General features: G+C 62.9%; 46 protein-coding genes and 1 pseudogene (2 of these 47 cut by a window edge). 19 read left to right on the top strand and 28 right to left on the bottom strand.

What is annotated here, in order from left to right; translation table 11 throughout:
• The 6 genes from AC3WWH_RS21915 to AC3WWH_RS21890 all read right to left on the bottom strand — a co-directional run.
• A protein-coding gene (locus AC3WWH_RS21915) for an ABC transporter ATP-binding protein (RefSeq protein WP_058324652.1) crosses the window boundary here: on the bottom strand, positions 1-979 show its 5' portion. Its footprint begins 107 nt before the window's first position; the window shows 979 of its 1,086 coding nt (coding positions 1-979); it begins with the start codon at positions 977-979; its stop codon lies off the left edge, out of view.
• Positions 976-1,911: a PfkB family carbohydrate kinase gene (locus AC3WWH_RS21910; protein WP_058324651.1), complete on the bottom strand. Its 936-nt coding sequence runs from the start codon at positions 1,909-1,911 to the stop codon at positions 976-978. Before AC3WWH_RS21910 ends, AC3WWH_RS21915 begins: the two co-directional genes overlap by 4 nt.
• 3 nt (positions 1,912-1,914) lie before the next feature.
• Positions 1,915-2,931, bottom strand: coding sequence for an SIS domain-containing protein (locus tag AC3WWH_RS21905; protein WP_113399056.1), 1,017 nt, complete (start codon positions 2,929-2,931; stop codon positions 1,915-1,917).
• Positions 2,932-2,936: 5 nt separating this feature from the next.
• Entirely contained in the window at positions 2,937-3,782 is an 846-nt protein-coding gene (locus tag AC3WWH_RS21900; protein ID WP_058324649.1) for a carbohydrate ABC transporter permease, read from the bottom strand.
• Complete coding sequence (locus tag AC3WWH_RS21895) at positions 3,782-4,663, bottom strand: carbohydrate ABC transporter permease (protein ID WP_058324648.1); 882 nt, start codon at positions 4,661-4,663, stop codon at positions 3,782-3,784. Before AC3WWH_RS21895 ends, AC3WWH_RS21900 begins: the two co-directional genes overlap by 1 nt.
• Before the next feature lie 179 nt (positions 4,664-4,842).
• Complete coding sequence (locus tag AC3WWH_RS21890) at positions 4,843-6,081, bottom strand: extracellular solute-binding protein (RefSeq protein WP_058324657.1); 1,239 nt, start codon at positions 6,079-6,081, stop codon at positions 4,843-4,845.
• Positions 6,082-6,313: 232 nt separating this feature from the next.
• Here AC3WWH_RS21890 and AC3WWH_RS21885 point away from each other — a divergent pair, with 232 nt between their 5' ends.
• Positions 6,314-7,543, top strand: a complete 1,230-nt coding sequence (locus AC3WWH_RS21885) for an ROK family transcriptional regulator (protein ID WP_058324647.1) — start codon at positions 6,314-6,316, stop codon at positions 7,541-7,543.
• Between the two features lie 11 nt (positions 7,544-7,554).
• On the opposite strand, the gene AC3WWH_RS21880 is transcribed toward AC3WWH_RS21885, so the two are convergent.
• Positions 7,555-8,475 (bottom strand): LysR substrate-binding domain-containing protein, encoded by a 921-nt coding sequence (locus AC3WWH_RS21880; protein ID WP_058324646.1) that lies wholly within the window; start codon positions 8,473-8,475, stop codon positions 7,555-7,557.
• A gap of 133 nt (positions 8,476-8,608) precedes the next feature.
• On the opposite strand from AC3WWH_RS21880, the gene AC3WWH_RS21875 reads away from it, so the two are divergent.
• Entirely contained in the window at positions 8,609-9,286 is a 678-nt protein-coding gene (locus AC3WWH_RS21875; RefSeq protein WP_034799134.1) for an isochorismatase family protein, read from the top strand.
• A 76-nt stretch (positions 9,287-9,362) separates the two neighbouring features.
• Here the strand turns inward: AC3WWH_RS21875 and AC3WWH_RS21870 are convergent, their stop codons facing one another.
• The 10 genes from AC3WWH_RS21870 to AC3WWH_RS21825 form a co-directional block, all read right to left on the bottom strand.
• Positions 9,363-10,616, bottom strand: a complete 1,254-nt coding sequence (locus AC3WWH_RS21870; protein ID WP_058324645.1) for a Zn-dependent hydrolase — start codon at positions 10,614-10,616, stop codon at positions 9,363-9,365.
• Entirely contained in the window at positions 10,613-11,149 is a 537-nt protein-coding gene (locus AC3WWH_RS21865; protein ID WP_058324644.1) for an L-2-amino-thiazoline-4-carboxylic acid hydrolase, read from the bottom strand. The genes AC3WWH_RS21870 and AC3WWH_RS21865 overlap by 4 nt, the downstream gene beginning before the upstream one ends.
• A 205-nt stretch (positions 11,150-11,354) precedes the next feature.
• Positions 11,355-13,910, bottom strand: a complete 2,556-nt coding sequence (locus AC3WWH_RS21860) for a spermine/spermidine synthase domain-containing protein (protein ID WP_156433218.1) — start codon at positions 13,908-13,910, stop codon at positions 11,355-11,357.
• Between the two features lie 66 nt (positions 13,911-13,976).
• Entirely contained in the window at positions 13,977-15,620 is a 1,644-nt protein-coding gene (locus AC3WWH_RS21855; protein WP_082641186.1) for an arylsulfatase, read from the bottom strand.
• A 153-nt stretch (positions 15,621-15,773) separates the two neighbouring features.
• Positions 15,774-17,144: a BatD family protein gene (locus tag AC3WWH_RS21850; RefSeq protein ID WP_156433217.1), complete on the bottom strand. Its 1,371-nt coding sequence runs from the start codon at positions 17,142-17,144 to the stop codon at positions 15,774-15,776.
• Positions 17,141-18,712 carry a VWA domain-containing protein gene (locus tag AC3WWH_RS21845; RefSeq protein WP_492377276.1) on the bottom strand — a complete coding sequence of 524 codons (1,572 nt, stop codon included), beginning with the start codon at positions 18,710-18,712 and terminating at the stop codon, positions 17,141-17,143. The genes AC3WWH_RS21850 and AC3WWH_RS21845 overlap by 4 nt, the downstream gene beginning before the upstream one ends.
• On the bottom strand, positions 18,709-19,713 hold the full coding sequence (locus AC3WWH_RS21840; protein ID WP_058324641.1) for a vWA domain-containing protein: 1,005 nt from the start codon (positions 19,711-19,713) through the stop codon (positions 18,709-18,711). The genes AC3WWH_RS21845 and AC3WWH_RS21840 overlap by 4 nt, the downstream gene beginning before the upstream one ends.
• Entirely contained in the window at positions 19,700-20,227 is a 528-nt protein-coding gene (locus AC3WWH_RS21835) for a DUF4381 domain-containing protein (RefSeq protein ID WP_058324640.1), read from the bottom strand. Before AC3WWH_RS21835 ends, AC3WWH_RS21840 begins: the two co-directional genes overlap by 14 nt.
• A 2-nt stretch (positions 20,228-20,229) precedes the next feature.
• Complete coding sequence (locus AC3WWH_RS21830; protein WP_058324639.1) at positions 20,230-21,225, bottom strand: DUF58 domain-containing protein; 996 nt, start codon at positions 21,223-21,225, stop codon at positions 20,230-20,232.
• Positions 21,226-21,241: 16 nt separating this feature from the next.
• A complete protein-coding gene (locus AC3WWH_RS21825) occupies positions 21,242-22,213 on the bottom strand; it encodes an AAA family ATPase (protein ID WP_058324654.1) in 972 nt (323 codons plus the stop codon).
• Between the two features lie 257 nt (positions 22,214-22,470).
• Here AC3WWH_RS21825 and AC3WWH_RS21820 point away from each other — a divergent pair, with 257 nt between their 5' ends.
• The 4 genes from AC3WWH_RS21820 (at position 22,471) to AC3WWH_RS21805 (ending at position 27,254) form a co-directional block, all read left to right on the top strand.
• Positions 22,471-23,442, top strand: coding sequence for a formylglycine-generating enzyme family protein (locus AC3WWH_RS21820; protein WP_058324638.1), 972 nt, complete (start codon positions 22,471-22,473; stop codon positions 23,440-23,442).
• A 43-nt stretch (positions 23,443-23,485) separates the two neighbouring features.
• Positions 23,486-24,532 carry an HAD family hydrolase gene (locus tag AC3WWH_RS21815; RefSeq protein ID WP_492377275.1) on the top strand — a complete coding sequence of 349 codons (1,047 nt, stop codon included), beginning with the start codon at positions 23,486-23,488 and terminating at the stop codon, positions 24,530-24,532.
• A 496-nt stretch (positions 24,533-25,028) separates the two neighbouring features.
• Positions 25,029-25,265, top strand: coding sequence for a hypothetical protein (locus tag AC3WWH_RS21810; RefSeq protein ID WP_492377274.1), 237 nt, complete (start codon positions 25,029-25,031; stop codon positions 25,263-25,265).
• A gap of 219 nt (positions 25,266-25,484) precedes the next feature.
• Positions 25,485-27,254: a tetratricopeptide repeat protein gene (locus AC3WWH_RS21805; RefSeq protein ID WP_492377273.1), complete on the top strand. Its 1,770-nt coding sequence runs from the start codon at positions 25,485-25,487 to the stop codon at positions 27,252-27,254.
• A 20-nt stretch (positions 27,255-27,274) separates the two neighbouring features.
• Here AC3WWH_RS21805 and curA read toward each other — a convergent pair whose 3' ends face one another.
• The 9 genes and pseudogenes from curA to AC3WWH_RS21760 all read right to left on the bottom strand — a co-directional run bounded on the left by curA (position 27,275) and on the right by AC3WWH_RS21760 (position 36,426).
• Positions 27,275-28,300 carry an NADPH-dependent curcumin/dihydrocurcumin reductase gene (gene curA, locus AC3WWH_RS21800; RefSeq protein ID WP_113399063.1) on the bottom strand — a complete coding sequence of 342 codons (1,026 nt, stop codon included), beginning with the start codon at positions 28,298-28,300 and terminating at the stop codon, positions 27,275-27,277.
• A 181-nt stretch (positions 28,301-28,481) separates the two neighbouring features.
• Positions 28,482-29,785, bottom strand: a pseudogene (locus tag AC3WWH_RS21795) (O-acetylhomoserine aminocarboxypropyltransferase/cysteine synthase family protein).
• Positions 29,786-29,830: 45 nt separating this feature from the next.
• Positions 29,831-30,868, bottom strand: a complete 1,038-nt coding sequence (locus tag AC3WWH_RS21790; protein ID WP_492377272.1) for an isopenicillin N synthase family dioxygenase — start codon at positions 30,866-30,868, stop codon at positions 29,831-29,833.
• A 619-nt stretch (positions 30,869-31,487) separates the two neighbouring features.
• Positions 31,488-31,724, bottom strand: coding sequence for a hypothetical protein (locus AC3WWH_RS21785; protein WP_063891526.1), 237 nt, complete (start codon positions 31,722-31,724; stop codon positions 31,488-31,490).
• Positions 31,725-31,844: 120 nt separating this feature from the next.
• Positions 31,845-32,570, bottom strand: coding sequence for a TfuA-like protein (locus AC3WWH_RS21780; RefSeq protein WP_058323957.1), 726 nt, complete (start codon positions 32,568-32,570; stop codon positions 31,845-31,847).
• A complete protein-coding gene (locus tag AC3WWH_RS21775) occupies positions 32,567-33,754 on the bottom strand; it encodes a YcaO-like family protein (protein WP_492377271.1) in 1,188 nt (395 codons plus the stop codon). The genes AC3WWH_RS21780 and AC3WWH_RS21775 overlap by 4 nt, the downstream gene beginning before the upstream one ends.
• A gap of 72 nt (positions 33,755-33,826) precedes the next feature.
• Entirely contained in the window at positions 33,827-34,048 is a 222-nt protein-coding gene (locus tag AC3WWH_RS21770) for a hypothetical protein (protein WP_057251314.1), read from the bottom strand.
• Between the two features lie 32 nt (positions 34,049-34,080).
• Complete coding sequence (locus tag AC3WWH_RS21765) at positions 34,081-35,952, bottom strand: AfsR/SARP family transcriptional regulator (RefSeq protein ID WP_058323955.1); 1,872 nt, start codon at positions 35,950-35,952, stop codon at positions 34,081-34,083.
• Between the two features lie 27 nt (positions 35,953-35,979).
• Positions 35,980-36,426, bottom strand: a complete 447-nt coding sequence (locus AC3WWH_RS21760) for a helix-turn-helix domain-containing protein (RefSeq protein WP_058323954.1) — start codon at positions 36,424-36,426, stop codon at positions 35,980-35,982.
• A 471-nt stretch (positions 36,427-36,897) separates the two neighbouring features.
• On the opposite strand from AC3WWH_RS21760, the gene AC3WWH_RS21755 reads away from it, so the two are divergent.
• The 6 genes from AC3WWH_RS21755 to AC3WWH_RS21730 all read left to right on the top strand — a co-directional run bounded on the left by AC3WWH_RS21755 (position 36,898) and on the right by AC3WWH_RS21730 (position 45,421).
• Positions 36,898-39,432: an SH3 domain-containing protein gene (locus AC3WWH_RS21755; RefSeq protein ID WP_492377270.1), complete on the top strand. Its 2,535-nt coding sequence runs from the start codon at positions 36,898-36,900 to the stop codon at positions 39,430-39,432.
• 111 nt (positions 39,433-39,543) lie between these two features.
• Entirely contained in the window at positions 39,544-41,664 is a 2,121-nt protein-coding gene (locus tag AC3WWH_RS21750; RefSeq protein WP_113399069.1) for a mechanosensitive ion channel family protein, read from the top strand.
• Positions 41,665-41,705: 41 nt separating this feature from the next.
• Entirely contained in the window at positions 41,706-43,160 is a 1,455-nt protein-coding gene (locus tag AC3WWH_RS21745) for a lytic transglycosylase F (protein ID WP_113399070.1), read from the top strand.
• A 51-nt stretch (positions 43,161-43,211) separates the two neighbouring features.
• Positions 43,212-43,487: a hypothetical protein gene (locus AC3WWH_RS21740; protein ID WP_058323961.1), complete on the top strand. Its 276-nt coding sequence runs from the start codon at positions 43,212-43,214 to the stop codon at positions 43,485-43,487.
• A 69-nt stretch (positions 43,488-43,556) separates the two neighbouring features.
• The gene (locus AC3WWH_RS21735) at positions 43,557-44,654 is read left to right on the top strand and encodes a glycosyltransferase family 4 protein (RefSeq protein WP_058323951.1); all 1,098 of its coding nucleotides are present in this window, start codon (positions 43,557-43,559) and stop codon (positions 44,652-44,654) included.
• On the top strand, positions 44,651-45,421 hold the full coding sequence (locus AC3WWH_RS21730; RefSeq protein ID WP_058323950.1) for a polysaccharide deacetylase family protein: 771 nt from the start codon (positions 44,651-44,653) through the stop codon (positions 45,419-45,421). The genes AC3WWH_RS21735 and AC3WWH_RS21730 overlap by 4 nt, the downstream gene beginning before the upstream one ends.
• Here the strand turns inward: AC3WWH_RS21730 and AC3WWH_RS21725 are convergent.
• A complete protein-coding gene (locus AC3WWH_RS21725) occupies positions 45,408-46,238 on the bottom strand; it encodes an MBL fold metallo-hydrolase (RefSeq protein ID WP_058323949.1) in 831 nt (276 codons plus the stop codon). The two genes, AC3WWH_RS21730 and AC3WWH_RS21725, sit on opposite strands and share 14 nt — an antisense overlap.
• Before the next feature lie 276 nt (positions 46,239-46,514).
• Between AC3WWH_RS21725 and AC3WWH_RS21720 the strand changes: the two genes are divergently transcribed.
• Positions 46,515-47,684, top strand: a complete 1,170-nt coding sequence (locus tag AC3WWH_RS21720; protein ID WP_492377269.1) for a DUF3095 domain-containing protein — start codon at positions 46,515-46,517, stop codon at positions 47,682-47,684.
• Positions 47,685-47,734: 50 nt separating this feature from the next.
• Here the strand turns inward: AC3WWH_RS21720 and AC3WWH_RS21715 are convergent, their stop codons facing one another.
• Positions 47,735-49,072, bottom strand: coding sequence for a nucleotide sugar dehydrogenase (locus AC3WWH_RS21715; protein ID WP_058323947.1), 1,338 nt, complete (start codon positions 49,070-49,072; stop codon positions 47,735-47,737).
• 374 nt (positions 49,073-49,446) lie between these two features.
• On the opposite strand from AC3WWH_RS21715, the gene AC3WWH_RS21710 reads away from it, so the two are divergent.
• The 6 genes from AC3WWH_RS21710 to AC3WWH_RS21685 all read left to right on the top strand — a co-directional run.
• On the top strand, positions 49,447-50,796 hold the full coding sequence (locus AC3WWH_RS21710) for an adenylate/guanylate cyclase domain-containing protein (RefSeq protein WP_057251304.1): 1,350 nt from the start codon (positions 49,447-49,449) through the stop codon (positions 50,794-50,796).
• Positions 50,797-50,804: 8 nt separating this feature from the next.
• Entirely contained in the window at positions 50,805-51,755 is a 951-nt protein-coding gene (locus AC3WWH_RS21705; RefSeq protein WP_492377268.1) for a polysaccharide lyase family 20 protein, read from the top strand.
• Positions 51,756-51,877: 122 nt separating this feature from the next.
• Positions 51,878-53,770 carry an ABC transporter ATP-binding protein gene (locus tag AC3WWH_RS21700; RefSeq protein ID WP_058328053.1) on the top strand — a complete coding sequence of 631 codons (1,893 nt, stop codon included), beginning with the start codon at positions 51,878-51,880 and terminating at the stop codon, positions 53,768-53,770.
• Positions 53,767-55,668, top strand: a complete 1,902-nt coding sequence (locus AC3WWH_RS21695; protein WP_058323944.1) for an ABC transporter substrate-binding protein — start codon at positions 53,767-53,769, stop codon at positions 55,666-55,668. Before AC3WWH_RS21700 ends, AC3WWH_RS21695 begins: the two co-directional genes overlap by 4 nt.
• Before the next feature lies 1 nt (position 55,669).
• On the top strand, positions 55,670-56,668 hold the full coding sequence (locus AC3WWH_RS21690) for an ABC transporter permease (protein ID WP_058323943.1): 999 nt from the start codon (positions 55,670-55,672) through the stop codon (positions 56,666-56,668).
• Positions 56,665-57,671, top strand: the 5' portion of a protein-coding gene (locus tag AC3WWH_RS21685; protein ID WP_058323942.1) for an ABC transporter permease. Its footprint extends 169 nt past the window's final position; 1,007 of the gene's 1,176 nt are visible here — the first part of the coding sequence; it begins with the start codon at positions 56,665-56,667; the stop codon falls past the right edge of the window. The genes AC3WWH_RS21690 and AC3WWH_RS21685 overlap by 4 nt, the downstream gene beginning before the upstream one ends.

The following is a 57,671-nucleotide window of genomic DNA, read 5'->3' as shown; positions in this document are numbered from 1 at the left end:
GCAGGCAGGCGGTGATGCGCTGGTCGCCGATCCGCGCAGTGGTGACGAGTTCGGGGCCGGTCAATTCGACCACCTCGACGCGTGCCTTGAACTGCGGCGCCGGCTCGTCACCAGCGGCAAGTTGCAGCGCTTCCGGGCGAATACCAGCCTTTACGCGCTGGCCGTCGGAGACAACGTTGCGGAGGCGTGCCGGCAGGGCGATCGCCTGGCCGTCGCCGGCGATTTTCAACCGACCTTCCACAACGGTCGCATCCAAGATGTTCATCGGCGGCGAGCCGACGAAGCCGGCGACATAGAGCGTGGCCGGGCGGTCGTAGATCTCTTCCGGCGTGCCGAGTTGCTCGATCCGCCCGTCACGCATCACCGCGATGCGGGTCGCGAGTGTCATCGCCTCGATCTGGTCGTGGGTGACGTAGACGATCGTGGTCTTCAGCATCTGGTGCAGGCGCTTGAGCTCGGTGCGCATCTCCATGCGCAGCTTGGCGTCGAGGTTGGAGAGCGGCTCGTCGAAGAGGAACACCTGCGGATTGCGCACCAGCGCCCGGCCGATGGCGACGCGCTGGCGCTGGCCGCCCGAGAGCTGGCTCGGCTTGCGGTCGAGCAGGTTCTCGATTTGCAACAGCTTTGCCGTCTCCGCCACCGCCTTTTCGCGCTCGGCCGCGGGGACCTTCCGCATTTCAAGACCGAAGCCGATGTTCCTTGCAACGCTCATGTTCGGGTAGAGCGCATAGGACTGGAACACCATGGCGATGTCGCGGTCCTTCGGGTGGGCGCCGAGAATGGAGCGGTCGCCGATGCGGATGTCGCCGCCGCTCGGCTCCGCAAGCCCGGCGATGATGTTGAGCAGGGTCGACTTGCCGCAGCCGGATGAGCCGAGCAGCACCAGGAACTCGCCGCTCTCGAGATCGATGTCGATGCCCTTCAGCGTCTCGACCTCGCCATAGCGCTTGTGAATGTTCTGAATGGCGAGAGCGCTCATGCGCCGGTCTCCTGAAGGTAGGACGAAAGTGGGTTGCCGTAGCTGCGCGGCAGGGTGGAAATCGCCTCCGAGGCGATGGCGACGCCGGTGCGAAGACAGGCCCCCAAAGGCATCTCGGCCGCAAGTGCCGCCAGGAACCCGGCATTGAAGACATCGCCGGCGCCGATGGTATCGACGACGGAAACGACGGGTGCTGCGGCTGATGAAAAGCGGCCATCCGCGTCGATGGCGATCGCGCCATGCGGACCGCGCTTGACGACGACGATCGCGCCTTCGGGCATATGTTTCCTGAGCTCGTGCGCTGCCTCGGTCGGGTCGGAGAGGCCCGTCAGCGTGGTCGTTTCGACCTCGTTGAAGAGTGCCAGCCGGCAACGCTTCAGCCAATCGATGGTCGCCGCGCAGTTTGTTTGCGTCCAGCCGTCGAGCGGCCAGCCGGTGTCGAGCGCGACGGTGATGTCGTGGGCATCAGCCCAGTCGAAGAAGCGGTCATAGTCCGATGTCAACGCATCGGTCAGGAAGGCACCGGTCAGCAGCGCGTAACCACCGCGGAGCTTCTCGCCGTCGAGCATGGTGCGGACTTCCTCGAAGCTGAGCAGCGGCAGATGCCCACGCGTGGTGAAGAAGGTACGCTCGCCGTCGGGATGGGTAATGCCGACGGAAAGCGTGGTCCCGACATTCTCGACCGGCCAGGACTTGGAGCGCTCGGGAAAAGCCTCCTTCAACCAGGTGCCGAACTGATCGTTGCCGACATTGGCGGCGATCGCATAGTCGACGCCGAGCGAATCCCAGGCGAGCGCGCTGTTGCCGGCGCAGCCGCCGACACGCAGCTCGTCGTGGTCGACGATGATTTCGGTGCCGGCTTTGGGCCAGGGGGCCGCCGGCCCGAGGATGAGATCGACATTGGCATTGCCGACCACGGCAAGAGGACGCATCGTTTATTCGCTCCGGGTGATCTTGGTCGAGCGCACGGGGGTGCCGGCATTCTCGACACGCGACGCCGCAAAGGCGATCATGAAGGACTGGGCGACGGGCAGCATGGCGAAGATCGCCGCCATGCCCGCGGCCGGCGCAAAGGGAATGGTGCTGACGCCTTCGACTGGCGCCTCGCCGGAAGCATCGAAGACGATGACCGGCGAGCCGGCTTCGGCGGCGGAAAGCGCCATGGCTTCTACAAGGCCGGCGGTCGGATCTGCCGCGCGGAAGAGCACAACACCGACGGATGGACCGAGCATTTCCATCGGGCCGTGGCGAAGTTGGCCGCCTTCAAGCGAGAAACAGGGCAGGCGGGAAAGCTCGGTCAGACCGAGGCCGATCGCTTCGGCGAGGCCTTGCAGCCGGCGGCCCGAAGTTACAACGGATCGGACGCTGTGCAGGGCTTCGAGTGCCGCCGACGTATCGGGCGATTGCGGGTTTTCCAATGCGTGAAGGGCATCGGCCGGATCATCGGCGAGGGCGGCGAGAATGGCGAGGTGCAGGGCGAAGCTGATAGTCAGGCTGCGGGTGGCGGCAAAGGCCTTTTCGGTGCCGCCGACGCCGACCAGAGACGGCGCATTGCTGGCGAGGAAGGAACCGCCTTCAAGCGTCAGTCCGAAGGTGTGCGGCGTTGCGCCATTGGTTTCGCTGAACCAGCGCAGCACCTCGGCGCTTTCGCCGGACTGCGAGGTAATGAGGATCGTCTTGCCTTCGATGACAAGCGGCTGGCCGAGTTGTTCCGAGAGCGGCAGGGCAATGGCGTCGATGCCATGGGCGCGGTAGAGCGGCTCGACGGCGCGACCGACGGCATGCGAGCCGCCCATGCCGAGCAGCAGCAGCTTGCCGGTAGACTTCAGTGAGGCAGCGACACTGGCCGCCATCGCTGTCGCCTGGTGCACGGAGGCGATGGCGTCCGAGGCCTGACGCGCCATTTCGCGATCGATCGCGACGAGCCCGGCGGGGCGTTCCGAATTGGTCATAGCCGTCATCCTTTGACGCCGCCGCTGGTGAGCCCGGAAATGAGGGCACGCTGCATGACGAGACCGATCAACACCGGGGGCAGGGCGGCCAGCACCCCGGCTGTGGCGATCAGCCCGTAATCGGAGACACGGCCGCCGGCGAGATCGGAAATGGCAACCGTGAGGGTCTTGGCGCGCAGATCCGACGTGAATAGCAGCGCGTAGAAGAATTCGTCCCAGGCGAGCAGGAAGGCAAAGAGCGCCGACGTCGCCATGACGGGTGCCGCAAGTGGCAGGGTAATGAGCCGGAGGATCTGGTCGAGACGGGCGCCGTCGATCATCGCGGCACTCTCGATTTCCTTCGGGATGGAATCGAAGCCGGATTTCAGCAGCCAGGTGGTGAAGGGCGCCAGAATGGTGAGATAAACAAGCGCGAGGCCGAAGACCGAGTTCAGAAGGCCGAGATAGGCAAGCCCCATATAGAGCGGCACGGCAAGCGCTACTGGCGGCAGCATGTAGGTGGCGATCACCGCATAGAGCGACCAGGAAACGTTGGATGTGCGCGATACCGCCCAGGCGGCGGGAATGGCGACCGCGATCGCCGCCAGCGTTGCCATCCCGGCAACCTTCAGGCTGTTGAAGAGCGAGGCGGTAAAGGCAGCGCCGGTGCTGTTTTCGATCGTGGACAACAGCAGGCGGTAGCGCGACAGATCGATCTCGTTGGGCCACCAGTTGAGCGGCTTTGTCGAGAGGTCGGCGGCCGACGAAATGCTCATGACGAAGAGCCAGAGAATGGGGGCCAGGATGATGGCTGCCAGCAGCAGAGCCGCAGCATAGACGAAGGCGGTGAAAACCGGGTTCTGGCGTTCCATCAGGATGCTCCTGCGGCTTTGCGCACCATTGCTGCATAGGCGACGGCGAGTACGGTTACGAGCAGCGTGACGATCAGCGCCAGCGAGGCGCCCGATCCGGCACGCTGGAAGGAGAACGCTTCCTGGTAGACGAGGATCGATAGCGTGCGCGTGCTGTTGGCCGGCCCGCCGCGGGTCATGACCCAGATCAGGTCGAACACCTTGAACGCCTCGATCGTGCGCAGCACCAGGGCCACCAGCAGGGGACCCGCCAGATACGGCATGATGACATAGCGAAAGCGATTGAGCGGACCCGCGCCATCGACGAGCGAGGCGGCGGTGATGTCGCGCGGCACGGCCTGGAGTGCCGCGAGCGCGATCAGCGCAACCAGCGGAAAGTTCTTCCAGCAGTCGGCGATGATCAACGCCGTCAGCGCCGAGCCAGGTTCGCCGAGCCAGGAGCGGTAGCTGTCGATCAGGCCGATTTGCGTCAGGACGGCGTTGAGCGCGCCATATTCGGGATTGTAGATCAGCCGCCAGAGCGTGGCGTTGACCACCGTCGGCAGAGCCCAGGGCAGGATCATCAAGGCTCTGAGAGCCGTGCGCCCGCGAAATTGTTGATTGAGCAGCAGGGCTGCGAGCACCCCGAGCACCATTTCAGCGGTGACCGAGACGACGGCGAACCAGGTCGTCGTCACGAAGGCGCGCAGGAAGTTCGAGCCGCCGAGCATCTTGGCATAGTTGGCGAGGCCGACGAACGTGCCTTCCGTGCCGACGAGCCTGGCGTCGGTGAAGGAAAGCCTGACCGTATCGATCAACGGCCAGCCGATCACGGCGATCATGACCACCAGCAGCGGCAGCATGAGCAGCCATGCGCGCGTTGTTATCCAGGTGCCGGACATAGGATGGAAACCTTCTCGGGCCTAGGGAGCCCCGTCATGCTATCGCATATTGCCCCGGATCGTCATCGACCCAAGCGAATGATGCGCCAAATCAGAGTGTTAAAGCGCCTGGATGCCAACGCCACCGCACATTCCCGCGGTCCCCGGGCGGTTGTCCGCCCGGGGCTTGGGAGGGCGGCTCAGAGGCCGCTGTTTTCGGCCGCCGTCTTCAAGGCGTCCTCAGGCGAAGCCTGGCCGAGCAGTGCTTCCTGGATCGCCTGCTGAAGGGCAGTCGAAAGTTCCTGGTACTTGGGGGTCGTTGGACGCGGATACATGGCCGCGAGGCCGAGCTTGGCAGCGCCGATCAACTCTTCCTGGCCCTTGGTGACGCTGGCATCTTCGTAGGAAGAAGCCCAGATCGGCAGGCTGAGCTTGGCGTAAGCATTCTGCGTCTGCTGCGACGTCATGTAGACGATGTACTTCCAGGCCTCGTCCGGGTTCTTGCTGGTCGAAGTGATGCCAAGACCCATCGAGCCGTTGACGGCGGAGACTTCGCTCTTGCCCGCAACGCCCGGCGCTGGCACGACGCCGACCTTGCCGGCAACCTTGCTTTCCTTCGGATCGTTGGCGAGGTTGTACATATAGGTCCAGTTGAGAGCGAATGCGGCTTCGCCGTTCTGGAACACCTTGCGGACGTCCTCCTCCAGAAACTCCTTGGAGTTCGGATTGGTGAGGCCAGAAGAGTAGCTCGTCACCATGTAGTTGAGCGCGTCGAGGCCGCCGCCCGAGGTGAAGGCCGGCTTGCCGCCGTCGATGAATTTGCCGCCATAGGCGCTGACGAGGGTGGTGTAGTCGCAGATCGCGGCTTCGGCCTGCGACCAGCTCCAGGCGATCGGGGTTGCGAGCAGACCCTTGTCCTTGATTAGCTTGGCCTGTTCGGCAAGCTCGTCCCAGGTCTTGGGCGGCGCCTTGATGCCGGCCTTCTCCAGGATTTCCTTGTTGTAGAACAGATATTTGGTGTCGAGGATCCAGGGCATGCCATAGCGCTTGCCGTCATATTCGACGGTCGTCCAGGCGCCCGGCAGCACGCCGGATTTCATCTCGCCTGTGATGCGGTCGGTCACATCGACGAGCACTTTGTTGCTTGCATATTCGGCCGGCCAGATCACATCGAAGAGCACGACGTCGTAGCCGCCGCCGGAACCCTGCGCCAGCACGGTCTTGTCGTGCAGGCCCTCATAGGGCACGAATTCGAGATTAACCTTCACGTCCGGGTTGGCCTTGGTGAAGGCCTCGGTCATGGCGCGCACATCCGCCTCGCTATAGGCGGCCTGGGCCATGAAGAGGGCGTTGAGCGTCGTTTCCGCATGCGCGTGGCCGACGAAGGAGACGCCGGCGAGGGTCGCGCAAAGCAAGGTGGTTGTTATCGATTTCAACATGATTTCCTCCAGTAACTTGAGCGTTTCAGCCTTCTTCGGCGCGCCTCTGCGGTGCGCCGTATGCGAGAAGTCCGTCCGTTTCCGAGCGGCCGTCGACATATCGATCGGAGCGCCCGCAGCGGTGCTTGCCGCTGCTTTCGTTCCCCCGGAGCTCTTTTGGGCTCCTATTAAGTCAATTGTCTTGACTTATTTTTTGTTCAATATTCTAACAGTGTCAAGAGGGGTTTTTTGGATGAACGATATGCGCCTGATCCGGGCGAAGAGCGGCACCAACCAGGAGGGGACGAGCGCACACAACCGGCGCGTCATGATCGACGCGCTGCGGCTGAACGGTCAATTGTCCCGGGCGGACCTTGCCCGCGCGACGGCGCTCACGAAGCAGACGGTCTCCAACATCATCGAGGACCTGGAGCGGGACGGGCTGGTCGAATCGCTCGAGGCGGTGCGCAACGGCCGCGGGCAACCTTCGACGCCCTATCGCCTGGTGCCGGAGGGTGCTTTCGCGATCGGCCTGCAAATTGATAGGCATGTGACGCGGACCATCGCTGTCGATCTCGTCGGCCGGGTGCTCGCCCGTGGCGAGGCCAACCTGCCGGTCGGTGGGCCGGCGACAGGCGTCCGGACGATCCTCGAACTGATCGAGAAGACCCGCCGTGATCTCTCGGAGATTGCGCCGCAATCGGAGGATCGTCTCGTCGGCCTTGGGGCGGCGATGCCCGGCCCCTTCGGTATCGAAGCCGACGACGACGATACCTGGATGATGGCGGCGTGGCAGAATTTTCCGTTGCTGGAGACGCTTGCGACCGGCACGGGGCTCGATGTCGGCTTGCAGAACGACGCGGCCGCGGCCGCTACTGCCGAACGCATGGTTGGCGCTGCGCACGGTGTCGACCATGCCATCTGCATCTATCTCGGCTATGGCCTTGGCGCCGGGCTGATCCTCAACGGCGAGCTCTACCGCGGCGCCAATGGCAATGCCGGCGAGATCGGCATGATCCTCAGCCTGCCGCGTGGCGCATCGCTGGATGAGCGCACGCCGCTCGAACATCGCGCTTCGATCGCCTCGCTCTGCAGGCTGCTCGACCTCGATCCCGCCGATCCTGAGCTTTACGCCCATATCGATGCGATTGCCGCCGGCCCGGACGAGCGGGTGCGGCGTTGGCTCGATGCGGCGGTCTTTGAACTACGCGCCGCCGTTCAGGCGCTCGAGACGATTTTCGACCCGCAGACGGTGATCCTGTGCGGGGGGCTTCCGCCGGGGCTCGCGCGCCTGTTGGTCGAGGCGATGATGCCGCTGCTCCCCTCGATCGCCGATCGGCGCGACCGCAGTCTCCCGCGATTGCAGATGGGTTTCACCGACCCCTGGGCGGTGGCGATCGGTGCGGCCGCAGAGCCGATCAGCCGCACGTTCGATCCGCGCTTCTCCGCGATCTTGAAAACACGAGAGCACGCCGCGGTGTAATGGCGCGACCGTCAGGTTCTGGGCTCGTCCAGACGGGCAAGTTCAGCATATCCGGCGGCTAGAAAATCGAGCAGGGCGCGCACCGAAGGAAGCAGACCCCGGCGTGAGGGAAAGATCGCGTGAATGATGCCGGCCCTCGGCGCCCAGTCGGGCAGCACATCGACAAGCGTGCCATCCTTCAGGTCTTGCCGGATCACCATCTCCGGCAGTTGGCAGATGCCGACACCGCGCAGGGCGGCAAGCCGCAACGTCACCATGTCTTCGGTGACGAGCCGCGGCCGATGGCGCACGATTGCGGTGGCGCCGCCGGGACCCTCCAGCCGCCAGTCGTGTTCGGGGCGATCGGGGTTCCAGGCAAGGCTGGGGAAGGCGGCGAGGTCGGCCGCCATCCGCGGCTTGTCGATGGACGCGAGCAGCCCCGGGCTGGCGACCAGCCGCTGCCGGCTCTCGGCAAAGCGCTTTACGACGAGATCGCTTTCTTCGAGTGGCGGGAAGCGGACGCGGATGGCGATATCGATGCCTTCGCGTAGCACGTCGACGCGCCGGTTGGTGCTTTCGAGCACGACCTCGACCTTCGGGCATTCTGCCATGAACCGGGCGATCATTTCTGCGACCTGGAAATAGACCACTGATGAGGGGCAACTGACATGGACCACGCCCTGTGGCTCGGATCGCATGCGCTCGATCATCTCCTGCGCCGCTTCGGCTTCCACCAGCATGGCGACGCAATGGCGGTAATATTCCCTCCCGATCTCGGTGATGACGAAATGACGCGTCGAGCGCTGCACCAGCCGCACCCCGAGCCGCTCTTCCAGAAGGCCGATGCGGCGGCTCAAACGTGAGCGCGGCATGTTGAGCTTTCGGGCGGCAGCGGCAAATCCGTTCTGCTCGACTACGTCGACGAATAGCTTGAGATCGTTCAGGTCCTGCATGAGTAATTGTCCTATTTTCAGGACATTATAGCGCGATATGGTCGTCTACCGCCAGGTTTGGTGCGGAGATATCTTCATCTCAACGCCAACCACCGTGAATGGGGTGGTTGCTCAACCAACAAGGAGCAAGACCATGACACCTGCAAATTTCAACGGACAGCGCCCGGTCATCGACCCCGATGACGCCGTGATGCTTCTGATCGACCACCAGAGCGGCCTTTTCCAGACCGTCAACGACATGCCTATGCCGAAGCTGCGCGCCCATGCGGCGGCACTCGCCAGCATGGCGACGCTGACGAAGATGCCGGTCATCACCACGGCGTCCGTGCCGCAGGGCCCGAACGGGCCGCTGATCCCGGAAATCCATGCCAATGCGCCGCATGCCAAGTACGTCGCCCGTCGCGGCGAGATCAATGCCTGGGACAACCCGGATTTCGTCGCCGCGGTGAAGGAAACCGGCCGCAAGACCCTGATCATCGCCGGCACGATCACCAGCGTCTGCATGGCCTTCCCGGCAATCAGCGCCGTCCATGATGGCTACAAGGTCTTCGTGGTCGTAGATGCTTCGGGCACCTATTCGAAGATGGCTGAGGAGATCACCCTTGCCCGTGTCGTCCAGGCCGGCGTGGTGCCGATGGATACGGCGGCAGTCGCCTCCGAACTGCAGCGCACCTGGCACCGCGACGACGCCCAGCAATGGGCGGAGATCTACACCAAGATCTTTCCGGAATATCAGTTGCTGATCGAGAGCTACCTGAAGGCGCAGCAGGTCGAAAAGGACCAGGAACAACTGGACTCGCAGCGCGGCTAGGAACGCAGCGAAGCCGTGGAACCGGTTTGCAAGCACCCACGGCAGACTGTCTGCCGTGGGTGCTTGGCTTTATCGGTCAGCGCCGATCGAGTTCCAGAATGGTCTGGAACAGGACCTCTGCCCCGCGGGCGCATTCTTCGGGCGCGGTATATTCCGCCTCGTTGTGCGACAGCCCGTCCTTGGAAGGCACGAAGATCATTGCGGTTGGCATGATCGTCGCGATATGCGCCGCATCATGCCCGGCACCGGAAACGATGTCCGTGGCCGAATGGCCGAGCACTTCGGCGCTGTTGCGCACGGCATCCACGATCGATGGATCGAAGACGACCGGCGCTTTCGACCAGATGCGCTTCAGTTCGGCGCTTGCCCCGACGCTGCGGACGGTATCCTCCAACGCGGCCTGCATCTGATCAAGCCCGGCCTCGGACGGGTGACGCATGTCGATCTGAAGCCGGACGGTGCCGGGAACGACATTGCGCGAATTGGGGCCTACCTCGACGAAGCCGACGGTGCCGACACCGGGCGGGTTCTCTCGGGCGAGGTCGCGCACGGCGAGCACGATTTCGGCCGCGGCGACAAGCGCATCGTCGCGCTGTGCCATCGGCGTGCTGCCGGCATGGGCCTCGGTGCCGGTGACAGTGATATCGAACCAGCGCAGCCCCTGGATGCCGGTGACGACGCCGATCTCGGTTGCGGAGGCTTCCAGCAGCGGTCCCTGCTCGATATGGAGCTCGACATAGGCGGCGAAGGCGGCCGGCGCGACCCGTGCTTCGCCGCGATAGCCGATGGCGTCGAGCGCCGCGCCGACCGTGACGCCGTCTCGGTCGGTGAGCGCGTGCGCCGCATCGAGCGAAAGCGCACCGGCAAAGACGCCTGATCCCATCATCGCCGGCGAGAAGCGCGACCCTTCCTCGTTCGTCCAGTTGACGACCGTCAGCGGGTGGCGCAGCAGGGTGGATGTTTCCTTGAGCGTGCGCAGCACCTCAAGGCCGGCAAGCACGCCGAGGATGCCATCGAACCGGCCACCCTGCGGCTGGGTATCGAGATGGCTGCCGACGGCAATCGCCGGCAGCGACATGTCTTCGCCGGGATAGGTCGCGAATATATTGCCAATGCCGTCGATCTCGACAGTGCAGCCGAGCGTCCGGCACGCGGCGACGAACCAATCGCGGACCTCACGGTCCTCCTCAGTCAGCGTCAGGCGGGTGACCCCACCTTTATCGGCGGCGCCGAAGCGTGCGGTCGCGACGATGTCGTTCCACAGCCGGTCGCCGTTTGTAACCGGCGTGTTGATGCGTCGGGGCTCGGAACGCAAGGCTTCCGCGCTCATTTCGGCTGCTCCGGTGCGTCCTTGTTCAGCTTGTAGCGGAAGTCGCAATGGGTAGCGCCCTGCATTACCGTCTGGGTGCGTTCAAGCGTGATGCGCGGATCGTAGCCGGTGCAGAAGACGCCGTCGCGGTTGCAGGAAAGCAGGTGCCCGATATGACCGAGCCCCATCTCGCGATAGGTCTCGGCGTAGCGACAGCGCTTCACATTGTAGTGGAATTCCTCATCCGTCGCCTTGGTCACCTCGATGACAAGCGCGTCGTCCTGCGTCCAGAGGTCCTGCAGTTCTTGGAAGGTGCGCAGGTTGGTGCCGCCAGGCGTCTTTGCCGCAAAGCTCCTGCCGGCTTCGATCGCGGCCTTGGTGATCGCCTTGTCGAGGATTGCTTGCGCGCGCTCTTCGCCGACCTCCTCGCGCATCGCCTCGTAGATCGGCGCGATGATGCCGGCCTCGATGCGGCGGCGCGCGAGAATGCCGATCTCACCATCCATTGCCGCCCGCGACGTGGTTTCGGTGTTTTCTTTGTCCGTCTTTTCCATGGAATGCCTCCCTGTCTGCCACAGGGCAGAACAACAGCGGCAGGATACTACGTAGGCAATGCCTCTGTGTTGCAAATCTGTGCCGGAGGCATTTCGCGTTGTGCAAAAATTTTGCGCTATTCCGCGATTTTGCAGGAATCAATCTTAGCCTAACCGACACGACGCGAGTTGCAGTCGCGTGGGTCCCGGATTCGGCTGTGCGCGATCAGCGCTCGCTGCTCGAAACGAACCAGCGATAATAGGGATTGTCCGGCTTCACGCGCATCAGCAGTTCCATGTCACGCGCCCATTCGTCGCGATAGCCGGCATAGGCGTTGAGCGAAGCCTGATAGAACAGCATTAGCCGGTTGTGGGCGTCCGCCACGGATTTCTCGAGCGCCGCGTCCGCTCCGACAAGCGGTGCCTTGCTGCGCAGGCCGACGAGGGCTGGGAGTGTGCGCTGCAATTCGTCGGGACGAACCCAGCTTGCATATTCGATCCGCGGCTGGTCGTCGGTGACAGGCTGCGCCGATCCGGCGTAACGATCAAGCCCGGCGCGGCCGGTCATCCAGGTCGCGAGCAGGTCGGCTGCACCATCTATGCCGACTTCCCTGAACGCCGCGGCGACGGACGGGTCGGCCATGCGCTTGGCAATGCGCGCGACGTCGAGCGCCTGTGGTTCGACGGAGCCGACGAGCAGCGTCTCGTGCAGCTCGGTCGACCAGAGCGAGGCATGCGGGAAACTGTCGAGGAAGCTGCGCACGAGCACGCGCGTGTCCTCGTCGTTTTGAGTGGCGATCGGTAGCCATTGCGCAACAAGACCGTTTGGCGCGAGGCGTTCGCGTGCCAGCTTGTAGAAGTCGGACGAATAGAGATTGACAACGCCAGCGGCCGACGGCGGCGGCGGTTCAAGCGTGATGAGATCGTAGCGCTCCGCGCTGCGCATCAGCTCGCGACGACCGTCCGCGACACGCACTTCGAGGCGGCTATCCCCTGCCGCGTTGAAATTGCCGGCAAACAATGTCGAGGCGCGGGCAACCGACGGCAGCAGTTCGGCGGCGACGCGTCGGTCGAGACCGGGATAGGCGAGCAATGAGCCGGCGGTAATGCCGGTGCCAAGCCCGATGACGAGCGCCGATTTCGGCTCGCCCTTGTGGATCATGAGCGGCAAGAGCGCCTGCAGCCGCATGTAGCGCAGCGACGGCATGGCGTCGCCGGTGTTGGAGACGCCCTGGATATAGAGGCGGCGGAAGCGCCGGTCCGGCTGGCCCTGTTCGATGACGGCGACCGTCGCACCGAGGCCCTCCTCATAGGAGACGATCGTGCCATTGCCGCGTGAGAGATTGAGCAAGGTGGCCAGCCGGTCCGATGGCACCATCACGGCGATCAGCACAGTGACGACGCCGAGCGCTGGCGCCGCAAGGCGCCAACCCTTCCAGCCGGTCGCCCCGCGGCTGGCTGCGATGACGCCGATGATGGCTGCAGCGACGGCGAGAACGGCGAAGCTTCGGATGATACCGAACGACGGAATCAGCACGAAGCCGGTCAGAAGCGTGCCGGCGATGCCGCCGAGTGTGTTGAGCGCCAGAACGCGCCCGGTGTCGCGACCGACATGATGAGGATCGACGGCGAGCCGCAGGGCGACCGGGAAGGCGGCGCCGAGGATCAGCGTCGGGACGAAGACGATCGTGAGCGCCGCGACGAGGAAGCGTGCGCACATGCCGGCAAAGATGCTGCCAGTGATACCGGCGATGGCCGCTTCCGCGCTGGCCTGCAACGCCGTCAGCCAGGGGCCGAGCAGGGCAAGCTCGGCCAGCGCCACGAGGCCGGCCAGCGTGATGAGCAGGCCGAAGGCACTCCAGGGATCCGAGAGGCGGTCGGTCCGGCGCGCAAAGAGTGCGGCGCCGAGCGCTAGCCCGGCGAGATAGGTGGCCAGCACCACGGAAAAGGCAAAGGAACGGGTGGAGATGAATTGCACGATCGCCTGCGACCAGGCGACCTCATAGCCGAGGGCGACGCCGCCGGCGATGGCATAGAGGATCAGCGCCAACCTTGAACCTCCGGTGCCCTGCGCCGGTATCGGCATATCAGCTTGCGCGTCTTCGCGGATCCCTGTCGTGCTCAGCGAAAGTGCGATCGCTGCGGCGCCAAGCCCGAGGCCGGCGGCCAAAAGGCCGCTTGCCTGCACGCCGAGAGTGGGGATGAGGATGAAAGAGACCGCAAGGCAGCCGAGGATGGCGCCGAGCGTGTTGGCGGCATAGAGCCGGCCGCCCTTTGCTCCGACGCCTCCCGGCGCCCCTTTGAGCGCTCGTAACAGCAAGGGAAGGGTGCCGCCCATCAGGAAGGCGGGGGTCGCGACGATCAGGACCAGTAAGGCCCAGGCGGCGAGAGCACTGGTACCTTCGATTGCAACGAAGAGCGGCGCAATCTGGGAAAGGATGAGGGTGACGCCGGCGCCGAGCACGGCCACACCGGTTTCGAGCAGGGCATAGAGGTGGAGCGGCTGTCGGGAGCGGTCGCCAATGCGCCCGAGGGCGAAGCTGCCGAGCGCCAGGCCGAGAAAGAAGGCGCTGACCCCGGTGCTGACCGCATAGACGTCGATGCCGGTGACGAGCGAGAGCTGCTTGATCCAGAGAACCTGGAAGATCAGCGCCGCGGTGCCGGAGAGGAAGAGCATGAAGGCGGCGATCGCCGGCGCGACGTGTGTCCGCGGTCTCGCCAAAGGGTCTTCGATCGACTCCTCGAAGGAGACCGTTCGAGCGGGCTGAATGTTCTTCGTCATCGCGGCACGCCATTTTTAGCAAAAGTGAAAGAGAAGGCGGCGCGGGGCGCCGCCTTCTCGAGAGCGTTACTGTGCCGGCTGGGTCTTCGCCAGGATCTCGTCGATCTTCTGGTGCACGCTTTCTTCGATCTGGTCGACCGAGAAGCTTGCCGGCTTCTGGCTTGGCGGATACGCGACGAAGGTCTCGAGGAATGCCGCCGATTTCCCCACCGCTTCGGCGAAGAGATAAGCGTTCTTCGTCCGCCAGTCGTTGTACTGATCGGAGACGATATCAGCCCGCTCGTAAGGGTCCATGCGCAGGTTGAAGATCTTCGGAACGCGCAGGCAGGTGAACGGATCCTGCCAGACGTCGAAGCCACCGGGCTTGCGCATTTCGCAGAAGACGGCTTTCCAATTGTCCCAGCGCATGCCGACGAGCTTGGCGTCGTCATTGAAGTAATAGAACTCGTTGCGCGCGCTCTTCGGCTGTTCGCCGGTGAGGTAGGGCAACTGGTTGTAGCCGTCGAGATGCACCTTGAAGGTCTTGCCGCCGAGGTCGGCGCCCTTCAAAAGCCGCTCCTTGATGTCCTTGTCACCGGCTGCTGCAAGCAGTGTCGGGAACCAGTCGAGACCGGAGACCATGTCGGTGGAGACACCGGGCTTGATCTTTCCCGGCCAGCGGACCATCGCCGGGACACGGAAGGCGCCTTCCCAGTTGCTGTCCTTTTCACTGCGGAAAGGTGTGGTTGCCGCATCCGGCCAGGAGAACTGGTTCGGGCCGTTGTCGGTTGTGTAGACGACGATGGTGTTGTCGGCGATCTTCAATTCGTCGAGCAGGTCGAGCAGCTTGCCGACATCGTTGTCGTGCTCGATCATGCCATCGGCATAGTCGTTGCCGGGCATGCCGCTCTGGCCCTTGTATTGGTCACGCACATGGGTGAACAGATGCATGCGCGTCGTGTTCATCCAGGTGAAGAAAGGTTTCTTCGCCTCCGTCTGTTTCTTGATGAACTCCATCGCCGCGGCGGTCGTCTCGTCGTCGATCGTTTCCATGCGTTTGCTGTTGAGCGCGCCGGTGTCCTCCACCTTGCCGTCGGCGAAGGAATGCAGCACGCCGCGCGGCGCGTAGGACTTGAGGAACGCGGGATCGTCCTTCGGCCAGTAGGGCCGCTCGGGCTCCTCTTCGGCATTCAGGTGATAGAGGTTGCCGAAGAACTCGTCGAAGCCATGAGCTGTCGGCAGGAAGCGGTCCTGGTCGCCGAGATGGTTCTTGCCGAACTGCCCGGTGGCATAGCCAAGCGGCTTCAGCGCCTGGGCGATGGTCACGTCACGGTCCTGGATGCCGACGGGGGCACCGGGAACGCCGACCTTGGACATGCCGGTACGCAGCACCGTCTGCCCGGTGATAAACGTGGAGCGGCCGGCGGTGCAGCTGTTCTCAGCGTAATAGTCGGTGAACAACATGCCGTCGCGCGCGATCCGGTCGATATTCGGGGTCTTGTAGCCGACGACGCCGAAGGAGTAGGCGCTGATATTGGTCTGGCCGATGTCGTCGCCGAAGATCACGAGGATGTTCGGCTTGGCGGCATCCTGCGCAAAGGCCGACGGTGCCGAAGCGGTGATGGTCGACATCAGCACTGTGCCGGCCAGTGCCAGCGCCTTCGGCTTCATCGACCGCTCGACGGCGCACGCCGCGAGCCTCCCAAGCCTGGTCTTCAAATCGATACTCATTTCAAGTCTCCCTGAGGCCGCAAACAAATCGCTCTCGGAATGCAGGCAAAGTTTCGAATTTACCGATGCAATCTCCGCGGGAACGCGCCCTCAGGTAAGTACGTAACAGTTACGAAGGCACGGAGGACGCGTAACGCGCCGCCTCACAGGGATTCAGCGGTTCTGCCGCAAGGCGCTGTCGAACACCGGGTTGAGCTCGGGCAGTTCATCAACCGCTTCGTCGCCGTCGTCGGAGATTTCTTCGAGCCAGCGTCGCCGCGCCGACTTCAATCCACTTCGCAGCCGGGAGAAATCTGGCCGCTCGTGGTGGGATTGCGGAGTGCCGTAGCGGCTCTTTCGGTGCCGAGCGAAAGCGACCCTCGTCTCCGGGTCGGCAAATCGCTCAAACCATTTCGAAAGCGGTACATTGCCGGTCTTGCGCGACCAGCGATCGAGTGCCGCGTCCAGCCGCGCTCTGTCGTGGTCGCGGCAGGCGTCGAGAACATGGCGGAAGGCCGTTTCCTCCGAATGCGCCTTGCGCGTCATGGCCGCATCGATCCAGGTTTCCAGCCGTCCGAACAGATTGGCGGCGAACTGGATGACAATGGCGACGGCGAGGACAGTGGCCGTCGCGATGCCCCACCAGAGCCAATCGAACGGTTCCTTTGTCTGCGGAGGAGCGGGTGGCGCGATGGCAACCTTCGTTGCCGGGCCGGCACCGACGACCACTTCCGCGCCATCGGCCTCCGCGGTTTCGGTCTTTCCGGTCTGAGGATTGAACCACTCCAATGTGATTGCCGCCAGAGAGAAGGTGCCCGGCTCGGAAAAGACGTAGGTTGCGGTGTCCTTGCGCAGTCCCGCGGCAATATCGCCGCGCGGTGTGCGTTCTTCCGAGAGTACCGGATCGTGCTGATAAATCTGCACGCCCTCTGGGGCCTTCAAGCTGGGCTCGGGAATCATCATCGGCGCGAGGCCGGCCGCCCGGGTGGTGACCGTGCGCACAAGCGCGTCGCCCGCGTGCAGGCCGACCGGGTTGCGGTCGAAGGTCTGTGTGATCGTAATTTCGCCAGCGGTGACGCCGGGGGTGCTGCCGGCACCTCCTGGTACCGCTTCCACGGTAAATTTGAGCCGCGGCACGGTAACCTTACCCTGTGTCGTTTGGCCCGGCACGGCGGCATAGCCAAAGGGGATTACGATCGTCGGCAGGGCGTAATTGCCTGCCGCCTGTGGCGTGATCACATAGGTTTTGCGGATGCCGGAAAAGGCCTCGCCATCGACAGTCTCGTTGAGGTTCAAGCCGCGGTCGTCGGGCATGGTGACCACCGCACCCCGAAGATCGAACAGCGGAAACTGCGGCGGCGTCAGGAAGTAGTTCGGCACGAACACGTCGATGTCGATCTCGATCTGCTGCCCGGCATAGATCGTGCCCTTGGTCGCGAGCGTGGCGCGCGCGAAGGGGTTGGCGGCGAGCGCATCGCTCGCTAGCCAGAGCGACAGGCCAACGAGCCAGACCAGTAGCCGAGGCATTCGGGACAAGGCACTCACGGTGTCGCCTCCTTGGCCTCGATCGCGAATTTTCGCGCGAGCAGCTCGGCGGGCGAGACCTGGATGTTGCGCATCCACATGTCCGCCGTCTGTGGTCCACCCTGGATCGTCGCCTCCGTGCCTTTCTTGCCCTTTTCGTCGAACTGGACCTGGTCGGGGTCCATGCCCGCCTGTTCCTGCTGTGCGTCCTGTTCCTGCTTGTCCTTGTCGGCCTTGAATTTTTCGGCAGCCGCCAGGTTCCTTTTCGCGTCCGGCCAGTCGGGGCGGCGTTTCAATGCCTGCTTATAGACGGTGATCGCTTCTTCCGCCTTGTCGAGGTGCATCAGAGCGTTGCCCTGGTTGTAGTAGCTCTCGGCCGTATCGGTTTCGGCAAAGGCGTCGATCGCATCCTGGAAACGGCCGGCCCGGTAGAGCGCCGCTCCGCGCCAGGTGGGATCGGCGAATTTTTCGGCGGCACCCTGGAAGTCGCCCTGCTCGAAGGCGCGACGGCCCTGCTGGTCCGGCGTCAGCCAGAGATCGAGGAAGCGGTTATCGGCAGCCTCCGCCCGCTCGTTGCTCATGAGCAGGCTGATGGCGAGCAGATAGACGGCCCAGCGCACGGTCCAACCGCGCCGGAACCAGAACAGGCCGAAGACGGCGATCGGGATCGTCAGCCACCAGCCGGCATCGTGCCAGCGGGTCAGCCCCTCGGCGGTCTTTGCGGCAAAATTGGTCTGGATGCTCCTGACGATCCAGCGCACGTCGGCATCGTCAGCTGTCACGGTGGCAACCTCGGCCTTAGATGCGGACTGCAACGCCTTGAGGCTGTCGACATCCAGCCTGGAGCGAACATGGCCGCCGGTCGCATCGGTCAGGAACCCGCCGTCGGCCGTCTTCACCGGGCCACCTTCTACCGTGCCAATGCCGAGCACCATCAGCGCGTTGCGGCCTTGATACTGGCCGAACGCCTGAAAGGCGGAGCGCTCGACCCCGTCGGTCATGAAGAGGATCGTGCCAGGCGCGGTTTCATTGGCCAGGGCTTTCTCGACCTCCTGCAGGGCCTTTGCCGTATCCTTGCCTTCTACCGGCATGATCTGAGGCGAGAGTGCCGCGAGATAGGTCTTGACCAGTGCCGCATCGTCGCTCAGCGGCAGCACCATATGGGCGGAGCCGGCATAGGCGAAGAGCGCCGTGCGCGAACCTTTTCTGAGGCTCAAAATATCCTGGACCTTGAGCTTGGCGCGTTCGAGCCGCGTCGGCGAGATGTCCGTCGCGTTCATGGTCGGGTTGAGGTCGATGGCGATCGCCAGCGGCGCGGTGTCCTCGACGAAGGGCGGGCGCTCGCGCTGCCAGGTCGGACCGGCGGCAGCGATGGCGGCAACGGCGATCAGCGCTGCGGTGATGTGCACGGGCTGGAGGCGCCGCTTGCCACCCTTCTCGATCAGCAGGTGATCGAGCAAGTGCGGCGCGATCATGCCTTGCCATTGCGAGCGGACATCGCCGCGCCGGCTGACGAGATAGACGAGCAGGGGGACGGCGAGCAGTGCCAGCAGCCAAAGCGGTCTCAGGAAGTGGAAGTCCGAGATCATGGCGCTGCCTCCTGCCGCCGGCGGCGCTCGGCGAGTGAAGAGAGGAGCCACATGATGGCGTGGTAGGCGAGGACGATCAGCAGTGCTGCGCCAAGCGGGTAGTGGAACAGTTCGATGCGCGGCCGCCAGGAGAGTGTCTTCTGGTTCGCCGGTGTCAGTTGATCGAGCAGTTCATAGATGTTCTGCAGGCCCGCCTGGTCCTGGCCGAAGAAGTAGCGGCCCTTCGTCGTCTCGGCGATACCCTGAAGGGTTGCCGTATCGAGCTTCTGCTCGCCTTGCGCACTGGGGTCACCAATCCCCACGGTGTGGATCACCACGTTCCGGTCGGCGGCAATGCTGGCGGCCTTGTCCGGCGGCATCTTGCTGGCGGTATCGTTGCCATCAGTCAAAAGGATCATCGCCTTGTCCGGCGCGGTGCTGGCGTCGAACATCTTGATCGCCAGCCCGATCGCGTCGCCGACCGCAGTGCGCGGGCCCGCCATGCCGGGCAGGCTCTCGGCCAGCATCAACTTGACTGTCTTGTGGTCGAGCGTGAACGGCACCAGCGGATAGGGCGCGTCACCGAAGGCGATCAAGCCGAGGCGATCGTCCGGCCGCCGGTCGATGAAGTCGGCGACCACCTTATGCACCGCCTCGACACGGGTCTGCAGATTACCGGAGGGATCGCGAAAATCCCGCGTGTCCATCGACTGCGAAAGATCGATCGCCAGCATCAGGTCGCGCTGTGGCTCGGTCTTTTCGATTGGCGGCTCGACATATTGCGGCCGCGCCAGCGCCACTACGATCAGGGCCCAGCAGATGGGCGCAATCACCTTCTGGCCGAGATTGGTCCTTGGGACGACGGAGCCCTCGGTCGGCCCGAGATTGGCGGCGGCCGTAATGTCCTTGAAGAAAGGTATTCTGACGGCGGCCGATTGCTCGCGGTAGGGCGGAAGCAGCCCCCAGACGACGAAGGGCAGAGGCAGAAAGATCAGCGCCCAGGCGTGATCAAGCACGTACATGGTGCGCCTCGATCCAGTGACGTGCCGCGGCGACATAGGTCCGCGCTTCGGGTTCCGGGACGGCGCAGAGCGCCGCGCTGCCGCGATATTCGGCTTCCTCAAAGAAACGCGCCGAGGCGATCGGGAACACCGGGCCGCCGGAATGGGCATCGAGGAAGCCGGTCCATCCCGTGCCATGGAGCCCGGCTATGGTTTCGCGCGGCCAGAGCACCAAGGCGGTGCGCTTCAGGAGGACGGGTAAAGCGACGAGCGCCTCGCCGCGGGTTGCGGACGCGGCGAGCCGTCCCTCGATTTTCTTGAGGTCGGCGAGCGCTTCGCGACGGTAACGATTGGCCTCCCAGCGCCGGTACCAGCGCCAGCATGCGAAGGCGATCAGCAGGAGTATGACGCAGCCGAGCACCGTCCATGCCCAGGTCTGCGGCATCATCGAGACGGGCTGAGGCATGGCGATGTCCGCGAGCTGCCGAAGGGTTGCCTCGAGCAACGGGTCTTTCGCAGGGGCGGCCGTCGCCATCGCTATCGCCTCCGTTGCCGGCTGGCGAGCTGGCCGAGCATGGTGCGCAATTGTGGCGCGACCTCCTCGGCGGCGGAAATCGGCAGCATCGGCAGGCCGAGTTCTTCCTGCCAGGCGCGCAGTGCCCGCCCGCGTTTTCTGGCAAAACTGTCGATCGCCTCGCGCACATTGCCATGGGCGAACTGCACCTCGGCCTGAAGCAATCCGCCGCTGAAGACGATATCGCCCTTGCGCGGCAACTCGAGCAGGAAGGGATCGTAGATGAGAACGGAGATCACATCGTTGTGGGCCGAGAGCTTCAACAGCATGTCGCGGGTTTCGAGGCTGTAGCCGTCGAAATCGCTGATGACGATGACCAGGTGGTCGTGCCGGGCAATGTTGGCGACGGTCGTGAGGACGACGTCAAACTGCTCCGCGCCATGCGGCGCCTGCAAACCGGCCTGCAGTGCCGTATTGTGGCGAACGATGCTGTCGGCAAGCCGGACCACCGCCTCGCGGCTGCGGTAAGGGCGCACCTCGGTAACCTCTTCGTCGCTAAAGACGAAACCGCCGACACGATCGCCGAGCGCCAGCACGCGCCAGGCTGCGAGTGCGGCGACTTCGGCCGCCGCGACCGACTTCATCGCCCGGCGGCTGCCGAAGAACATATTGATACGCTGGTCGACGAGGATCAGGGCCGGCCGGTCCTTCTCTTCATCATAGACACGGACGACCGGCTTTCCGGTGCGTGCCGTCACCCTCCAGTCGATCGCGCGGATGTCGTCGCCCGGGAGGTAGTTGCGTAGCTCCTCGAAGGAGAGGCCGCGGCCGCGCATGCGTGATTCATGGCGGCCGGCGAGCAGTCGCTGCACCGGCGCCTTGCGCAGGAAGGTCAGGTCTCGGGCCATGGCCTCGAGGCCGACGAGCGTGTCGACCGAGGTATAGACGCCGGTCGTATCGACCTGGCGGGGTTTTACGATGCCGCGGGAACGGGCGAGAGCCGGCAGGGATATGGCCATCGGCGAACCTCCATCTTCAGGCGACCGCGACGAGTTCGACGATACGGTCGATCACCTGGTTGGCGGTGGTGCCGCCGGCATGTGCTTCGTAGGAAAGCACCAGCCGGTGGCGAAAGACGTCGTGCACGGTGGCCTGCACATCGTCGGGGGTCACGAAGTCGCGGCCGTTGAGCCAGGCGTGGGCCCGCGAAACCTTGTCGAGACCGATGACGCCGCGCGGGCTGACGCCGACCTGCAGCCATTTGGCGAGATCCTTGTCGACCTTGTCGGGATAGCGGGTCGCCATAACGAGCGCGACGATGTAGTTCTCGATTGCTTCGGAAACGGTGATCGCCGAAATCTCCTCGCGCGCGGTAAACACTGAATCCTGGGCGAGTTTTTCTGTCGCGTGATTGTTGGATTTCGCGTGAATTTCCTCGGAACGCACGAGCCGCATGATGTCGGCTTCCGACGTGGCGTCGGGGTAATCCACCTGGATGTGCATGAGGAAGCGGTCGAGCTGTGCCTCTGGCAAGGGATAGGTGCCTTCCTGCTCGATCGGGTTCTGGGTCGCCATCACCAGAAACAGATCCGGCAGCGTGTGGCTCTTGCCACCGATGGTGACCTGGCGCTCCTCCATCGCTTCGAGCAGGGCCGATTGCACCTTCGCCGGCGCACGGTTCACCTCGTCCGCCAGAATGAGGTTGGCGAAGATAGGACCTTCCTGAAAGCGAAACTCGCCTTTGCCGCCGTCGGAAAAATAGATCTCCGACCCGGTGATGTCGGCGGGCAGGAGGTCGGGGGTGAACTGGATGCGCGACAGCTCCGCGTCGAGGTTCTTCGCCATGCTCTTGATGGCCCGGGTCTTGGCGAGCCCCGGCAGGCCCTCGACGAGCAAGTGGCCGTTGCTGAGCAAGCCCAGCAGCAAGCGCTCGATCATGCCTTCCTGGCCGATGATCGCTTCGCCGATGCGCTTGCCGAGTTGCTCGATATCGTCGCGTGCACCCATGAATTCCTGCTCCCTCTGCCTTCCGGCAGCATCGGTCATCATGATATTTCGGCAGAGCTTATTGTTAAATCAGGCCAATTGGAAAGAACGTAACAGTAACGAAGACCCCCGCAAGGACCACATTTGGCCGATTTTCATCGTGGCCACGAGGTTTTGTTTGCCATCGTAACGGTTACGTACTTTGGGCCGACGAGGAATGGCGTTAGCTTGGACCGGTTTGGTGGTCGAACCCGCCACCTTCGGGAGATGGAAGCCGCATGCAAGTGTCGCCGAAGATACCACTTCTCAACGAAACTCCGGCAGCAATCAGCGCGCGGGAGCCGATCTGGATCGAAGGTGGCACCTTCGTCATGGGCTCGGACAAGCACTATCCGGAGGAAGCGCCGGCGCATCCGGTGAAGGTGGACGGCTTCTGGATCGACGTGGCGCCGGTGACCAACCGGCAGTTTGCCGCTTTCGTCGAGGCGACAGGCTACGTCACCGAGGCGGAGAAGACCCCGGACCCCAAGGATTATCCCGGCGCCCTGCCGGAGATGATGCGCGCCGGCTCGGTGATCTTCGATCCGCCGAAGCGGGTTACCAGCAACAGCCCGTCGCAATGGTGGAACTTCAAGTTCGGTGCCGATTGGCGGCGGCCCTATGGGCGGCAGAGCAATATCCGCGGCAAGTTCGATCATCCGGTCGTCCAGGTCTCCTATCTGGATGCCAGGGCCTATGCGGAATGGGCGGGCAAGGACTTGCCGACGGAGGCAGAATGGGAGTTCGCGGCAAAGGGCGGGCTTGAGGGCGCGGAATTTGCCTGGGGTGACGAACTGGTGCCGGAGGGACGTTTCATGGCGAACACCTGGCATGGCATGTTCCCGACGGAAAATCTCAGACCCGACGGCTTCGAACGGACCTCGCCGGTCGCAAGTTTCCCACCGAACGGCTACGGCCTCTACGATATGATCGGCAATGTCTGGGAATGGACGAGCGACTTCTGGTCGACCAACCATCCGGCGCCGGCGCAAAAGAGCTGCTGTATCCCTTCCAATCCGCGCGGCGGCGACAGGGAAGCAAGCTTCGATCCGAGACAACCAACGATCCACATCGCCCGCCGGGTGGTGAAGGGCGGCTCGCATCTCTGCGCGCCCAACTATTGCCGCCGCTACCGGCCGGCGGCGCGCCATGCGCATGAGGAAAACGCGGCGACCACCCATATCGGGTTCCGCTGTATTCGGCGGCCCTGACCCTGCCAGGGGTTTCAAATCGTTCCCGCAAGGAGGATGCGTGATGACGGCAATTGCGATGCGATCAAATTCCACGCCGAGCCGGCGCCGTTCGCGGCTCGTCGGTCTCCTGTTCCTGCTTTCCACGGCGTTCGGCGCTCCGGGCGCCGTCGTCGCGGCCGATGCGCCGGCCGACAATCTTCCGTCCTGGAATGATGGCGAGGCAAAGACGGCCATCGTCGATTTCGTCACGCGCGTCACCGGCGAGAACGGGGCGGACTTCGTGGCGCCTGAGGAACGGATCGCCGTCTTCGACAATGACGGCACGCTCTGGACCGAGCAGCCGAACTATTTCCAGGGCATGTTCGCTGCGGATCGCGTCAAGGCGATGGCGCCGGAACATCCGGAGTGGAAGGACAAGGAGCCGTTCGCATCGCTGCTCAAGGGTGATATGGCGGGTGTCGCCGCCGCCGGCGAGAAGGGCATCGTCGAACTCGTGATGGCGACCCATGCCGGCATGACGACGGATGCGTTTACCAAGGCGGTCAAGGACTGGTTTGCGACCGCCAAACATCCGCGCTTCAACCGTCCCTACAACGAGATCACCTATCTGCCGATGCGTGAGCTGCTCGATTATCTCCGGGCAAACGGTTTCAAGACCTACATCGTCTCCGGCGGCGGCATCGAATTCATGCGGCCGATGACCGAACAGATGTACGGCATCCCGCCCGAACAGGTCGTCGGCAGCAGCATCACGACGAAGTATGACCTCGATGGCGATACGCCGGTGCTGACACGCGAGCCCAAGATCGACTTCATCGACGATGGCCCGGGCAAGCCCGTCGGCATCAACACTTTCATCGGCCGGCGGCCGATCTTTGCGGCCGGCAACTCCGACGGCGACTACGAGATGCTGCGCTGGGTAACAGCGGGCTCCGGTCCACGCTTCGGCCTGATCGTGCACCATACGGACGGCGAGCGCGAATGGGCCTATGACCGGCAATCGCCCGTCGGCAAGCTGGACAAGGCGCTGACCGAAGCCGAACCGAGAAACTGGCTGCTGGTCGATATGAAACAGGACTGGCGCAAGATCTATGCTTTCGAGAAGTAGGGGCGGGCAGTCGGCCCCTCGGGTTGCGCGCCCATGTCGGTCGAGTTCGCCTGCGATGTTCCCGCCGACGGATTCTAGTCTTTGAGGAGTTCCGGAGACGATGACCTACGGTTCGACAAAGGCGTCCAAACCGGTCTGTCATCATAGGGATCGCCTTGGCGATACCGGGACCTGCTGAGGCATAAAGCTTGTCGTATCCAAGGACGAACTCGGACGATCATATCGTCGGCGTCAAGACTATCGGGGCAAAGTTACTGTTACGTACTTCCGAAACGGAGCGTCTGTTGTCACGTTAACCATCGAGGGAGAGGTCCGGTCCGGCTGCCAGTTTTGGTTGAGCGCTCGGCGGGCTGATGTGTCGTCACGGTCCCGGAGAAAATGATCCTTGAGAAATGGTGCGCCAGCGTATCGGGCTGGCGGCAAGGTCATCGATTGTCGATCAGGCGGGTAGAAAACAATGCCCAACGCGGCCGTGAAGCGCGGACTTCTGAAGCTCATGCTGAAGCTTCCGGCGTTGCGCGGTCAACTGCAACTGCTGAGCGTCAAGAACCTTTCTCTTTCCAACCTCTGCGAGGCCTATGAAGAGGCGAGCTCCATGCTCGACCGGCAACGTAAGCTCGATCCGCTGGATCATTCGATGATCTCGGAGTATGAATTGATCTGTCGCGAGATCGAAGAAGAGGTAATTTCCATCTGTATCATCGATTCAGGCCGCGAACCTAGTCCATTGTGATTAACAAATAGCCTTCTTGGGTTCATACATTTCATGTAAATCCCGTGAAAATTCTGTGGGATTTTCGGTTGGTTCTTGCTCTATTTTAAAATGACTCATTTCCTTCGTGGAAATGTTTTGTGATGGCGCAATATTTTTCTTTTCGCCACTGCGGCTCTCGTCTAGAGTTCGTCTCGCGTTTGCACTCTCTTTGGGGTTGTGGGCAGTTGGGAGCGCATCATGGAAGCCAGAAATGCGGGTCAAGCAGCTCATTGTGCCGTTGCCGAATGTGACGCACGCCCTGCACTTGATCGTATTCTTGCCGATAGTCAGTTTCATGCCACTGAGCGCCACCGGAAACTCCTGCGCTACCTGGTCGATGAATTCTTCGCTGGCCGCTCGGGGCAGGTCAAAGCCTATACCATCGCGATCGACGTTTTCGGTCGGCCGGCTTCCTTTGATCCGGCAACCGATCCGATCGTGCGTGTTGAAGCCTCGCGCTTGCGCGCCGCGCTGACGCAATATTACGAGACGGTCGGCGATAAGGCGGGGCTTCGCATCGAGCTTCCCAAGGGCAATTACGTTCCGCATTTCGCGGTGAGCGACCGCTCACCGGACCCGTTGGAAATCGCAACGGCTCCCACGCAGATGGCGAACGAGTCGGAGGAACTGGTCGCCGTCACTCCCGCCATCGTCCAGCCGAAGCGTCGGCCGTTCGGTCTGATCGCCGCCGCTGTCGCAGGGACGGCGGCAATGGCTGGAGCCTTCTATCTCTCCGTCGTCGAGCGCCTCCCGTGGCAACCGGTGCTTTCCGCCAAGCCGACGATCGTCATCGACGTTCCGGCGGCCAGCGGAGCCGGTGCCGAAGAGCAGAGGAGGGCGGGCGACTATCTGGTCCACGCGCTGTCGCAGTTCTCCGCGGTGCGCACTTTGGCACAGGCGCCGGCGCCGGGCGTCGATGTTGCATCGGTCACCGGCTGGGCCACGTCGGCACCGCCGGTGAAGCTGCAGGGGAGCAAGGAGTACCGGCTCTCGGTCGCTTACAGCGCTGACGTCAAGGAGCATCAGATCTCGTGGCAGGTTGTCGATGCGCAAAGCAACGAGGCGCTCCGAGCGGGTACTGCGAAAGCCGATATCGACAGCGGTGACGCTCGAGCAGTTCAGGAAAAACTGCTGGCTCGGCTTGCCCGATCGCTCGCCGGCGAAGAAGGTGTCATCGTGAGCCTGGAGGCGGCGCGGCAGCTCGTGTCACCGTCGATCGGTTACGGTTGCGTGCTTCTTGCCGATGTTGCGCTGGCGCGGATCGACCCGGAAGGATTGGCTTCGGCACATGCCTGCCTGGAGCAATCGGTGACCTATCAGGCGACAGACCCTGACGTCCTTGCCAGCCTGGCTACGGTGCTGGTGGCGACCGGCGAGGCAAGCGCCTCGCCGACGGTGGCGGCGCGGGCGGTGAAGCTCGCGGATAAGGCCGTAGCTCTCGCACCGCAATCGAGCCAGAGCTACATCGCTCAGATGCAGGCGCGCTTCGCCACCGGCGACACGGAGGCCGCGTTCATGTCCGGTCGCCGCGCCGTTGCGCTCAATCCGCTCGATGATGCCATTCCCGCTCGGCTCGGCCTGCTGCTCTTCGTCAGCGGGCAATATTCGGAGGGCGTGAACCTTGCGCGGGTGGCGGAAGTGGGCTGCGAATATGTGCACCACGACGCGGCGCTCACGCTGGCGCTCGAAGACTACCGAAACGGCAAATACCGCGAAGCACTGACGCGTGCGCGCCAGCTCGCCAACCCCGCGGACACTGCCGTCAACCTCCTGCGGATGGCGGCGGCAGGTCAGCTCGGCCTGACGAGAGAGGCCACGAGTGCCCTTGACGGCTTACAGCGGAACAAGGCTGGCTCGATGCGGTCGATTGAGAGCGAACTCGCCGCGCGTGGTTATACGCCCGAACTGATCGCGCTTCTCGATGATGGTCTTGGCAAGGCCGGCGTCCGCCTCGCCAGCCTGCACTGATCGCTCGCGAGGCGTGGTTTTCAGTTCTCGGCGGCCACCCGCACGACCAGCTTGCCGAAGTTGCGGCCTTCGAGCAGCCCGATGAAGGCATTCGGGGCGTTCTCGATGCCATCGACAACGTCCTCCTTGTACCGAACCTCGCCGTTGGCGATCCAGCCCGCCATCTCCTGGTAGAAAACCGGACTCTGATCGGCGAATTCGCGCTGGATGAAACCCCTGATCAGCAGGCTCCTGCTCAGAACCTCGCGCATGACGCCCGGAAGCCTGTCGCCACCAGCTTGCGGACCGCCGGCCTGGTTGTAGTGCGCAATCAGGCCGCAAACGGGCACGCGGGCGAAGTCGTTCAACAGCGGAAACACCGCGTCCCAGACATGGCCGCCGACATTCTCGAAATAGACGTCGATGCCTTTGGGGCACGCGGCGGCGAGTTGCTCGGCGAAATCCGGAGCGCGGTGATCGATCGCCGCATCGAAGCCGAGCACGTCGCGAACGAAAGCGCACTTGTCCGCACCACCCGCAATGCCGACCGCGCGCGCGCCCTTGATGCGGGCGATCTGGCCGACGGCCGAGCCGACGGCGCCGCTTGCGGCGGCCACGACGACCGTCTCGCCCGGCTTCGGCTTGCCGATCGTCAGCAGTCCTGCATAGGCGGTGAAGCCGGGCATGCCCAGAATGCCGAGCGCGGTCGACAGAGGTGCCGCCGACGGATCGAGCTTGCGCAGGTCCGCACCGCGCGACAGCGCATAGCTCTGCCAGCCGGAATGGGAGAGCACGAAATCACCGTCGCTGAAATCCGGGTGGCGCGAGCGCACGACGCGGGCAACTGTGCCGCCCTCCATAACCGCGCCGATCTCCACCGGCTTGGCATAGGACCGGCCGGTGTTCATGCGCCCGCGCATGTAGGGATCGAGCGAGAGGTAGAGGATTTTGAGCAGAACCTCGCCTTCGGCCGGCTCCGGGATTGCCGTCTCGACGATGCGGAAGTCGCTCGGCGTCGGTCGCCCCGATGGCCGGGCGGCCAGCAGAACCTGGGTGTTCGTGCTCATTGTCTTTCCTTCCCTATGCATGGCCGGATCTGCGCCGGGGTGCCATCCGACGGACGCTCGATTAGAGCATGTTGTGGCATGAAACCGAACGGAGGCCTACCGGCGCGTTCGGACGCCAAAATGGCGCCGCGGGCCCGGCCCTAAAGGGCGAGCCCGCGGCAACTCCTGCAAAAGCGTTCGATCAGGCGGCGTCAATCGCCTGCTTGATGTCGGCGATAATATCGTCCGGATGCTCGATGCCGATCGAAAGCCGGACATAACCCGGTGTCACGCCGGTCTTGAGCTGGTCCTCCTCGGTAAGCTGCGAATGCGTCGTCGTCGCCGGATGGATGGCAAGCGAGCGCGCGTCGCCGATATTGGCGATCAGTTCGAAGCCGACCAGGGCTCCAAAGTGTCCATTCCGGAGATACTTCTCGGCGCGAGCCTCCGCTTCGCCCTCCTGGAATTTTGGAAAGATTACGCGCGCCACTTTCGGGTGGGTGCGGAGGAACTCGGCCACCTTGATCGCATTCTCGTTGTGCTGGCGGATTCTGAGCGGCAGCGTCTCCAGGCCCTGGATGAACTGGAAGGCGTTCAACGGACTGATGGCGGCGCCGAGGTCGCGCAAGAGAACCGCGCGGGCACGCAGGATGTAGGGATGGAAGGCGATCGCCTCGGCCTTTTCCAGCCAGGTCTTGCCCTGGTAGCTCGGGTCCGGCTCATGCAGGTTCGGGTGCCGCGCCTCATGGTCGTGCCAGGGGAAGCGGCCGCTGTCGATGATCGCGCCGCCGATCGAGGTGCCGTGACCGCCGATATACTTCGTCGTGGAGTAGACGACCACTGCGGCGCCGTGATCGAAGGGGCGGATCGTCAGCGGTGCGGCCGTGTTGTCGACGATCAGCGGAATGCCGAAGCGCCGGCCCACCTCGGCGACCTCGGCAATCGGGAAGACGTCAAGTTTCGGGTTCGGCAAGGACTCGGCATAGTAGGCGCGTGTCCTATCGTCCGTCGCCCGGGCGAAGGCCTCCGGGTCGGCGGCATCGACGAAACGCACCTCGATGCCGAAGCTTTTGAGCGTCGCGGCAAAGAGCGCCCAGGTTCCGCCATAGAGGCCGGCGGCGCTGACGACGTTGTCGCCGGCGCGCGCAAGGTTCAGCAGGGCGAAGGCGGATGCCGCCTGTCCCGAGCCGAGTGCCAGTGCTGCTGCCCCGCCTTCGATTTCCGCCAGCCGCTGCTCGAAGGCGTCCTGCGTCGGGTTGGAGACACGGGTGTAGAGATGCCCCGGAGCCTCGAGCGCAAAGAGCTGTCGGCGCCATCCGTGCCCGGCAGCTGATAGGAGGTCGTTTGGTAGATCGGCACGGCGACGGCGCCGCTTGCCGGATCGAAGCGATAGCTGCCGCCATGGAGCGCCAGCGTTTCCGGATGCAGCCGTCCGCCGGTCTCGCGCAGCCCTGTCGGTGCCTTGATCTCGGCTGCTGGTTCCTCCGGCTTCTGATGGATCGTCATGCCATTTCTCCTTGGCTCTCGGGTTGATCGGCGCTGTCCGGTCAATCAGGCGGGCACGGCCGCCTTCTGTTGTTCCAGCAGGTCTGCGTGGTGCTCGGCGGCGACATCGGGATGCGAGCGCAGCCGGGATTTCAGTACGTTGCGGCCGACCTCATGGAAGAGCGGGTTCTGCGGATCCTGGGTGACGCCGCGGACCTCGGCCGCAAGCTCCGGCGGCAGGTCGAGCACCGGGATGGTGGAGGCGAGGTTGGCGCCGAGGAAGAAGGCGACGGAAAGCCGGTCGCCGCCTGCCGGTGGCGTGACCACGCGGTGGATGTTGGCGAGCAGATAACCGTTCGATGCCAGTTCCAGCAGTTCGCTGACATTGATGACGAAGGTGCCGCGTTTCGGCGGCGCGTCGATCCAGCCGCCCTTGCCGTCATCGACCTGCAAACCGCCGACCACGTCCTGCAGCAGGATGGTGACGAAACCGCCGTCCTTGTGGGCGCCCACCCCCTGGTCGCTTTCCGTCTTGTCGCGGCCGGGATAGCGGATGATCTTCAGGAGCTGGTTGGGGCCGTCGCGGTAGATCGGCCCGAAGACATCGGGCTGCTGGCCGAGCGCCTCGGAGAAAATCTCGATCAGGCGGATGCCGAGCCCGGTGACGGCGTCTATGTAGGCGAGGATCGCCGGCTTCAACTCGGGCAGGGCTTGCGGGAACTGGTTGGGGCCGACCAGCCGCTTCCACGGCGCATCCTCCGGCTCGACCTCAAGGCTCTGGCGCTCGGGGCCGAAATCGACCTGTTCGCGCCAGTCCTGGGTGCCGCGGGTATATTCGAGCCCGGCGCGATTGTAGCCGCGGAAATGCGGCGACTTGCGCATCTCGATTGCCAGCTTGTCATCCTCAGGCAGTGCGAAGAAACGCCGCGAAAGCGAAAGGATACCGTCGATCTCTTCCTGCGGAATCCCGTGGCCTTCGAGATAGAAGAAGCCCACCGAGCGGGCAACGCTGCGCAATTCATCGAGCGCCGTCGCCCGCTCGGGGTGGCCCGCCGCAAAGCGCGAAAGGTCGAGGACGGGTAGGGTAGGGGTGGTCTGGCTCAAGATAGTCTCCGTTGTTTCGTTAGGCGTGCCGCTGGCTCCCGAAACCCGCGGATTAAGCGGAGCGAGCAGGGGCACATCGAAGGACTTCAGGTGAGGCCGGCGGATGCGGCAGCCGCCGCAGTGCCTATTGGTCGCAAGAGGGTGCTGCGCGACAAAACGCTGGTCGTTGAACGGCGTTGGCTCATGGCATCCCCGCTTGTGTCGAGTGGTTCAAGCCTAACCGGCGGCGCTAATTATTCAATAATATCTATGGAAATTATGGCCTAAATACTGCGCGTCAGGCGAAGCAAACATTCGAACGGGCTGAGGTTCCGGGGAAATTCCGTCCGTCCTCTTCCATCTCGCCCTGGCGAGCGTCGTCGCGTCGAAATTGAAATATCCGACAACTGCACGGTGACGCAGCGGCGGAGCCGCAGTGCCGTCACCTTAAGCCGCGCCGTGCACATCGCAGCAGGCGAACTCGCTTGCAGGCGGAAAATGAAAAGCCCCGTTTTGCTTTTCTGCAAAACAGGGCTTTGTAACGATTGGGTTGATCAGATCATTCCATCGTCCCGGAAGACGGAGGACGATCCTTCACGACTGCGCAATTCTGGACGCAGAACGCCCGAACTTGCTGGCCTCAGCAGCGGCCGAGGCTTGGCCGCGTCAGCAGTTCGTTGGTCAGATGTGCGCGCTTGTCTCCGCATTCCTCTGCCTCCTTGAGCAGCGATGCGAGCGCCAGTTCGAGGCAGTATTGCACACCTTCGACATTGAGGGTCTTGGCGGAGTCTCGCGCATAGGTGACAAGGCGAGCCAATGCCAGAAGCTCCTGCTCCTTGTCTTCCGGTTCCACCGGTACAGCAAATGAAGACAGCATGATTTTCCCCAGCTCCCTATGGATCAGCCAGATCCAGTTCAGCGTGACCAATCATAGCGTGACTGCGCGGCAGTGCGCGTGACATGAGCGTGACACACGTTGTATGGGAAAACCACGCGCTTAAGATGAAGCGTCAGGTTGACCGGACAACCTCTTCCACATGCTGGTAGAATTGAATTTCCAGTCTCGCGCCACAACCGTTCGTTGGTTCGGCGCGTTGTGCAGTGCGTCGAGCAGAAGCAGCGCATCGATACGTTTCTGATCGACGAATTCGGCGGCAAGCAGGTCTGCGAGACGCGTCCGGTCTGTACCGGCGGGAAGGCGTGCGCGCTCGACAACCGCGGCCCAGTTCCGCTCCTTGTAGAAGATGCCGGCTGCCGCGGCGCCGACCGCCGCCACCGCTTCAACAGGAAGCAGCTGGCGATCCGCCAGGCATCTGAGGGTCACGTCCACATTGACGAGCGGCAAGGTCAACGGCAGGTATCCAAGCTCAGCCGGGCCATGGATCAGGGCGACATCGGCATCGTCCACTCGCTCGCCTTGCGCATATTGCCGATAGATCTCGCCGATGCCCGTCATGCCGAAGGGAGCGCATTCGGCAGCGCGAAGCGCGCCCATGCTGGCCGCCCCGAAAACCTGAACGCCTTGCGTCAGCGCGTAGAGGATCTCCTTGTGCCAGACCGGCGCGACCTGTTCAAAGTTGCCGTCGACCAGACCGATAGCCGTCGCACCACGTTTGGTCGCGCTGAGAATGTCGCCCTGGACGGCAGGTGGCTGGAGAGTGATGACGGCGCTCGCAACGCGGCGCGCGTCCGGCAGGGTAGGCCCGACGAAGACGATCTTCATCCGACCACCAGTGCGCGTGCCAGCGCCCGTTCTCCGAAACGGCGCTTGCGCAGGCCATCGGGGTTTTCCAGGCCCGGAACGAGAACCTTGACGACAGAGAACGGCATGGCCTCTTCCTCCACCAGCGGTAGGACCACAACCGAGCGGATACGCGCCTCCTCGAGCCGCTGGATTGCGAAGCTTAGCAGCGCGTGCGGTCCGCCCTCGGCGCTTGTGGGGGGCGTCGTTTTCCTTTGCGGGTTCGCCTCGAACAGGCGCTGTGTCTCGCCCGGAAGGGAGCGGGTAAAGGTCTCGGGAAAGACGTCGTCGCGGGCGCCGCTGATATAGGTGAGCCTTGACTGGGCCGCCTCCGTCACGGCGCGGATGGCGGCTCTGCGCGCCACCAGGTGCGCGCCGTGGCCGATTGTCACGTCGTGGTACCGAGGTTGCCGCGCGGTCAGAATGCCAGCATCGGCAAGGGTCGCCGTATAACAGGGGACGGCGACGTTGCTGGTCATGTCGAAGAGGCGCAGTTGCAGGCCACAAGCCGCGATCTGCCGCGCCATCTGGTCGAGGATCGGGTCCTCGAACGATGCCGGATCAATGCAACTGTTGAGCTTTCCGCTCAGCGGCAGCAGACGCCAGAGCGTTTCGGCGTCGCGCTCGATCCGCTCGAGCAGACCATGCAGGATGGCTTCGGTCTCGGTGTTGCCGGAGGCAAGGCCATCGGAGGATTGCCAGTATCGGCAGCCCTCGATGGTTCGGTCGAGGGTGGACGCATGAAGCGGTACCCAGGTGGTGGCTCCGTCTGCGAGATCGAAGCCGCGAAGCCAGGCGACCGTCTCATGGTCGCCGAGATCGGCTTCGCCCGTAGCGACCAGACAGGGAAGCGTCAGGGCCCGATCGCCGCTTTCGCACAATGCCCGCCGGGTCGCCATTCTGGTCGGCACCGCGGGTGCGCAGGCAACGGCGCGTTCGATCGCCTCCATTGCGGCCGAAACCTTGGCGTCGTTGTCGGTGATGCCTTTTCCTTGATTGATGACGATCGACCGCGCGTTCGGGGATATGGCGCTCCAGACCGGGATCCCGATCTTGTCGAGCCCGGTCAGGCGCGCAAGCCTGCTGACGCCGAATGTCGGCAAAAGCGGCTCGATGCGCCGAAGGGTCTCTTCGGGCGAACAGGCGCGATCGCTGTATGAGAGCATACCGGCCGTCGGATAACCGAAACAATCATCCGACGGCCGGTCAATTCCGGTGACTTGCGCCACGTGTCGGCGCTAGCCGTCCATGAACCCGCCGGAAACCGAACCGGACGAGGCCGCCACCACAGCGAGGTTCACGCCCTTGTGCACTGTTGCGCCGCCGTTGACGCGCAGATCGTTGGCCGCTGCCAGCGGCCCCTGCGTCGGCGTCGGAATTTGCGTCACCGTTCCCGCGTCCAGATCCGCCATCCAGAGCCTGTCGTCGCCTGCCACGCCAATTACCACCACTTTCGCCATTTACCCCTCCTGGCTTTCGTTGAATGAAGACGTCAGAAACCTGCCTTGCGCAGGCCCTCGCAATAGTGGACTCGCTGCCACTCTTCCCTGAAGGGAACGATGGCCATCCATTTGTCGAGATCAAAATCCGGATGTACGTCGAACGTTTTGCGGACGAATTGGCGGGCCTTTTTCTTGTTGCCAAGCATGCCCCAACTCGCGGCCGACAATCGGTCTGCAGGCGTCGGATCGCGCATATGCTCGATATAGGCGATCGCCTGCTCGTACTGGCCAAGCGAATAGCTGGCGCCGGCTGCAGTCCAGAAATATTCGTCCGGTGCGATCGGGTTGAGGTCGAGTGCCGCCTGGATCTTGCGTAGACCACCTTCCGGACGCGAGGCCTGCACCAGCGTGTCGGCATAGCTTGCGATCACGTTGGCATGCTGTGGGCTGAGCGCCTCCGCCTTGTCATGGTATTCCATGCTCTCATCGAATTGTCTCAGATAGAGCTTGACCACACCGAGCTCGCGATAGCCCGTTGCCAGCGTGTCGTCGGCCCCCACCGCGTCGCGCGCATGCCTTTCCGCAAGCGCCAGCAACTCGCTGTCACCACGCGCCGTCAACAGCCACTCGAAGAAGTAGCTGCGCGCCAGCCCGCTCATCGCCGGCGCAAAGTCGGAATTCTCGTACAGCGATTCACGGAAACTCTTGCGAGCGCGCCGCACTTCCGGAAGGTTCAACTGCTTGAGATAGCGCTGCCCCAGCAGGAAGCTGCGATAGGAGCCGACATTGGTTTCGTAGGTCTTGCGATGCGCCTCGTTGCGTTCCACCTGGCTGGCGATGGCATAGGCGATCTGGCGTGCGATCTCCCGCCTGGACGTCATCAGCCCGTCGCCGTCGAGATTGAAGCGGTCAGCCCAGATCACTTCGTCATTGGCAAAGAAGATCAGCTGCGTGAATAGAGTCAGCCGGCTGCCCTCGTCCGTCAGGCGAGTGTCGAGGATGTAGCTGATGGCGTGCTTTTGGTAGGTGTTTGCCTTATCAGCCTGGAGGCTGATTTGTGCCGCCGTGTAGGGGGCGATGACCGAAACCGACCGGAGCGCGCAAAGGCCGATGGTGACGTCCTCGATCAAGGCGCCAGCAAACTGGGTGGCGGGACTGTCGATTGCTCCGTTGCTCGGCGGCAGCAGCACGACGCGCGGTGGACGCAAGTCCGCGGCCGCCTCGGAGGCCGGCGCAAAGATCGTCGAGGCTGGCCGCCATTCCGCGATGGCTGGAGCAACCGGCGCATTGCTGTGTGCAAGTGCTCTCGCTTCCAGGTGATTGCCTTCCAGCTGAAACACCTGGGTCAGGATCTTGCGCACGTCCTCGTCGAGCGGATTGCGCTCGAGGAGCCGCGCTGCCGCGGCCTTGACCAGCTTGCGATGGCTCTTCGCCGCTTCCGGCGCGGCTGCGATCAGGCTTTCGCGCAAGAGCGTCATGTGTTCGCCGCGCTGCCGTTCGATCCAGCCGTGCAGCGCTTGCCCCTGGGACTTCAGATCCTTGAGAAAGTCCTCCTGGAATGTCGTTGCTGCCAGTTGGAAGCGGTTGAGCGCATCGCCCGGATCACGACTGATTTCGTCCAAGTCGCTCTGCAGTCGATCGACGTCGAGTCCGACCGACGATGGAGAGAAGCTCAGGAAATGACAGCCGAGTTCGTCCTGCCGTGCACTAATCCGGGAGATCGTCTTGCGCAGATTGACGAACGCCTGACTGGGAACGACTTCGTCCCACAACAGCTTGGCGATGTCGTTTCTCGATTGTTCGCGATATCCGCCGACGATCAGATAGCAAAGGATAAGCAGACCCTTCTCCGGGAACGTCACTTCGCGCCCGTCGTTATCGACGAGACGCAAGCGCCCGAGGGTCTGCAGTCTGAATGTCATCCGGTCATTCCTGTCGGGTGCAGGCGCTTATCCGTGCAGATCCTGGGCATGGCTGGTCCCTGTACGGGTGCTCTCCGTCTCGGGCGTCTGGGCGACGGCGGCGACGAGCGAGATGATCTTCTTGCGCAGCACCGGATCGGTGATCTTCAGGAAGGCGCGATTGAGAGCGATGCCTTCCTTCGACGAAACGAAAGAGGAGATTTCGCTCGGCTCGCGCGTCGTGTCGCCGTTGCGGGCAGCGACGTCGTCGCCTTCCTGGAAGAAGAAGCTTGGATGCACGCCGAGGATATCGGCGATCGCCTGGAGACGGCTGGCGCCGATGCGGTTGGTGCCTTTTTCGTACTTTTGAACCTGCTGGAATGTGATCCCGAGACCGTCGGCCAGCTTTTCCTGGCTCAACCCGGCCATCAACCGACGCATCCTGACGCGGGAACCGACAAAGACATCAATCTGGCTGGGGGCTTTTGTGTTCACTTGTATTTCCTCCGCACGTAGGAATGGTCAAATCATACATATGAGTTTGCTTGAATAAATCCCCCGATGCAATCACTACGGGCTAAAACGCGGAGATTTGCGGCGCCGTCCCGGTTTTCCAGGGGATGAGCCGGACGATGCTGCCGTCATCGGGGCGCAAGCGCGCGAATTGTGACGGGTCGAGTGCGTCACGTTGCCTCGATCGCGGCCAAAATACGAAGGGCCCCGCGCGAATCGATCCTGCGTCATCTGCGTTCGGCGGCCCGAAGGGAGGCTCATGGCCGGGCCTCATCGTCCCTTTTCAACGGCCTGTTACGGTCGCCGTTACTGTTACGTACTTGTGCTGCCCCCGATGCCGAAGATGCTGCGATCATACCGGTCCGATGTCCGCTCCTCACCTGCCAACAACGTGGCACAGGCGGCGACAGCACGATGCCGGTTCGGATTGCTGCTAGACGCCGGAGAACCGTGATGCGCAGATTGACCCTGGCCTTGACCCTTTTCGCGATTGCCTCCGTTCCGGCCGAGGCCGGTCCGGCTACGACAAACGCGTCCGTCAACTTCCGGGAAGGGCCGGGCACCGGCTTCGACAGCCTCGGCACGATTGCGGAAGGCGCGGAAGTCGACGTCAAGGAATGCGACGATGGCGGCACGTGGTGCGCGGTGAGCTTCAATGGCCAGAACGGCTTCGTCAGCGGCAAGTATCTGAACGATGCCGATCCCAAGGGGCTCGGCTGGCCACGCGCCTTCAAGACCGACAGCGGCGCGACCATTACGCTCTACCAGCCTCAGATCAACGCTTGGAAGGACTTCACCGATCTCGATGCGCTGATCGCTGCCGAATACAAACAGTCCGACGATGCCAAGCCGATCTATGGTGTCATCGGAGTGACCGGCAAGACCGACGCCGACAGCGCATCCGGCCAGGTCGTCGTATCGGACATCAAGATGACGGAGATCAATTTTTCCGTCCTCGACCGGAAGGAACTGGCCGATCTCGCCCTCGAGGTCGGCAAGCTGATGCCGCTCGGAACCATCACGGTTTCGGAAGACAAATTGACGGCGAGCCTGGCGGACTACGAGCGGCTCGGCAATGTCGAGGGGCTGAAGGCCGACGCGCCGCCGATCTTCGTCAGCAAGGCGCCGGCGGTGCTGCTGCAGACCGACGGCAAGGCCGTGTTCGCGCCGGTCAAGGGTGTCGAAGGCCTGTCCTTCGCGGTCAACACCAATTGGGACCTGTTCAAGGTCGATGCGGACAGCAGCTATTATCTGCGCAACGACAAGGCGTGGCTGCAATCGAAGGACCTAGCCTCGGGGTGGCAGCCTGCAGCGTCGCTGCCGGACATTCTCGGCAAGCTTCCGGACGACGACAACTGGAAGGATGCCAAGGCGGCTATCCCGCCGCAAGCGGACAAGGCAGTGGTGCCTGACGTTATCTATTCGGACAAACCCTCCGAGTTGCTCGTGTTCGACGGCGAGCCGAAGCTGGAGCAGGTGCCGGGCACCGGCCTCGAGATAGCGACCAACAGCGAGAGCGACGTCTTCTATCGCGATGCGGATTCCAACTGGTACATCCTCGTCTCCGGTCGCTGGTTTGCGAGCTCGTCCCTCAACGGTCCGTGGACCTTCGCGACGCCCAAGCTTCCCGAAGATTTCCAGAATATCCCGCAGGACGCCGCCTATTACACGGTGCGCTCGTCCGTTCCCGGGACGTCCGAAAACGCCGAAGCGCGGCTCAAGGCAAGCATTCCCGAAAAGGCGCGTGTGGCGCTCGACGGGTCGGTCACGGTGGACGTGACCTATAGTGGCGATCCGAAATTCGAGAAGATCGACGGCACCTCGCTGACCTACGCCGTCAACACCAACGAGACCGTCATCAAGGTCGGTGACAAGTATTTTGTCGTGAAGGACGGCATCTGGTTCGTCGGCGATGCGCCGACCGGACCCTTCAGCGTCGCCAAGGCGGTGCCCGACGAGATCTACAAGATCCCGCCATCCTCGCCCGTCTACAACGCCACCTATGTACGGATCTACGAGACCGAGCCCGACGCGGTCTGGTTCGGCTACACGATGGGCTATCTCGGTGCCTATCTCGCCTGGGATACCTTCGTCTACGGCACCGGCTGGTACTATGACGATTATTGGGGCTATGGCTGGGCTGGCGGCGGCTACTGGCCCTATTATCCGCGTCCCGTGACCTATGGCGTCGGTGCGTTCTACAACCCGGCTGTCGGAACGTTCGGCCGCTACGGCTATGCCTATGGCCCCTATCGCGGCATCGCAGCCGGTGCGGCCTACAATCCGCGCACCGGTACCTATATGCGAGGCGCTGTCGGCTACGGACCGAACGGTGACCGGGGCTTCGTCGCCGCCTACAATCCGCGCACCGGCAACGCGGCGATCGCACGTGGCGGACACAATGTCTACGGGAGCTGGGGAACGGCATCCGTCAAGCACGGTTCCGGCTTTGCGCGCATTTCCGGCGGTTCGACTGCGGCCGGAGCGGGGGCCCATTGGCGCACGTCAGACGGCAACCATGGTTTCGTCGCCGGTGGCAAGGGTGGCGACGTCTACGCCGGGCGCGATGGAAACGTCTATCGCCGCGACGACGGGCAATGGCAGAAGCACACGCCTGACGGCTGGCAGCTGGTCGACAAGCCTTCCATCCAGGACAGGGCCAAGGCGGGCGAACAGTTTTCCGCCAAGCATCCGGACGCTGTCCAAAACCTGAACCAGCGGATCGAATCCGGCCAGCGAGCACGAACGCTGGACCGCGCGCCCGATCATCTGGCCATCGACAATATCGGCCGACAGCTCGGCAACCAGCGTTCCTTCGAGCGTCAGTCCTTCGATCAGCGGCCGCTGAACTTCCCGAGCAGTGGAGGCGGTGGTTTTGATCGCCCGGGCGGCTTTGGTGGCGGCGGCTTCGAGGGAGGCGGTTTCCACGGTGGCGGTGGCTTCCAAGGCGGCGGTTTCCATGGCGGCGGCGGCTTCCGTCGTCGTTGATCCGCGGCGCGGCGAAAGGGCGTTGGTAGAACCGCCTACAGGTATGTTAGCATTTGTAAAAGTTGAGAATCGTGCCGGTCGGGGCCGGCATGATCCCTGGGGGTGGTAAGAATGGGCTGTGTCGGGTCGTCGCGTCGTTTTCTGGGGCCGGTCTTCGGCCTTCTCGCGTTTCTTTCAATTATCTTCGGTCCCGTTTCCAAGGGGTTTGCGCAGGAGGCGGCGCCCGCCGCGCCGCCCGCCAAGGTCCAGCAACTGATCCAGCTACTCGACGATCCCGAAGTGAAGCAGTGGCTTTCGACGAAACAGGCGCCTGCTGTGGCGGCGACTAAGGCGCCTGCGACGGGCGTCGTCGCGCGCTGGACCGCCGAGATCAGGCGGCGCCTGACCGGCATTCGCGATGCCGTGCCGCGCGTTCTACCGGAAATGCAGGCGGGGCGGGATCGGCTGGCCGGCGTCATGGAGAGCCAGGGCCGGGCGCCCGTTCTCAGGGGTTTCTTCTTCATTCTCCTGATTGGCTACGGTGCCGAATACCTGCTGCGCTGGCTGTTGCGGCGTAGCCTGCAAGGGGCCGCGTTGGCAGGACCGGCGCGGACCATGTTGGCACGCGTTCTGCCGCTTGCCGTCTTTGCTGCCGCCAGCATGGCCGTGCTCGCCTTCGCAGAATGGCCAAAGCTGCTTGAGGCGACGATCGCGCCGCTGCTTGGAGCCTGGATCGGCGCTCGCCTCCTGATGATCATCGCATCCGCCGTCCTGAAAGGTGGTCGCGAAGGCGAGGAGAGCGCCGACGCCCGTGGCGGCTATCTGTCTCTGACCGCAGACGAGGCAGGCTTCTGGTATCGTCATGCTCTCTGGCTGATCAGTGCCGCCGCGCTCGTCTGGGGCGTCGGTGATGCGATGCTGGCGCTTGCCATATCCGCGGACGTGCGCGAACTGGTTACGACGATCCTTGGGCTCGTGGTCCTGGTCCTGGCGATCGCAACGGCGTTACGGCGACCGGCAAATGCGGTTACCGGCTCGCGCCGCATCGTCGGCAATGTGCTGCTGGTCGCCTTCCTGATTGTGCTGTGGCTGATCTGGGTCGCGGGCATGGAGGTCCTGTTCTGGATCGGTCTCTATGTGATCGGCCTGCCGCCGCTGCTGCGCTTCACCAGCGCCTTCACGAAGACGATGCTGGATACCTCCGCTGCCGATGATTTCAGAGTGATGCGCAACGTCCTGATCGAGCGGGGCGCCCGTCTCCTGATCATCGCCCTCGCGGCCGCCTGGCTGGCAGTCGTGTTCAAGATCAACGCGATGGCGATGATGCAGGATGATGTTTTTAATCGGATCTTCCGCGGCGCGCTCGCCGGCATCGTGATCTTGCTGGCGGCGGATCTCGTGTGGCAGTTGGTGAAGGGTTTCATCAGCCTGCGCCTGATGCAGGCGCATGCGGTGGCCGCCGATCCCGTGCAGCAGGCTCGCAACTCGCGCCTGATGACCCTGTTGCCGATCCTGCGCAATTTCCTCGCGGTTTTCATCGCCGTCGTGGCGGTGCTGATGGTTCTCTCCGGCCTCGGCGTTGAAATCGGCCCGCTGATCGCCGGCGCCGGCGTGTTCGGTGTCGCAATCGGCTTCGGATCGCAGTCGCTGGTCAAGGACGTCATCAGTGGCGTTTTCTACATGACGGATGACGCGTTCCGAGTGGGCGAGTATATCCAGAGCGGCAGCTACAAGGGCACTGTCGAATCCTTCAGCATTCGCTCGGTCAAGCTGCGGCACCATCGGGGCCCGGTCTTTACAGTGCCGTTCGGCTCGCTGGGTGCGGTCCAGAACATGAGCCGCGATTGGGTGATCGACAAATTCATGATCAACGTTTCGTTCGATACCGATGTGGCGAAGGTAAAGAAGGTGGTGAAAGGTATCGGGGCCAAGCTGCTCGAGGATCCCGAACTGGGGCCGTTGATCCTGGAAACGGTCAAGATGAAAGGCGTCGAACAGTTTGGCGATTATGGGATGACGCTCAGCTTCGCCATGAAGACGAAGCCGGGAAATCAGACCCAGGTCAGACGTCGGGCCCAGGTCATGATCAAGGAAGCCTTCAAGGAAAACGGCATCAATTTCGCTTCGCCGACGGTGCAGGTGGCGGGCGACGAGCAGCAGCACTCTGCTGCAGCCGCTGCCGCGACCCGTGATGCCATCGAAAAGAAGAAAGCTGCGGCCGCCCTTGCCGAAGGCGGTGCGCCGCAGGAATAGCCTTTATCATCGAGGTTTCTCGGGGGCATGGGAGGCCGGATATGAAACGCCTGCTTTTGGTGGCAATGCTCCTCGTATTTTTGGGGGGGGATAACGGCTGGGCGCAATCGAACGAGCAATTCGTTCGGTCGATGTTCGTTCCGCACACGGACGACTTCGACGGGATGGAAAAGCGACGCGTGATCCGCATCATCGTACCGTTCAGCAAGACGACCTATTTTATCGATCGCGGTCAGCAATTGGGCACGGCTGTTGAATTCGGGACGGCGCTCGAAAACGAGCTCAACAAGGATCGCAAGGAGCAGATCGACAAGATCCGCGTCGGTTTCGTACCGATGCCGCGGGCGAGACTTGTGTCGGCGCTGGAAGAAGGTCTCGGCGATATCGTCATGGCGAACCTGACGATCACCGAAACACGGCTCACCGAGGTGGATTTCACGGCGCCGCTCTACAACGAAGCCAAGGAGGTTCTCGTCACTGGCCCATCCGCGCCTGCAATCGCCAGTCTTGATGACCTGAGCGGACAGGAAATCCATGTGCGACGCTCGAGCAGCTACTACGAGCACCTGGCGGCCCTGAGTGCCGGTTTCGAAAAGTCAGGCCGGCCGCCTATTGCCTTGAAGGAGATGGATGAGAACCTGGAGGACGAAGACGTCCTGGAGATGATCAATGCCGGCCTGCTGCCGTGGACGGTCGTCGACATGTACAAGGCGAACATCTGGTCGAAGGTCTTCGCCGACCTCAAGGTGCGGGAGGATATTGCTGTGTCCGATCACGGCGAAATCGCCTGGGCGATCCGCAAGGACAGCCCGAAGCTCAAGGCCGTGCTCGACGACTTCGTCAAGACCCATAAGGTCGGCACCACCTTCGGCAATATCTTGAAGAACACCTACTACAAGGGCGACAAGATGCTGAAGCGTGCCTATGATCCGGCGGATGTCGAACGCTTCAAAGTGCTGGTCGAGATCTTCCGCAAGCACGCAAAGACCTATTCCTTCGATCGCCTGATGCTGATGGCGCAAGGATACCAGGAATCACGGCTCGATCAGTCCAGGCGCAGCCATCGCGGTGCTGTGGGCATCATGCAGCTCCTGCCGTCGACCGCAGCGGACAAGGCGGTCAACATCCACGGCATCGACAAGGACGAGAATCTGAATGTCGAAGCTGGGTCGAAGTATCTGCGCTTCCTCGTCGATACCTACATCAACGACCCGGCCGTGACCCCGCGAGATCAGTTGCTGTTTGCCTTCGCGGCCTACAATGCCGGGCCCGGGAACCTGCGCAAGTTCCGGGCAAAGGCCAAGGATATGGGGCTCGATCCGAACCTCTGGTTCGGCAATGTCGAAAATGCCGCCGCCGCGATCGTCGGGCGCGAGACGGTTCAATATGTCAGCAACATCTATAAGTACTATGTGGCCTATAGCCTGCTGGACGCCCATGACGCTGACGTGGCCGCGGCGAAAGTCGAAAACAAGTCGGCCGCCACCGCGCCATAGGCGTGCGGCGCACGTGTTCTCGCGAGATGTGGAGGTCTCGAAATGGTCGCGATGAAAAGCAACCCGCCTGTGAGGCGGTCGGCAGCCCTGCTTTGCCTTTTCGCTCTGACGCTCGCCGGCTGTACCACGCCGGACATCGAGCCGATCCCGGGCAGCATCACCTATGGTGGACAGCCCCGCACGAAGCTGACGAAGGCGCCGGTGGGCAGCATCGTCCCGCACCGCTTCACGAGCGGTAACAGTTTCGTTCAGGAGACCTATGTCATTGAACCGGATCGCACGCTCAGGCTTATCCGACGCGACTACTATGATTTGCCGATCGATTGACGAACCGGTTGTGCGCACGGAAACCCGTTGGTTGACAGTCTCGCGCGAAGGCACGATAGCTCGCTGCGGATGAAGATCGCCTTTTATGCACCGCTGAAATCCCCCGATCACCCGGTGCCGTCAGGCGACCGGCTGATGGCCCGCATGCTGATCGCGGCACTGCGGATCGGTGGGCACGAGGTTACGATTGCATCGGACCTGCGCAGTTTCATGGTTAAGCCGTCGGATCAGGGTTTCCGGGAACTTGAGCTTGCGGCGGAAGCCGAGACCGCGCGCCTTCGGGCACTCTGGCAGAGCGAGGGCGTTCCCGATCTCTGGTTCTGCTACCATCCCTATTACAAGGCGCCCGACCTTCTCGGGCCCAGGCTTTCGGACGAATTTTCCATTCCCTATGCGACGGCGGAAGCGTCATACGCGATGCGGCGGAATGAGGGTGTCGGCGCGATTGCCCAGCGCCATGTTCTTGCGGGGATTTCGCAAGCTGCCGTCAACATCTGCCTGACGCGCCGCGACCGCGACGGCCTTCTTGAAGCCGCTCCCTCATGCCGCCACGCGATGCTTGCGCCGTTCATCGACGCTGCGCCGTTCATTGAGAGCAAGCCATCAGCCGATGCCCCCTGCCGCCTGGTCGTGGTCGCGATGATGCGCAGCGGCGACAAGATGAATAGCTACCGCATGCTGGCGCAGGCGCTGACGCGTGTTGCCGACGCCGCCTGGACCTTGACGATCGTCGGCGACGGACCTTGCCGCGACGAGGTCATGGGGGCCTTTGCGACTTTGCCTCCCGAGCGATTGATGTGGCTTGGCGAAAAGGATGCAGCCGACCTGCCGGATATTCTTGCCAGCACTGATCTCTACGTGTGGCCCGGCTGCGGCGAGGCTTACGGGCTTGCCTATCTCGAAGCGCAGGCCGCAGGCCTGCCGGTCGTTGCGCAACGAACGGCCGGCGTGCCGGAAGTTGTGAGAGACGGTGAGACCGGGCTGCTGACGCGGGATGGGGATATCGGCGCCTATGCGGCGGCGATGCGCGACCTGATCGAGGATCCGGCCGGCCGCAAGCGATTGGGCGCAGCCGCCCGACGGTTCGTTCATGAGGAGCGCTCGTTTCCGGCAGCCGCCCGACGGCTTCGCTCGATTTTCGATGAATTTCTGGAGACGCAGAAATGACCGAGGAAATCCATTGGCAGCGCCTTGCTGCGGAGCTCGATCGCCTTGAAGCGTCGGGACGGCCGGTGGATTTCTGGCTGCGTGACGACGACGCAGCCGAGCCGACGCGGGCGCTCGATCGGTTGCTGTCGCTGGTCGACCGACACGCTCTTCCGGTCGTTCTGGCCGTTCCGCCAGCCCAGACCGGCGAGGCGCTCGCACGCCGCCTTGGCGGGCTCGCAGATGTCAGCATTGCCGTGCACGGGTGGGCGCATCGCAATCATGCGCCGCCTGCGGAAAAGAAGCAGGAGCTTGGCGCGCACCGGCCGCGCGCCACAGTGCTCCACGAACTCGAGCTCGGCTATGACCGCTTGCGGACGCTCTTCCCGAGCGGCTTCGTGCCGATGCTCGTTCCCCCGTGGAACCGGATCGACAACACGCTTCTCGACGGCTTGCCCGACATCGGTTTCAAGGTGCTCTCGGTCTTCGGGCCGGAGAAACCATCGACGTTCAAGCTCGTCAACACGCATGTCGATGTCATGGATTGGCGCGGGACGCGCGGTTGCCGCGACCATGCACTGATCGTCTCAGACATCATTGCGAGGCTTCGGCAGGTGACCGGCGACGTCGAGGAGAGAGCGGAGCAGAAGGGCCGCACGATCGGCGTGCTGACGCATCACCTCGTTCACGACGAGGGCGTCTGGACATTCCTCGAAAAGCTCTTTGCGGCGACCAGCAGACATCCGGCCTGCTGTTGGCTTGCCGGCCGCGAGATTACAGCTCGATGATCTGTCCGTCGCGGGCGGCAAAGGCGCCGGCGAACGTCGCCTGAACGTCGCGTTCCATTGCGGCCAGCGCCTCGTCGGTGCGGGACGGATCGTGATGGAACATGGCCAGATGCTTGACACCGGCGGCCATCGCCAGCCGGGCGCCATGCATGCCGGTCGAGTGCCCGAAGCCCTGAAAATGATCCATCTCGCTTTCGAGATAGGTGCAGTCGTAGACCATCAGATCACAGCCGGCGATCAGATCGAGAACCGCGGGATCGAGAATGCCGGGCTCGTGCTCGGTGTCGTAGACGAGCGCGACGGCACGCCCGTTCCATTCGACGCGGTACCCGACACAGCCGCCCGGATGCCTGAGGCTTGTCGTGCGGACCGTGATCCCCGCCCGTGGCGTCAGCACGTCACCGGGTTTGAAATCCAGGCCGTCGAGGCTTGCCTGACAGATATCCGGGTCCACCGGGAACCACGGCGGGCGCATAAAGTCGCGGATCATTTCCTTCGTGGTCATCGTGCCGTGCAGATGGCCGGACCAGAAGCGTACCGAGTTCTGACACTTGTAGATCGGCTTGAAATAGGGAAGGCCGATGATGTGGTCATAGTGGCTGTGGGTGAAGAAAAGGTCGAATTGGTCGACGCCTTCGGCGATCAGCGAGTAACCGGCCTCGCGCAGCCCCGACCCCGCATCGAAGAGCAATACATCCTTGCCGCATCGAATCTCGATGCAGGATGTATTTCCCCCATAGGCGACGTATTGTTGGCCGGATACCGGCAAACTTCCTCTTACGCCCCAGAACCGCACTCGAAAGTTGTCGTCACGCATTCAGTTTCGGCTTCACTACGCACGCTCGGATCATCTTGATCCTTGTGTGACTGTTAAACAAGCACAATGGCCACACCCCTGCAATGCCATGGGTTACTATTTGGAAAGTAACCTTAGCGTCGCCAAGAGCGCCCGGTTGGAAATCGTCCGACGGAACCGCATTTCAGCGGGGGCGCCGGATCGATGGCGAGGCCTTAGCAGCAGCACATGAAACTTTTCCTTGCGCTGTTACGTGGATTATTTATCGAACGCAGTAACGTAGGGAACAGGTCACGCATGGTTGAGGCAACAGACGGGCGGTTCTATAACAGCGTACCTCTCTTCGATGCGTTCGAAGGGGTCGCGGACGAGGCGAATTATCGTCCGCTGCCGGACGGCTGGCTTCTCGCCGTTGCCGACATCGTCAACTCCACCGGCGCGATCGCCGAAGGCCGCTACAAAACTGTGAATATGGCAGGCGCCAGCGTCATTTCGGCGTTGATGAACGCGCTCGAAGAAAAGTCGATGCCCTTTGTTTTCGGGGGGGACGGCGCGCTCGCCGTGCTGCCGGCGCCGATGGCGGACCGCGCACGCGACGCACTCGCCGCCGTGAAGACCTGGGTCGCTGAGGAACTCGGGCTCGAAATGCGCGCCGCCCTGGTGCCGGTCAGCGATATCCGCGCCAACGGCCTCGATATGCGCGTCGCCCGCTTCAAGGCGAGCGAAGAGGTTTCCTACGCGATGTTTTCGGGCGGTGGCGCCAGTTGGGCCGAAGCGGCGATGAAGGCGGGACGCTATCCCGTCGGTGCCGCGGCGGCTGGCAGCCGGCCTGACCTCACCGGGCTTTCCTGTCGCTGGAACCCGATCGAGTCCCGCCACGGCGCTATTGCCTCGATCATCGCCGTGCCGGGGCCGAAGGGCAATGGACCGGAGTTTCAGGCGTTGATCGCCGACATTGTCGCATTGGCGGAGGAGGAAGAACGCAACGGCCATCCTGTTCCCGAACTTGGGCCGAGGCCACGTTTCTCGTTCAAGGGCATCGAAGTCGAGGCGCGGGCCGTGGCACCGAAAGGACGGCGCTTTCTTCCCCGTTGCTTCATCACCGTGCAGACGCTGGTTCTGTTTGTCTGCCTCAGGATGGGCTGGAATCTTGGGTCGTTCGACACGAACCGCTACCGCCGCGACCTCGCCGACAACACGGATTTCCGCAAGTTCGACGACGGGCTGAAAATGACGATCGACATCAGTGCCGAACGGCTCGCACGGATCGAGACGAGGTTAAGGCAGGCAGAGGCGGCGGGTGTCGGGTACTATGGCTTGCATCAACAGGATTCGGCGCTGATGACCTGCATCGTGCCGACGCCGATGACACGGGACCACATGCATTTCGTCGACGGCGCGTCGGGCGGCTACGCGGTGGCGGCAAGTAAGCTCAAGGCCGCGCTGGCGCGCGTAAGCACCGCCTAGCAAGACGCCGCGAGTGCCGCCGTTTGCAGCCCTTGGCGGGTTCGGGTGGGCTAGGCCTTGACGATATGCTCGCCGGTCAGCCCGTTGCGGTAGAACACGTTGCGCGTATCGACGACGAGCGAGGCGGAAGCGGCGAGGGCCGCGTAATCCACCTGGTCGTGATCGGTGGCAATCAGCACGGCATCGAACGCCGCGACTGTTTGCGCGTCGAGAGAGACCGAACGCCGGCCCTTCAAAGCACCATGTTCGCGTGTCGGTGGGATCTCGGCGACGTAGGGGTCGTGATAGGAAGTGCGTCCGCCGCGCTCTTCGATCAACTCGATCAGGCGCAGCGACGGGCTCTCGCGAATATCCGGAACATTCTTCTTGTAGGCGAGGCCGACGACGAGGACGTTGGAACGGCTGAGCGCCTTGCCAGCCTTGCGGTCGAGTGCCTCGGCCAGGCGGCTGACCACATGGCGCGGCATGGCCGAGTTGATCTCGCCGGCAAGCTCGATGAAGCGCGTCGGCAGCTCGTATTCCCGCGACTTCCAGGTGAGGTAGAAGGGGTCGATCGGGATGCAGTGGCCGCCGAGGCCCGGTCCGGGGTAGAACGGCATGTAGCCGAACGGCTTGGTCTTCGCCGCTTCGATCACTTCCCAGACGTCGATGCCCATGGCCTCGTAGACGATCTTCAATTCGTTGACGAGGGCGATGTTGACGGAGCGGAAGATGTTTTCGGTGAGCTTCACGGCCTCCGCTGTGGCGTTGGAGGAGACCGGCACGACGGTTTTCACCACGGCTGCATAGAACCGTTCCATCAGGGCCGAAGCCTGCGGTCCATCGCCGGCGACGACCTTCGGAATGCTGACCGTTTCGTAGGTCGGATTGCCGGGATCCTCACGTTCCGGCGAAAAGCCGACGAAGAAGTCGCTGCCGGACCTGAGCCCGGTTTCCTCGAGGATGGTGCGCACGACGCCGTCGGTCGTCCCGGGATAGGTGGTCGATTCCAGGACGACGAGTTGTGCAGGCCTGAGGGTCGCCGCGATCGCGCGTGACGTCTTTTCGACGAAGGAAAGATCCGGGTCGCGGTGTTTGGTAAGCGGCGTCGGCACGCAGATGATAATGACGTCGCAGTCCGCCAGCTCTTGAAAGTCCGTCGTCGAGCGGAAGCGGCCGGCACCGCTCTCTTTCGCGAGCGCGGCGTCCGATACGGCGGCGATGTAGGACTTGCCCGCGTCGAGCGCGACGATCTTGGTGGGGTCGATGTCGAAGCCGGTAACGGCAAAACCCGCGCGAGCAGCGGCGATGGCGAGCGGCAGGCCGACATAGCCAAGACCGATGACGCCGACCTTGGCGCTCGAGGCGGAGATGGACGAGAGCAGGCTTTCGAAATGAGGTGAGGTCAAGTTTGCTTTCCGGATCTCGTGGACAGACGCGTGACGCCGCGCGAACATGTCGTGGTTTGTTGGAGAGAAACAAGCCCCAAGTCAAGCGAGGCACTGCGTCACGCCGAAGGACAGGCCTTTGAGCCCTCTATCAAAACATCATGCGAGAAAAACTTTGCCCGGCCTCTGGAAATCGCCGGGTGGCATCAATATCTGCACCATATAAGTGCCGCATTCCGGGTGCCTGCACGTCATCGACGCCGGAATCGGTTGGAGCATTTTCTTAACGGGCACGGCTCATCATCATCCACCGCGAACATGGACCGGCAATTTGCCGGGGCGTTCGTCGTCTCCGGATGCTGACGCGGGACGGTCTGTCATGGTGAGGACGCGAAATGGCCCCGACGAACGACAACGTATCCGAAATCCTCATCGACAAGGTTGCCGACTGGCTGATGCGGACGTCGCTCAGCGACGCGCCGCTGGAAACGATCGTCAAAGGCTTTTGCGAGCGGCTCGCTGCCGCCGGCCTGCCGCTGATGCGCGTCCATCTCTCCTTTTCGATGTTGCATCCGCTTTATGATGCGCTTGGTTTTACCTGGATCCGCGGCAAGGGCGTCGAGGTAAGCGGCCTTCGGCACGAAGAACTGGCGCTCAATCCCGAGCGTTTCCTGCAGAGCCCCTACTACTATCTGCTCAACAACAATCTCGAGCATGTCCGGCGGCGTCTTTACCAGGATACGCCGTCCGAGTTCCCGATCTTCGACGATCTCAAGGAGATGGGCGCCACGGACTACCTGGCCTTCATGCAATCGCTCGGCGCCGATTCGGGGCATGGCATGGTCGGATCCTGGACCACGGACCGCCATGGCGGCTTCACCGATGATGTGATCGGGGCGTTGCTCAAGCTTCAGCACCACCTGGCGGTCGCCGCGAAGATGGCGGTGCTCGGAAAGCTCGCCGACAATATGCTGACCACCTATCTCGGCTCCAGCGCCGGTCGGCGCGTGATGAGCGGCCAGGTCCGCCGCGGCGACGGCGAAACCGTGCGCGCGATCCTGGTCATGGCCGACATGCGTCGCTCGACGATGCTGGCGGAGAAGGAGGGGCGGCAGTCCTATATCGAGACGCTGAACACCTATTTCGACGCGATCGCCGCGCCGTTCAATCGCAATGGCGGCCATATCCTGAGCTTCGTCGGGGACGGGTTCATCGCCGTCTATCCGTGTGGGCGCCATAAGGAGCCGTCCGAATTTGCCGCCCGCGAGGCCTTTGCCGCCGTGCGCGCAGCAACGGCGCGCATGGAGATGCTGAACGGCGAACGGCGCAAGCAATCCCGCGATCCCATCGGCTATGGCATCGGGCTGCATGTCGGCAACGTGATGTTCGGCAATGTCGGCCTGCGCGACCGGCTGACCTTCTCCGCTTTCGGCTCGGCCGTCAACGAAGTGCAGCGGTTGCAGAACCTCACCAAGAAATATGCGCATAGCGTCGTCGCCAGCGAGGCCTTCGTCAATTACTGCGGCGGAGATTGGACGGCGCTCGGCCAGGAAAAACTGCGCGGAGTGCGGCAGAAATTCACGATTCTCTACCCCAACGATGCAGCGTTGCTTGCCAGAGCAGATGAGCGCTTCGACGATGTGTTGCAGGATGGACTTTCCGAGGCGGAACATGTCATGCTGCTTCACCGCAATACTCGTCCGCTTCAGCCGCCGCGCGGCCTTATCGACAAGATGCTTCAATAGGGGGGAGAATGTTCCGAGCCGTGTTTGTCGCCGCCAGCATCGCCATGGCCGGAGGCGCGATGGCGCAGCCGTGGGAAAGCAAACTGTCAGACGGCTTTGAGGGGCAGAACTTCGCACCCGAAGGCGGGCTCTACTATCGCGATAACTTCGAGCAGAGTGCGGGCACGGTGGAATTTCAAAACCAGGTGACGCACACCGGCAAAGGCGCACTCAAGCTGAGCGTCGTTCCGACCTGTCCGGATTCCCTCGACGGTTGTAGCGAGCGAGCCGAGATCTGGGAGAAGACGGCGCTGCGCGTGCCCTACGACCAGGGGGTCTGGTATGGTTTCGCGGTCAAGTTCGCCGATCCGGTCCCGAAGGAGGATCATCGCTATCTGATCGCCCAATGGAAGCGTGAGATCGATCCCGGCGCCGAAGGTGATTTCAGTCCGTTCCTTGCTTTACGACTCGAGGCGGGCAAGCTCTTCGTCACGGTGGAGACGAATTACATCGCGCCGCTGTCATCCGGCCCGGAAGGTACGCCGGCGAGCTGCAAACCTGGCGAAATCCCCGTGTGGGGGCGGCCTAACGTCAACCAGATGCGTATGCTGGTCGCCGCCGACAGCAACTGGAAACCGGAAGACGGCAGTCTGTTCAACGCCTGCACAGATGCCATCAAGGTGACGAACCATGGCAACCCGCTGCCCGATCCGAAGTCCGGCTGGATCGACTTCGCGATCTACACGCTGCCGGGGGCCGGTGGCACGGGACGCGTCGAACTCTTCGCCAACGGCAAGCCGATCATCACGGTGGCGGGGCATGTCGGCCACGCCGACAAGGGGCTCGGCAAGAACCAGTACTTCAAGTTCGGCCCCTATCGGGCTGCCGATACGACCGACTGGACGCTGTTTTATGACGACTTCCGCCGCTCGCCGAATTGCGCCGACGTGCTGAAGGGCGGGACGTGCCCCGCGCTCTAACCAACTGAAGATGCACGGGGCAATGCTCCGGTTGCAGTTGGCCATGCTGGACAGCCCTCTGAAGCTGCGCTAGTCTTTTTTTAGAGGCGGCGGATAAAAAGCAATGAGGGAAGCGTGCTGCTATGACATCTGGGGCGGACCTGCTTCGAGTTGAAGGTCTGCGGATCACATTCTCGGTGCTTGGCGGCGAAGTTCAAGCCGTCAATAATGCGAATTTCAGGATTTTGTCCGGCAAGGTCACGGCGCTCGTTGGCGAGTCGGGATCGGGCAAGTCGGCAATCAGCCAGGCGGTGATGGGCATCTTGCCCAACGTCGCCAGGGTTGGTGGTAAAATTCTGTTCAACGATCCCACCACGGCGGCAAAGCCCATCGACCTGCTTTCGCTGGAGCGGGAAGGTGATGAGATACGTAGCCTGCGCGGCACGCGTATCAGCAAGATCTTTCAGGAGCCGATGACGTCGTTGTCGCCGCTCCATACGATCGGAAACCAGATTTCCGAGGTGCTGAAGATCCACACGGATGCGGAAAAGGCTGAACGCCGGGCACGGACCGAGGAACTGCTCGGCTATGTTGGCTTTGCCAATCCGAAGCGCGCCTACGAAATGTATCCGTTCGAGCTTTCCGGCGGCATGCGCCAGCGCGCGATGATTGCGATGGCGCTGATCTGCCGGCCGGCCCTCTTGATCGCCGACGAGCCGACGACCGCGCTCGATGTGACGGTGCAGGCGCAGATCCTTAAACTTCTGCGCGAGCTTCAGGTGAAGCTCAATATGGCAATGCTGCTGATCACCCACGACCTCGGTGTCGTCGCCAACATGGCCGACGAGGTTGTGGTGATTTATCATGGGCAGATCGTCGAGGCTGGCCCTGTCGAGGCCATCTTCCGCAACCCGCAGCATCCCTATCTCAAGGGCCTGATGGCCGCCGTTCCGCATTTCGACATGAAGCCCGGCGAACGGCTGAAGGCGCTGCGCGAAGTGCCGGTCAAGGCCGGGTCAGTGCTTGGGACTTCGGTGGCCAACCGGCGCGCTGGCCCACAGGTGCTGCTGTCCGTCCGTAACCTCTCGAAGACATATGGAACGCGAAAATCGTCCTGGTTTGGTGGCGGCGAAAGTTCTCATCACCGCGCCGTCGACGATGTCAGCTTTGATATCCGCCGCGGCGAATGCCTGGGCCTCGTCGGCGAGAGCGGCTGCGGCAAGACGACTGTCAGCAAGATCCTAATGCGGGCGGTAACGCCGGACACCGGCTCGGTGACCTTCGATAACGGCGAAGGTCCGGTCGATGTGCTGAAGGCTCAAGGCGACGAACTGAAGGCGCTCCGGTCGAAGATCCAGATGGTGTTTCAGGACCCGGTTTCGTCGCTTTCCCCGCGCATGACCGTCAAGAACATTCTCAGCGAGCCCCTGGAGATCCATGGGCGCGGAACGGGCAAATCGCGCGTCGAGACCGTGCGCGAACTGCTGCAAGCCGTCGGGCTCGACCAGCGCTTCATCAACCGCTATCCGCACAGTTTCTCGGGCGGGCAGCGTCAACGCATCGGCATTGCCCGGGCTCTCGCGCTCGTGCCGGAACTGCTGATCTGCGACGAGCCGGTATCGGCGCTCGACGTCTCGGTCCAGGCGCAAATCCTCAACCTTCTCAAGGATTTGCAGAAGGAACTGGGACTGACCTGCCTGTTCATCTCGCACAACCTCGCTGTCGTGGATTACATGGCGGACCGTATTGCCGTCATGTGCGCCGGCCGCATTGTCGAGCTCGCCCCGCGCGAGGTGCTGATGCGCAAGCCGGTTCATCCCTATACCAAGTCGCTGTTGGCGGCCGTTCCCTATCCGGATCTCGATCGGCCGCTCGACTTTGACAGGCTGAAGGACAGCGAAGGATCGGATATGCGGCGCTGGGGACCGCAGTTCCGTGTCGACGACGCTGGCGACACGCTCATCCCCGCCGATCTCGGTGGCGACCACTTCGTGCTGGCGCGCCGGTCCGTGGATGCAAGGGAGTTACGGCCATGATCACCCGCCGAACTGTACTGGCATTGCTTGCAACCGTGGCATTCCCCATGCGGCTCCTGGCTGCTGGGGGTGAACCGGCGTTTCTGGAAAAGCTGATTGCCGACGGCAAGCTTCCGCCGGTCAGCGAGCGCTTGCCCAAGACGCCGCGTGTCATCAACGTCGCGGCGCTGGGGCGCACGCCCGGCAAGCACGGCGGTGACGTGACGATGATCATCGGCAGTGCCAAGGACATCCGGCTCATGACCGTCTACGGCTATGCCCGTCTGCTCGGCTATGATGAAACGCTGAAGCTCGAAGCGGACGTCCTTGAAAGCTACGAGACGGTCGAGGACCGCATCTTCACCTTCCACCTGAGAGAAGGGCATAAGTGGTCCGACGGGACGCCGCTGACGGCCGAGGACTTCCGCTATTGCTGGGACGATGTGCTCAACAACGAGAAGCTGAGCCCCGCCGGTTTGCCGACTGCGCTGGTGATGGACGGCGAAGCCGGAAAGTTCGAAGTCATAGACGAACGAACCGTTCGCTATACTTGGTCGACGCCCAACCCGGACTTCCTGCAGAAGCTCGCCGCACCGCAGCCGCTGGTGGTGGCGGTGCCTTCAGCCTATCTCAAGCAGTTCCACGAGAAATATCAGGAAGAAGACAAGCTCAAGGCTTTGATGAAGGAGCAGCGCGTCAAGAAGTGGAGCCAGCTCCATATGCGCATGGCTCGCTCCTATCGCCCTGAGAATCCTGAGCTTCCGACGCTCGATCCATGGCGCAACACGACGCCACTTCCTGCCGAACAGTTCATCTTTGAGCGCAACCCCTACTTCCACCGCGTCGACGAGAACGGGTTGCAGCTTCCCTATATAGACAAGTTCGTGCTCAACGTCAGCTCGTCGGCGCTGATCCCGGCGAAGACGGGCACGGGCGAAAGCGACCTTCAGGCGACGGGCATCGACTTCGTCGACTATACCTTCCTCAAGGATTCCGAGAAGCGGTACCCGGTCAAGGTGCTGCTGTGGAAGAAGACGCAAGGCTCGCGCCTGGCGCTGTTGCCGAACCTCAATTGCTCCGACACGGTCTGGCGGTCGTTGCTGCAGGATGTGCGCGTTCGCCGTGCGCTCTCGCTGGCCATCGACCGCACCGAGATCAACAAGGCAGTCTTCTACGGCTTGACCAAGGAGAGCGCCGACACGGTTCTGCCGGACAGCCCGCTGTTCCGTCCGGAGTTCGCCAATGCTTGGGTGGCCCACGATCCAGCTCAAGCCAATGCACTACTCGACGAAGCGGGCCTGACGCAACGCGATAGTGACGGCATTCGCGTCCTGCCCGATGGCAGGGCCGCGCAAATCGTCGTGGAAACGGCCGGCGAAAGCACACTCGAGACGGACGTGCTGCAGCTCGTCACCGACTACTGGCAGAAGGTCGGGATATCGCTTTTCATCCGCACCTCGCAGCGCGACACGTTCCGCAGCCGTGCTGTCGGCGGCGAGATCGTCATGTCGATGTGGTTCGGGCTCGACAACGGCGTTCCGACCCCGGGCATGAACCCGGGGCAACTGGCGCCGACGGCCGACGACCAGCTGCAATGGCCGGTCTGGGGGCTCAACTACCTGTCCCATGGCGAAATGGGCCAGCCGCCGGATCTGCCTGCCGCTGTCGAACTGACTGAGCTGTTGCAACGCTGGCGGCATTCGGCTGAAGACGCCGAGCGCACGGAGATTTGGACCCGCATGCTGTCGATCTACACAGACCAGGTCTTCTCGATCGGTATCGTCAACGCCTCGCTACAGCCGATCCTCGTGGCGAAGAAGCTGCGGAATGTGCCGGAAACGGGGCTCTACGGCTTCGATCCCACGTCCTATTTTGGTGTTTACAAAACCGATACCTTCTGGATCGAGCAGGAAGCCTGACATGCTGCGATATATTCTCTGGCGTATCGCAGCGATGGTTCCAACCCTCCTCATCATATCGGCTCTTGTCTTCACCATCATCGAACTGCCGCCCGGCGACTACTTCGAGAGCTATGTCTCCGAGATCAAGGCGCAGGGCGAAGGCGTCGACATGGAGCAGATCGAGGCGCTGAGGAAGGAGTACGGCTTCGACCAGCCACCGGTCCTGCGCTACGTCTACTGGCTCGGCGGCATGCTGCAGGGCGATTTCGGCTATTCCTTCGAATACGAACTGCCGGTCAGCGCCGTCGTCGGCGACCGTCTGTGGCTGACGATCCTCGTCTCCTTCGTCACCATCATCTTCACCTGGCTGATCGCCTTTCCGATTGGCATCTATTCCGCGACCCACCAGTATAGCTGGGGCGATTACGGCTTGTCGCTGGTGGGCTTGATCGGCATTGCCATTCCGAATTTCATGCTGGCGCTGATTCTGATGTATTTCGCCAATATCTGGTTCGGGATTTCGATCGGCCACCTGATGGACCAGAAGTATCTGGCCGAGCCGATGAGCTGGGCCAAGGCGAAGTCTATCCTCGAACATATCTGGATCCCCGTCGTTATCGTCGGCGCGGCGGGCACGGCCGGCATGATCCGGCGTCTGCGCGCAAATCTGCTCGACGAACTGCAGAAGCAGTATGTCGTAACGGCCCGCGCAAAGGGCCTTTCGCCGATGCGCACGCTGGTCAAATACCCTCTGCGCATGGCGTTGAACTTCTTCATATCGGATATCGGCTCGATCCTGCCGGCGATCATTTCCGGCGCTGAAATCACCGCGATCGTGTTGTCGCTGGAAACCACCGGGCCGATGCTGATCAAGGCCCTGCAAAGCCAGGACATGTATCTCGCTGGTTCGTTCCTGATGTTCCTCGCGTTTCTGACCGTGATCGGCGTGCTGATTTCCGATATCGCGCTCGCCATTCTCGATCCTCGAATTCGGCTGCAAGGCAGGAGCACCAAGTGACGTCATTTCTTCCGGCGCCCGGCGAGCCCTTGCCGCATTACGTATCGACTGCTCCCTTCGATCCCTATTCCGTCGAGGCGATGACCGACGAGCAGGTGCGCGTCAACCAGGCTTCCCAGCTTCGCCTGATGTGGTGGAAATTCCGCCGCCACAGGCTCGCGCTCGTCTCCGGCATCTTCCTCGCGGTGTTCTACCTCACGATCGTCGTCTCTGAGTTTCTGGCGCCTTACAACCTGCATACCCGCAACATGGATTACATCTACGCACCGCCGCAGGCGGTGCACCTGTTCCATGAGGGCCAGTTCGTCGGTCCCTTCGTCTATGGACGGACCATGGCGCTGGATATGGAAACGCTGAAGCGCAACTATGCCGACGATGTCACGGACGTGCAGCGACTCCGTTTCTTCTGCCGGGGCGACAGTTATCGTTTCTGGGGCCTGTTCGACAGCAACGTGCATCTCGTTTGCCCGGCGAAGGACGGCCAGGCGTTCTTCCTGGGGACTGACCGTCTCGGTCGCGATGTGCTGTCGCGCATCATTTACGGTGCCCGAATTTCGCTGACGATCGGCCTGCTCGGCATCACCGTCAGCTTCGTGCTCGGCATCGTCATCGGTGGCCTTGCGGGTTATCACGGCGGCGTCTTCGATCTCGTCGTCCAGCGCGTCATCGAAGTCCTGCAGTCTATCCCGAGCATCCCGCTCTGGCTGTCGCTCGCAGCGATCATGCCGGCGACCTGGAGTCCGATCCTGATCTATCTGGCGATCACGATCATCCTCGGGCTTCTGGACTGGACGGGGCTTGCGCGCGCGGTGCGCTCGAAACTGCTGGCGCTGCGCGAGGAGGATTATGTGCTTGCGGCCCAGTTGATGGGCGCAAAGAGCAGCCGCATCATCGGCCGGCATCTCGTGCCTGGCTTCATGTCGCATCTGATCGCCACTGCGACGATCTCGATCCCCGGCATGATCCTCGGCGAGACGGCTCTGAGCTTCCTCGGCCTCGGTCT

The organism is Ensifer sp. EB106-03-01-XG145 (assembly GCF_058792075.1).
Note: the sequence above shows the minus strand (reverse complement) of the source record. Positions and strands in the feature narration are given on the sequence as shown.

What these genes read in the sequence shown, in the direction of transcription:
- AC3WWH_RS21910 (WP_058324651.1), bottom strand. Translation starts at nt 1,911, where the DNA reads ATGCGTCCTCTTGCCGTGGTCGGCAATGCCAATGTCGATCTCATCCTC.
- AC3WWH_RS21905 (WP_113399056.1), bottom strand. Translation starts at nt 2,931, where the DNA reads ATGACCAATTCGGAACGCCCCGCCGGGCTCGTCGCGATCGATCGCGAA.
- AC3WWH_RS21900 (WP_058324649.1), bottom strand. Translation starts at nt 3,782, where the DNA reads ATGGAACGCCAGAACCCGGTTTTCACCGCCTTCGTCTATGCTGCGGCT.
- AC3WWH_RS21895 (WP_058324648.1), bottom strand. Translation starts at nt 4,663, where the DNA reads ATGTCCGGCACCTGGATAACAACGCGCGCATGGCTGCTCATGCTGCCG.
- AC3WWH_RS21890 (WP_058324657.1), bottom strand. Translation starts at nt 6,081, where the DNA reads ATGTTGAAATCGATAACAACCACCTTGCTTTGCGCGACCCTCGCCGGC.
- AC3WWH_RS21885 (WP_058324647.1), top strand. Translation starts at nt 6,314, where the DNA reads ATGAACGATATGCGCCTGATCCGGGCGAAGAGCGGCACCAACCAGGAG.
- AC3WWH_RS21880 (WP_058324646.1), bottom strand. Translation starts at nt 8,475, where the DNA reads ATGCAGGACCTGAACGATCTCAAGCTATTCGTCGACGTAGTCGAGCAG.
- AC3WWH_RS21875 (WP_034799134.1), top strand. Translation starts at nt 8,609, where the DNA reads ATGACACCTGCAAATTTCAACGGACAGCGCCCGGTCATCGACCCCGAT.
- AC3WWH_RS21870 (WP_058324645.1), bottom strand. Translation starts at nt 10,616, where the DNA reads ATGAGCGCGGAAGCCTTGCGTTCCGAGCCCCGACGCATCAACACGCCG.
- AC3WWH_RS21865 (WP_058324644.1), bottom strand. Translation starts at nt 11,149, where the DNA reads ATGGAAAAGACGGACAAAGAAAACACCGAAACCACGTCGCGGGCGGCA.
- AC3WWH_RS21860 (WP_156433218.1), bottom strand. Translation starts at nt 13,910, where the DNA reads ATGACGAAGAACATTCAGCCCGCTCGAACGGTCTCCTTCGAGGAGTCG.
- AC3WWH_RS21855 (WP_082641186.1), bottom strand. Translation starts at nt 15,620, where the DNA reads ATGAGTATCGATTTGAAGACCAGGCTTGGGAGGCTCGCGGCGTGCGCC.
- AC3WWH_RS21845 (WP_492377276.1), bottom strand. Translation starts at nt 18,712, where the DNA reads ATGATCTCGGACTTCCACTTCCTGAGACCGCTTTGGCTGCTGGCACTG.
- AC3WWH_RS21840 (WP_058324641.1), bottom strand. Translation starts at nt 19,713, where the DNA reads ATGTACGTGCTTGATCACGCCTGGGCGCTGATCTTTCTGCCTCTGCCC.
- AC3WWH_RS21835 (WP_058324640.1), bottom strand. Translation starts at nt 20,227, where the DNA reads ATGGCGACGGCCGCCCCTGCGAAAGACCCGTTGCTCGAGGCAACCCTT.
- AC3WWH_RS21830 (WP_058324639.1), bottom strand. Translation starts at nt 21,225, where the DNA reads ATGGCCATATCCCTGCCGGCTCTCGCCCGTTCCCGCGGCATCGTAAAA.
- AC3WWH_RS21825 (WP_058324654.1), bottom strand. Translation starts at nt 22,213, where the DNA reads ATGGGTGCACGCGACGATATCGAGCAACTCGGCAAGCGCATCGGCGAA.
- AC3WWH_RS21820 (WP_058324638.1), top strand. Translation starts at nt 22,471, where the DNA reads ATGCAAGTGTCGCCGAAGATACCACTTCTCAACGAAACTCCGGCAGCA.
- AC3WWH_RS21815 (WP_492377275.1), top strand. Translation starts at nt 23,486, where the DNA reads ATGACGGCAATTGCGATGCGATCAAATTCCACGCCGAGCCGGCGCCGT.
- AC3WWH_RS21810 (WP_492377274.1), top strand. Translation starts at nt 25,029, where the DNA reads ATGCTGAAGCTTCCGGCGTTGCGCGGTCAACTGCAACTGCTGAGCGTC.
- AC3WWH_RS21805 (WP_492377273.1), top strand. Translation starts at nt 25,485, where the DNA reads ATGGAAGCCAGAAATGCGGGTCAAGCAGCTCATTGTGCCGTTGCCGAA.
- curA (WP_113399063.1), bottom strand. Translation starts at nt 28,300, where the DNA reads ATGAGCACGAACACCCAGGTTCTGCTGGCCGCCCGGCCATCGGGGCGA.
- AC3WWH_RS21785 (WP_063891526.1), bottom strand. Translation starts at nt 31,724, where the DNA reads ATGCTGTCTTCATTTGCTGTACCGGTGGAACCGGAAGACAAGGAGCAG.
- AC3WWH_RS21780 (WP_058323957.1), bottom strand. Translation starts at nt 32,570, where the DNA reads ATGAAGATCGTCTTCGTCGGGCCTACCCTGCCGGACGCGCGCCGCGTT.
- AC3WWH_RS21775 (WP_492377271.1), bottom strand. Translation starts at nt 33,754, where the DNA reads ATGCTCTCATACAGCGATCGCGCCTGTTCGCCCGAAGAGACCCTTCGG.
- AC3WWH_RS21770 (WP_057251314.1), bottom strand. Translation starts at nt 34,048, where the DNA reads ATGGCGAAAGTGGTGGTAATTGGCGTGGCAGGCGACGACAGGCTCTGG.
- AC3WWH_RS21765 (WP_058323955.1), bottom strand. Translation starts at nt 35,952, where the DNA reads ATGACATTCAGACTGCAGACCCTCGGGCGCTTGCGTCTCGTCGATAAC.
- AC3WWH_RS21755 (WP_492377270.1), top strand. Translation starts at nt 36,898, where the DNA reads ATGCGCAGATTGACCCTGGCCTTGACCCTTTTCGCGATTGCCTCCGTT.
- AC3WWH_RS21750 (WP_113399069.1), top strand. Translation starts at nt 39,544, where the DNA reads ATGGGCTGTGTCGGGTCGTCGCGTCGTTTTCTGGGGCCGGTCTTCGGC.
- AC3WWH_RS21745 (WP_113399070.1), top strand. Translation starts at nt 41,706, where the DNA reads ATGAAACGCCTGCTTTTGGTGGCAATGCTCCTCGTATTTTTGGGGGGG.
- AC3WWH_RS21740 (WP_058323961.1), top strand. Translation starts at nt 43,212, where the DNA reads ATGAAAAGCAACCCGCCTGTGAGGCGGTCGGCAGCCCTGCTTTGCCTT.
- AC3WWH_RS21735 (WP_058323951.1), top strand. Translation starts at nt 43,557, where the DNA reads ATGAAGATCGCCTTTTATGCACCGCTGAAATCCCCCGATCACCCGGTG.
- AC3WWH_RS21730 (WP_058323950.1), top strand. Translation starts at nt 44,651, where the DNA reads ATGACCGAGGAAATCCATTGGCAGCGCCTTGCTGCGGAGCTCGATCGC.
- AC3WWH_RS21725 (WP_058323949.1), bottom strand. Translation starts at nt 46,238, where the DNA reads ATGCGTGACGACAACTTTCGAGTGCGGTTCTGGGGCGTAAGAGGAAGT.
- AC3WWH_RS21720 (WP_492377269.1), top strand. Translation starts at nt 46,515, where the DNA reads ATGGTTGAGGCAACAGACGGGCGGTTCTATAACAGCGTACCTCTCTTC.
- AC3WWH_RS21710 (WP_057251304.1), top strand. Translation starts at nt 49,447, where the DNA reads ATGGCCCCGACGAACGACAACGTATCCGAAATCCTCATCGACAAGGTT.
- AC3WWH_RS21705 (WP_492377268.1), top strand. Translation starts at nt 50,805, where the DNA reads ATGTTCCGAGCCGTGTTTGTCGCCGCCAGCATCGCCATGGCCGGAGGC.
- AC3WWH_RS21700 (WP_058328053.1), top strand. Translation starts at nt 51,878, where the DNA reads ATGACATCTGGGGCGGACCTGCTTCGAGTTGAAGGTCTGCGGATCACA.
- AC3WWH_RS21695 (WP_058323944.1), top strand. Translation starts at nt 53,767, where the DNA reads ATGATCACCCGCCGAACTGTACTGGCATTGCTTGCAACCGTGGCATTC.
- AC3WWH_RS21690 (WP_058323943.1), top strand. Translation starts at nt 55,670, where the DNA reads ATGCTGCGATATATTCTCTGGCGTATCGCAGCGATGGTTCCAACCCTC.